The 57671-nt window shown below is 71.4% G+C and carries 46 protein-coding genes and 2 CRISPR repeat arrays (2 of these 48 only partly in view); of the genes, 21 read left to right on the plus strand and 25 right to left on the minus strand.

The annotated features are described in order from the left end of the window. Together ACGFZS_RS16750 and ACGFZS_RS16755 are read right to left on the minus strand one after the other, a co-directional pair. Positions 1–3: the start of an ATP-binding protein gene (locus ACGFZS_RS16750; RefSeq protein ID WP_393795682.1), read on the minus strand. 1458 nt of this gene lie to the left of the window's left edge; only the first 3 of its 1461 coding nucleotides appear in the window; it begins with the start codon at positions 1–3; its stop codon lies beyond the left edge, outside the window. A gap of 51 nt (positions 4–54) precedes the next feature. Further along, positions 55–606, minus strand: a complete 552-nt coding sequence (locus ACGFZS_RS16755) for a hypothetical protein (RefSeq protein ID WP_393795683.1) — start codon at positions 604–606, stop codon at positions 55–57. Positions 607–871: 265 nt separating this feature from the next. Between ACGFZS_RS16755 and ACGFZS_RS16760 the strand changes: the two genes are divergently transcribed. Beyond that, complete coding sequence (locus tag ACGFZS_RS16760) at positions 872–2197, plus strand: DNA-binding protein (RefSeq protein WP_393795684.1); 1326 nt, start codon at positions 872–874, stop codon at positions 2195–2197. Here ACGFZS_RS16760 and ACGFZS_RS16765 read toward each other — a convergent pair whose 3' ends face one another. After that, positions 2198–3211, minus strand: a complete 1014-nt coding sequence (locus tag ACGFZS_RS16765) for an NAD-dependent epimerase/dehydratase family protein (RefSeq protein ID WP_393795685.1) — start codon at positions 3209–3211, stop codon at positions 2198–2200. It lies immediately after the preceding gene. Between the two features lie 462 nt (positions 3212–3673). On the opposite strand from ACGFZS_RS16765, the gene ACGFZS_RS16770 reads away from it, so the two are divergent. From ACGFZS_RS16770 to cas2e, 9 genes are all read left to right on the plus strand, one after another. Continuing rightward, positions 3674–4195 carry a DUF6879 family protein gene (locus ACGFZS_RS16770; RefSeq protein WP_393795686.1) on the plus strand — a complete coding sequence of 174 codons (522 nt, stop codon included), beginning with the start codon at positions 3674–3676 and terminating at the stop codon, positions 4193–4195. Positions 4196–4957: 762 nt separating this feature from the next. Continuing rightward, a CRISPR array of direct repeats spans positions 4958–5900; the repeat unit is 29 nt; unit sequence GGGAACACCCCCGCGGGTGCGGGGAGCAG. A gap of 369 nt (positions 5901–6269) precedes the next feature. Further along, positions 6270–9074, plus strand: coding sequence for a CRISPR-associated helicase Cas3' (gene cas3, locus ACGFZS_RS16775; protein WP_393795687.1), 2805 nt, complete (start codon positions 6270–6272; stop codon positions 9072–9074). Positions 9075–9114: 40 nt separating this feature from the next. Continuing rightward, complete coding sequence (gene casA, locus ACGFZS_RS16780; RefSeq protein WP_393795688.1) at positions 9115–10809, plus strand: type I-E CRISPR-associated protein Cse1/CasA; 1695 nt, start codon at positions 9115–9117, stop codon at positions 10807–10809. Continuing rightward, a complete protein-coding gene (casB, locus tag ACGFZS_RS16785) occupies positions 10806–11483 on the plus strand; it encodes a type I-E CRISPR-associated protein Cse2/CasB (RefSeq protein ID WP_393795689.1) in 678 nt (225 codons plus the stop codon). The genes casA and casB overlap by 4 nt, the downstream gene beginning before the upstream one ends. Beyond that, the gene (gene cas7e / locus ACGFZS_RS16790) at positions 11480–12673 is read left to right on the plus strand and encodes a type I-E CRISPR-associated protein Cas7/Cse4/CasC (RefSeq protein WP_393795690.1); all 1194 of its coding nucleotides are present in this window, start codon (positions 11480–11482) and stop codon (positions 12671–12673) included. Before casB ends, cas7e begins: the two co-directional genes overlap by 4 nt. Then, a complete protein-coding gene (gene cas5e / locus ACGFZS_RS16795) occupies positions 12670–13389 on the plus strand; it encodes a type I-E CRISPR-associated protein Cas5/CasD (protein ID WP_393795691.1) in 720 nt (239 codons plus the stop codon). Before cas7e ends, cas5e begins: the two co-directional genes overlap by 4 nt. Next, positions 13389–14177, plus strand: coding sequence for a type I-E CRISPR-associated protein Cas6/Cse3/CasE (gene cas6e / locus ACGFZS_RS16800; RefSeq protein ID WP_393795692.1), 789 nt, complete (start codon positions 13389–13391; stop codon positions 14175–14177). The genes cas5e and cas6e overlap by 1 nt, the downstream gene beginning before the upstream one ends. Beyond that, positions 14177–15151: a type I-E CRISPR-associated endonuclease Cas1e gene (gene cas1e / locus ACGFZS_RS16805; RefSeq protein ID WP_393795693.1), complete on the plus strand. Its 975-nt coding sequence runs from the start codon at positions 14177–14179 to the stop codon at positions 15149–15151. Before cas6e ends, cas1e begins: the two co-directional genes overlap by 1 nt. Beyond that, positions 15148–15510 carry a type I-E CRISPR-associated endoribonuclease Cas2e gene (cas2e, locus tag ACGFZS_RS16810; RefSeq protein WP_393795694.1) on the plus strand — a complete coding sequence of 121 codons (363 nt, stop codon included), beginning with the start codon at positions 15148–15150 and terminating at the stop codon, positions 15508–15510. Before cas1e ends, cas2e begins: the two co-directional genes overlap by 4 nt. A 92-nt stretch (positions 15511–15602) precedes the next feature. Then, a CRISPR array of direct repeats spans positions 15603–17584; the repeat unit is 29 nt; unit sequence CTGCTCCCCGCGCCCGCGGGGATGGTCCC. Positions 17585–18209: 625 nt separating this feature from the next. On the opposite strand, the gene ACGFZS_RS16815 is transcribed toward cas2e, so the two are convergent. The 7 genes from ACGFZS_RS16815 to ACGFZS_RS16845 form a co-directional block, all read right to left on the minus strand. Beyond that, entirely contained in the window at positions 18210–19175 is a 966-nt protein-coding gene (locus ACGFZS_RS16815; RefSeq protein ID WP_393795695.1) for a pirin family protein, read from the minus strand. A gap of 41 nt (positions 19176–19216) precedes the next feature. After that, positions 19217–20704: a protein kinase gene (locus ACGFZS_RS16820; protein WP_393795696.1), complete on the minus strand. Its 1488-nt coding sequence runs from the start codon at positions 20702–20704 to the stop codon at positions 19217–19219. Positions 20705–20927: 223 nt separating this feature from the next. Beyond that, positions 20928–22670 (minus strand): RICIN domain-containing protein, encoded by a 1743-nt coding sequence (locus ACGFZS_RS16825; protein ID WP_393795697.1) that lies wholly within the window; start codon positions 22668–22670, stop codon positions 20928–20930. A 39-nt stretch (positions 22671–22709) separates the two neighbouring features. Then, positions 22710–23471 carry a carbohydrate ABC transporter permease gene (locus ACGFZS_RS16830; protein WP_393796020.1) on the minus strand — a complete coding sequence of 254 codons (762 nt, stop codon included), beginning with the start codon at positions 23469–23471 and terminating at the stop codon, positions 22710–22712. Between the two features lie 44 nt (positions 23472–23515). Next, positions 23516–24505: a carbohydrate ABC transporter permease gene (locus ACGFZS_RS16835; RefSeq protein WP_393796021.1), complete on the minus strand. Its 990-nt coding sequence runs from the start codon at positions 24503–24505 to the stop codon at positions 23516–23518. A 9-nt stretch (positions 24506–24514) separates the two neighbouring features. Beyond that, on the minus strand, positions 24515–25753 hold the full coding sequence (locus tag ACGFZS_RS16840; RefSeq protein WP_393795698.1) for an extracellular solute-binding protein: 1239 nt from the start codon (positions 25751–25753) through the stop codon (positions 24515–24517). A gap of 32 nt (positions 25754–25785) precedes the next feature. Beyond that, the gene (locus ACGFZS_RS16845; RefSeq protein WP_393795699.1) at positions 25786–27714 is read right to left on the minus strand and encodes a glycoside hydrolase family 127 protein; all 1929 of its coding nucleotides are present in this window, start codon (positions 27712–27714) and stop codon (positions 25786–25788) included. Between the two features lie 344 nt (positions 27715–28058). On the opposite strand from ACGFZS_RS16845, the gene ACGFZS_RS16850 reads away from it, so the two are divergent. After that, complete coding sequence (locus tag ACGFZS_RS16850) at positions 28059–29081, plus strand: LacI family DNA-binding transcriptional regulator (RefSeq protein WP_393795700.1); 1023 nt, start codon at positions 28059–28061, stop codon at positions 29079–29081. Positions 29082–29181: 100 nt separating this feature from the next. Beyond that, positions 29182–31485, plus strand: a complete 2304-nt coding sequence (locus ACGFZS_RS16855) for an MFS transporter (protein WP_393795701.1) — start codon at positions 29182–29184, stop codon at positions 31483–31485. A gap of 131 nt (positions 31486–31616) precedes the next feature. On the opposite strand, the gene ACGFZS_RS16860 is transcribed toward ACGFZS_RS16855, so the two are convergent. From ACGFZS_RS16860 to ACGFZS_RS16885, 6 genes are read right to left on the minus strand one after another with little or no spacing between them, the layout of a single operon-like run. Then, complete coding sequence (locus ACGFZS_RS16860; protein WP_393795702.1) at positions 31617–32315, minus strand: GntR family transcriptional regulator; 699 nt, start codon at positions 32313–32315, stop codon at positions 31617–31619. 31 nt (positions 32316–32346) lie between these two features. Beyond that, positions 32347–33348, minus strand: coding sequence for a proline racemase family protein (locus ACGFZS_RS16865; RefSeq protein ID WP_393795703.1), 1002 nt, complete (start codon positions 33346–33348; stop codon positions 32347–32349). Positions 33349–33385: 37 nt separating this feature from the next. Further along, entirely contained in the window at positions 33386–34291 is a 906-nt protein-coding gene (locus ACGFZS_RS16870) for a dihydrodipicolinate synthase family protein (protein ID WP_393795704.1), read from the minus strand. A 28-nt stretch (positions 34292–34319) separates the two neighbouring features. Continuing rightward, on the minus strand, positions 34320–35762 hold the full coding sequence (locus tag ACGFZS_RS16875; RefSeq protein WP_393795705.1) for an FAD-dependent oxidoreductase: 1443 nt from the start codon (positions 35760–35762) through the stop codon (positions 34320–34322). Beyond that, positions 35755–36054, minus strand: a complete 300-nt coding sequence (locus ACGFZS_RS16880; RefSeq protein ID WP_393795706.1) for a (2Fe-2S)-binding protein — start codon at positions 36052–36054, stop codon at positions 35755–35757. The genes ACGFZS_RS16875 and ACGFZS_RS16880 overlap by 8 nt, the downstream gene beginning before the upstream one ends. Continuing rightward, positions 36051–37202, minus strand: a complete 1152-nt coding sequence (locus tag ACGFZS_RS16885) for an NAD(P)/FAD-dependent oxidoreductase (RefSeq protein ID WP_393795707.1) — start codon at positions 37200–37202, stop codon at positions 36051–36053. The genes ACGFZS_RS16880 and ACGFZS_RS16885 overlap by 4 nt, the downstream gene beginning before the upstream one ends. A gap of 180 nt (positions 37203–37382) precedes the next feature. Here ACGFZS_RS16885 and ACGFZS_RS16890 point away from each other — a divergent pair, with 180 nt between their 5' ends. Further along, on the plus strand, positions 37383–37748 hold the full coding sequence (locus tag ACGFZS_RS16890) for a cupin domain-containing protein (protein ID WP_393796022.1): 366 nt from the start codon (positions 37383–37385) through the stop codon (positions 37746–37748). Between the two features lie 64 nt (positions 37749–37812). Here the strand turns inward: ACGFZS_RS16890 and ACGFZS_RS16895 are convergent, their stop codons facing one another. Both ACGFZS_RS16895 and ACGFZS_RS16900 read right to left on the minus strand, forming a co-directional pair. Then, the gene (locus ACGFZS_RS16895) at positions 37813–39174 is read right to left on the minus strand and encodes a VWA domain-containing protein (protein WP_393795708.1); all 1362 of its coding nucleotides are present in this window, start codon (positions 39172–39174) and stop codon (positions 37813–37815) included. Further along, positions 39171–40028 (minus strand): MoxR family ATPase, encoded by an 858-nt coding sequence (locus ACGFZS_RS16900; protein WP_359222559.1) that lies wholly within the window; start codon positions 40026–40028, stop codon positions 39171–39173. The genes ACGFZS_RS16895 and ACGFZS_RS16900 overlap by 4 nt, the downstream gene beginning before the upstream one ends. Positions 40029–40167: 139 nt before the next feature. On the opposite strand from ACGFZS_RS16900, the gene ACGFZS_RS16905 reads away from it, so the two are divergent. The 5 genes from ACGFZS_RS16905 to ACGFZS_RS16925 are packed head-to-tail and all read left to right on the plus strand — an operon-like array spanning position 40168 to position 43722. Next, the gene (locus tag ACGFZS_RS16905; RefSeq protein ID WP_393795709.1) at positions 40168–40740 is read left to right on the plus strand and encodes a TetR/AcrR family transcriptional regulator; all 573 of its coding nucleotides are present in this window, start codon (positions 40168–40170) and stop codon (positions 40738–40740) included. 59 nt (positions 40741–40799) lie between these two features. Then, positions 40800–41480: an ABC transporter permease gene (locus ACGFZS_RS16910; RefSeq protein WP_393795710.1), complete on the plus strand. Its 681-nt coding sequence runs from the start codon at positions 40800–40802 to the stop codon at positions 41478–41480. Then, a complete protein-coding gene (locus ACGFZS_RS16915; RefSeq protein WP_393795711.1) occupies positions 41477–42148 on the plus strand; it encodes an ABC transporter permease in 672 nt (223 codons plus the stop codon). Before ACGFZS_RS16910 ends, ACGFZS_RS16915 begins: the two co-directional genes overlap by 4 nt. After that, entirely contained in the window at positions 42145–43083 is a 939-nt protein-coding gene (locus ACGFZS_RS16920; RefSeq protein WP_393795712.1) for an ABC transporter substrate-binding protein, read from the plus strand. Before ACGFZS_RS16915 ends, ACGFZS_RS16920 begins: the two co-directional genes overlap by 4 nt. A gap of 42 nt (positions 43084–43125) precedes the next feature. Further along, positions 43126–43722: a hypothetical protein gene (locus ACGFZS_RS16925; protein WP_393795713.1), complete on the plus strand. Its 597-nt coding sequence runs from the start codon at positions 43126–43128 to the stop codon at positions 43720–43722. A 20-nt stretch (positions 43723–43742) separates the two neighbouring features. Here the strand turns inward: ACGFZS_RS16925 and ACGFZS_RS16930 are convergent, their stop codons facing one another. Further along, on the minus strand, positions 43743–44897 hold the full coding sequence (locus tag ACGFZS_RS16930) for a betaine/proline/choline family ABC transporter ATP-binding protein (protein WP_393795714.1): 1155 nt from the start codon (positions 44895–44897) through the stop codon (positions 43743–43745). A gap of 214 nt (positions 44898–45111) precedes the next feature. Here ACGFZS_RS16930 and ACGFZS_RS16935 point away from each other — a divergent pair, with 214 nt between their 5' ends. Continuing rightward, the gene (locus ACGFZS_RS16935; protein ID WP_393795715.1) at positions 45112–48192 is read left to right on the plus strand and encodes a family 78 glycoside hydrolase catalytic domain; all 3081 of its coding nucleotides are present in this window, start codon (positions 45112–45114) and stop codon (positions 48190–48192) included. Here the strand turns inward: ACGFZS_RS16935 and ACGFZS_RS16940 are convergent. The 6 genes from ACGFZS_RS16940 to rhaI form a co-directional block, all read right to left on the minus strand. After that, entirely contained in the window at positions 48165–48824 is a 660-nt protein-coding gene (locus ACGFZS_RS16940; RefSeq protein WP_393795716.1) for a lactate utilization protein C, read from the minus strand. The genes ACGFZS_RS16935 and ACGFZS_RS16940 overlap by 28 nt on opposite strands. After that, entirely contained in the window at positions 48821–50299 is a 1479-nt protein-coding gene (locus tag ACGFZS_RS16945; protein ID WP_393795717.1) for a LutB/LldF family L-lactate oxidation iron-sulfur protein, read from the minus strand. The genes ACGFZS_RS16940 and ACGFZS_RS16945 overlap by 4 nt, the downstream gene beginning before the upstream one ends. Beyond that, positions 50296–51051: a (Fe-S)-binding protein gene (locus ACGFZS_RS16950; RefSeq protein WP_359222574.1), complete on the minus strand. Its 756-nt coding sequence runs from the start codon at positions 51049–51051 to the stop codon at positions 50296–50298. Before ACGFZS_RS16950 ends, ACGFZS_RS16945 begins: the two co-directional genes overlap by 4 nt. A 70-nt stretch (positions 51052–51121) precedes the next feature. Then, positions 51122–52567, minus strand: a complete 1446-nt coding sequence (locus ACGFZS_RS16955; protein ID WP_393795718.1) for a rhamnulokinase family protein — start codon at positions 52565–52567, stop codon at positions 51122–51124. Beyond that, positions 52564–54603, minus strand: a complete 2040-nt coding sequence (locus tag ACGFZS_RS16960; RefSeq protein WP_393795719.1) for a bifunctional aldolase/short-chain dehydrogenase — start codon at positions 54601–54603, stop codon at positions 52564–52566. The genes ACGFZS_RS16955 and ACGFZS_RS16960 overlap by 4 nt, the downstream gene beginning before the upstream one ends. 113 nt (positions 54604–54716) lie before the next feature. Beyond that, positions 54717–55877: an L-rhamnose isomerase gene (gene rhaI, locus ACGFZS_RS16965; protein ID WP_393795720.1), complete on the minus strand. Its 1161-nt coding sequence runs from the start codon at positions 55875–55877 to the stop codon at positions 54717–54719. Positions 55878–56132: 255 nt separating this feature from the next. Here rhaI and ACGFZS_RS16970 point away from each other — a divergent pair, with 255 nt between their 5' ends. Together ACGFZS_RS16970 and ACGFZS_RS16975 are read left to right on the plus strand one after the other, a co-directional pair. Then, positions 56133–57650: a sugar ABC transporter ATP-binding protein gene (locus tag ACGFZS_RS16970; protein ID WP_393795721.1), complete on the plus strand. Its 1518-nt coding sequence runs from the start codon at positions 56133–56135 to the stop codon at positions 57648–57650. Beyond that, positions 57647–57671 carry the beginning of an ABC transporter permease gene (locus ACGFZS_RS16975; protein WP_393795722.1) on the plus strand. The gene runs 1049 nt beyond the window's last position, so the window shows 25 of its 1074 coding nt (coding positions 1–25); it begins with the start codon at positions 57647–57649; the stop codon falls past the right edge of the window. Before ACGFZS_RS16970 ends, ACGFZS_RS16975 begins: the two co-directional genes overlap by 4 nt.

The following is a 57671-nucleotide window of genomic DNA, read 5'->3' on the forward strand; positions in this document are numbered from 1 at the left end:
CATGAGGGTCCTCGGAATCGGTACCAGCAGGGGCGGGTGAGACGACGAGACGAGTCAGCCGACCGTGATGACTACCTGGACGGTCTTGCCTACGGGCTCGCCATCGACGTTCTTCCTCACACCCCAGGACAGGCGCCCCTGGTAGTGGGACAAGCGTGAGGGACTGGTGGGTTCGGCCACGGGCTCGCCGGACGGGTTGGTCACCCTCTCGAAGTCGGGGAAGTCGGCGTACGCGTCGTCCACCTCGACAAGGAGCTCATGGGTGTCCCGGGTCACGATCAGATGGAGGGCAACGCAGCCGTCGGCGAAGGGCCGTCCGTGTCGTACGGCGTTGTCCACCAGCATGTCGGCGACGCGAGTCGCGATGTCCACGTTGCCGGGCCAGCGACTGATCTTGAGCCAGGGGCGGGCCCGCAGGCGTGCATTGGAACCCGCACCCTCATTGGCCCGTAGCGTCGTGCTCCACTCAAATGCCGGATGCGCCTCTGCGCGCAGGACAGGCGCGGTGACCACGGCCGCCTGAAGTCCCTTGGTGGCCGATGGATCGGCAAGAGGCACGACTGCTCCGCCGGCGCCGGCGGCGGGTTGCTGGATGGACGGCTTCACGGGACGCTCCCAAGTTCACGCTGCGCTCGGTCATGCACACTCAGCGAGGGCTGGTGATCTAGCGTTCACCTTGCGTACGTGGCCTTGCCATGGCCTGTCGCATGGCCTCTGCAGCACTTCCGGGTGGCGTACGTGGCCTCGGGGTAGCTTTGAAGTGGCTTCTGTTCGGGACGTGTTGCCGCGAACCGGGTAAGCGGGATCCCCTTCGAAAGAAGGGATCGATCCGTGAGCCGCCCCGACGCGGCGCCGCAAGGTTAGGGGCGGGATGAGAAGCGAACCGAGAACACTGCTTGCGGAGCTGTGTGAACGGGACAACCTGACCTACCGCCGTTTCGACCGGTTGTTCACCAAGACGGGCGTTCGCCTCTTCGGGCACAACCCCGACAACCCGACTTGCGGCGAGACGCAGTTCCGGCGCTGGACCGGTGGCAAGCTCACCGGGCTGCCCGGCCCGGAGACCTGCCAGATTCTTGAGTCGATCTGGTCCGGATACACGGCAGAGCAGCTGTTCGGCCCTCCGCACCTGGACGGTCCCCAGGCACCCGCGTTTGACCTTGAAGAGCGAGTTCAGATGACCGCACGTGAAGCCCACGACGGCGCCGACGCGTCCGCCGCGGCGTCCATCTCCGACAACACCATCGACGAACTGCGCGACCGCGTGGTCTGCCTCGCCCGGGGCTACCACACCATGCCGGCTGCGGGGGCGTACGAGGTGGCCGACACCCTCCGCCGAGAGATCGAGCGGCAGCGCGACCGGACGCAGATCCCAGTCCAGCAACAGACCTTGATGATTCTCAACGGACAGACAGCCGCTCTGCTCGCGGTCGCGGCGTTCGACCTGGGCTACTTCCCCAGCGCTCGTACGCTGGCCCGAACCGCTGCCGTATACGGCGAGAGCACGCGTTTCGCGCCCTTGCAGGCCTACGCCGACGGGACCCTGGCGTACATCGCCTACCACTCCGGCGAACCGAACGAGGCACTGGCGAAGGCTCAACGGGCTCTGTCGTACGGAGGTCTCGGTGATATCGCGCAGCGTCGCCTGCACGCCATCACCGCTCGCGCTTACGCTCACCTCGGAGATGTAGCCTCGGCACAGCGGGCGACCCAGCTGTCGCAGGAGGCGGGCCGGAACGTCTACGACGACCTGCACGACACCGTGGGCGGTGAGTTCGGGTTCTCCGCCGAGCGGCTGGCCATGTCCAACAGCACCACCGCACTGCTCATCGGGGATGCCGAGCAGGCCGAACGGGCTGCTGGCCGCGCCCTCGCCCTCCTCATGGAGAAGTCACAGGACGAGCAGTCCACCCACGTACGAGCAGGGGCAGCCGCCGACCTCGCCCAAGCCCGGCTCCTTTCCGAGAACGTGGAAGGCGCCGCCGCCGCCCTGACGCCGATCTGGGAAGTGCCGCCCGAGCAGCGCAAGACCGGGATCGTCGTGAGGACGGCACGGATCGGAAGGATCCTCGCGCAGCCGCGCTATCACGGCGCGCAGCTTCCTACCGAACTGCGCGAACAGATCGAGGACTTCACGAGGGTCTCTCCGCCGTACCAGCTCGGCACGCCCGTACCCCTTCTCGCCATCACTTCCTGATCACATGGAGGCGAGAATTTTCGCCTCCTTCTCCGGCGCGATCCCGTGTTCGCCCCAGCGCGGGTGGCTCACGGGACGCCCGTCCGCCGCCCACCACCGCCACGTGTCACGGATGGTGTCGGTGACCGGCCGACACCTGAGCCCCGCGGCCACGGCACGGCTGGAGTCAACACGCCACACGCCGGTCTGAGTTCGCCACAGAGGGAGTTCCGTCCACTGCCTCACGCCTTGCTCGGTCAATACCGCCGGGTCGACCCAGACCGGAGAACCGGCGCCGCCCGTCTCGTCCAGGCACGCCTCCAGGAAGGCGCGGAACGAAATGCCGTCGGGGTGGGTGACGTTGTAGCCGCCGCTCTCCGAGCTTTCGGCCATTGCCAGGGCGAAGTCGGCGACATCACGGACATCGACCGGCTGGATACGCTGCTCGGCGGGGGCCGGGGCGACAATGGGGCCGCCTCTTTTCGCGCGCTCAAGCCACCAAGGCAGTCGGCCGACGTACTCCCCGGGCCCCAGAATCACCCCCGGCCGGAGGAACGCCGCAGCATCACCGAACGCCTCGGCCACCGCACGCTCACCGCCGGCCTTCTGGAAGCCGTAGACCGTGGGACTACCGTCCTCGCCCGTGTACCCGTACGTCGCGTCCGCATCCGGAGGGCAGTCAAGCAGAGGCGACTTGTCGGTCAGAGGCTGGTGCGGCCACCCTTGGTAGACGGACACCGTGGAGATGTGTACCCAGCGGCGGGCCGCGGTTCGGAGGGTAGTCGTGGTCAACAGAACGTCGCGCGGCGGAAAATCCGAGCTGGACGTGTCGATCACAGCGTCCCAAGGCCCCTGCAGGGCGAGGCGGTTCAAGTCGTCACGATCTGTGCGATCACCATGCACGACCTCTACGCCCTCGATATCCCGTCCGGAGCGCCCTCGATTGAAGGTGGTAACGGACCACCCCTTCGCGAGTGCTGCTTCCGCGATGCTCTTGCCCAGGAACCACGTTCCGCCGATGACGAGAATCCTCATGCGGCGATCCTGCCCTGTCGGCGGTGGCCACGGATAGGGCGGTATGGATCAGGCTGGTCGGCTGAACGCCCGCAGCTGGTTGGCCGGCCATACCGCATGAGCTGGTTCCGTGGGGTGCTCCGCGGGGTACGGCCCGTACGCCACCGCCCCGGGACACGTACCTCGTCCAGGGCTGGAAGATCTACGCGAACGAGCTACTGATTCAGCTTCGGATCGCGGACGGGTAGTCCGCAGTGGAGGTGCCCTCGGAACTGTTCGAGCACCTCACGAAAGAGGACGTGCCAGCGGGAGAGATCCGCCGGGTCCAGGCGCCGATCATGATTGGGACACCGGGCGGTACTTTCGCGGTTGACTGTCGGGAGGTCAGCGACCCTGAAGCCCTGGCGCCGATGGAGATACGGGACTACGAGACTGTGGTCGAGGTCCCCCGGGCCGCGATCATCGCCGATCTGGAGGAACCGCGTGGAGCTGATCTCCAGCGCCGAGCGCAACCAGCTCTTTGAGAGCTACATCCAGGACGCATTCCATCTGGAGCTGCGAGACGACTATTCCGTCCCCGACGAGGAGAGTCCGTTCACGAGCTGGCTGCGTGGCGAAGCCGTCGACTACTCGTACATGGAGTCCTGGACGCAGCTCGTTCGACGTGTGACCCAGGGGGGGAAGACGGTCAGGCGTGTTCGGGTGGTCACCGAGCCCCACAGCCCGTACATCCGGTGGGAGCACGCCGTCACAGACCTCAATCTGGAGGCCGGCGAAGAGATTCGCTGGCTGCCGCGCCACCAGCTGCCGCGTGATCTGACCTTCCCCTGCGGAGGGGACGACTGGTGGCTCTTCGACGATCGCACCCTTGCCGTCGGCCATTTCGACTCCGACGGTAGGGTCCTCGGCTCGGAGCTGGTCAACGATGCGGAGGTCGTTGGCGAGTGCCTGCGCGTTCGGGACGCTCTCTGGGAGGCCGCAATCCCGCATTCCGAGTACAAGTAGGGAACACCAGCGCGAGTGCGGGGAGCAGTGCACGAGTCACGAGGTCTCGGTCGCCGAGCTGGGAACACCCCTGCGGGGCGGGGAACAGATCTCGCAGTACTGGCGGTAGCGGATCCGCCCGGGAACACTCCCGCAGGTGCGGAGAGCAGGCCTCTACCAGGGCCGGCTTCCACTGCCGTTCGGGAACACTCCCGCGGGTGCAGGAAGCAGACGTCGGCGCCGGTGTGGTGCCAGATGAAGCCGGGAACACCCCCGCGGGTGCGGGGAGCAGCGACCCCGGCGCCGGCGGAATCCCGCCGGGCGGGAACACCTCCGCGGGTGCGGGGAGCAGAGGCCTTGAACCAGTTCAGGCCCGACAGGTCAGGGAACACCCTCGCGGGTGCGGGGAGCAGCGCCGCGAGTTCGAGAGCCGGTCCGTCGGCACGGGAACACCCCCGCGGGTGCGGGGAGCAGGTGGCAGGGCTCCCAGTCGCAGCGCTGCTCCAGGGAGCACTCCCGCGGGTGCGGGGAGCAGTTGATGTCCCGGAACCCGGCTTGGGTATGGTTGGGAACACCCCTGCGGGTGCGGGGAGTAGGGGCCCGAGATCACGCCCGGGTTCCCGTTCGCGGGAACACCCCCGCGGGTGCGGGGAGCAGCGAATGAACCCCGTGTGGATATGTGACGCTCTGGGAACATCCCCGCGGGTGCGGGGAGCAGCGCGGGCACGGCTGGGGTGTGGTCGGGGAGCAGGTGGGCACCGTGACGGGTTCGTTGGTCTGCGGGGGAACACCCCCGCGGGTGCGGGGAGCAGCCGGACAAGATGTTCCACGGGACCACCTTCTGGGGAACACCCCCGCGGGTGCGGGGAACAGTGGCCTTGATCATGGCGAACTCGATTCCCGGTGGGAACACTCCCGCGGGTGCGGGGAGCAGGTCTCCGCCTACCAGGTCGCCGTCAGCAACGGGGGAACACCCCCGCGGGTGCGGGGAGCAGCCCACGTCCGGGCCGCCACCGGAGTAGACCTCGGGAACACCCCCGCGGGTGCGGGGAGCAGTCGGGGTCGAGGCCGGGGCAGAAGCGGTGGAGGGGAACACCCCCGCGGGTGCGGGGAGCAGTAGCAGAACCCCGCGCTGACGATCACGGTCATGGGAACACCCCCGCGGGTGCGGGGAGCAGCACTCGAAGATCAGGTTCCGGGCTTCGGTCTCGGGAACACCCCCGCGGGTGCGGGGAGCAGTGCCGATCGAGTCCGGTTGTCGTCATGATCCAGGAACACCCCCGCGGGTGCGGGGAGCAGGGGGGTCAGTACTCGTTCTCCCGATCCCAGCAGGGAACACCCCCGCGGGTGCGGGGAGCAGACCTACCGCGACGTGCCGATCGTCAAGTCGTCGGGAACACCCCCGCGGGTGCGGGGAGCAGGGCACCAGCGCGTCGGGCGCGGGCTGGAAGTCGGGAACACCCCCGCGGGTGCGGGGAGCAGGTCGTGTGTCTTTTGGGACTGGTTGGGACTGAGGGAACACCCCCGCGGGTGCGGGGAGCAGGGCGGACTCAACGCCTACCGGCCCGCCGGGGAGGGAACACCCCCGCGGGTGCGGGGAGCAGCCGATCAGTCCGGCGCCGGCCGACGACCCGCGGGGAACACCCCCGCGGGTGCGGGGAGCAGGTCTGTACTTCGTCTCGTTCGCGTCCGGCTTCGGGAACACCCCCGCGGGTGCGGGGAGCAGCCTGGACGAGCTGCAGGTTTACCGCTGATCATGCAGCAGTTCGCTCACTTTCAAAGATTCCGACAATCGATTCATAAGCGACATTTATGGACTGCAGGTCGGAAAAGTTCCTGACATGCGGGTGGCTTCAAATCTCGGCAGCCTACGCCTTGGGGGTGTTGTTGGTGGTGTTGTGCTGTGGTTTCGGGCCTGGGGGTGGGCGTTTTTGAGGGATGGCCGTGTGCGGGGCCTGTTCGGCTGTATGTCTCTTGTATGAGCAGTGGGGGAGTTGGTGGTTCGGGTCTTCTGTGTCGTCTTGATGCGCGGGCGAGGAGCGTGTGGGCGAAGCATGACCGTGACGGGGATGGGTGGCTGCCGTTGTGGCGGCATATGGAGGACAGCGCGTGGGTGGCGGGTCGGCTGTGGGATGAGTGGTTGCCGGCCGGTGTACGTGGGCTGATCGCCGAGGTGCTGCCGGGTCGGGAGGCGGACGGACGTCGGCTGGTGGTGTGGCTGGCGGGGGTGCATGACATCGGTAAGGCCACGCCGGCTTTTGCGTGTCAGGTGGATTTTCTGGCTGAGGCGATGCGTGATGCGGGTCTGGTGATGCGGTCGCGGCAGGGAATGGGGCCGGATCGTCGCCTTGCGCCGCATGGGCTGGCCGGGCAGGTGTTGTTGGGGGAGTGGCTGGTGGAGCGGCATGGTTGGGCGGCTGCTGAGACGGGGCAGTTCACGGTGGCGGTGGGTGGGCATCACGGGGTGCCGCCGGAACGGGGTCAGATCAAGGCGCTGTTCGAGCATGAGGAGTTGCTGCGGGCGCCTGGCCGCGGGAGCGAGGTGTGGCGGCAGGTGCAGGGCGGGCTCCTGGATGCCTGTGCTGCCGAGTTCGGGGTGGAGGACCGGTTGGAGGCGTGGCGGTCGGTGCGCCTGCCGCAGCCGGTGCAGGTGTTGCTGAGTGCGGTGGTGATCGTCGCTGACTGGATCGCCAGCAACCCGGACCTGTTCCCGTATTTCCCGGATGCCGCCGGGCAGAGCGGTGAGGAGCGTTGTGCGGCGGCGTGGAGGGGGTTGAGTCTGCCGGCGCCGTGGCGTGCCGATGAAGTGGCGGCCGATGCACAGGGGTTGTTCGCTTCGCGGTTCGGGCTGCCGGTGGGTGCGAAAGTGCGGCCGGTGCAGGAGGCGGCGTTCGAGCTGGCCCGGGAGATGGATGCCCCGGGGCTGATGGTGATCGAGGCACCGATGGGGGAGGGGAAGACGGAGGCGGCGCTGGCGGTGGCCGAGGTGTTCGCGGCGCGGTCGGGCGCGGGGGGCGTGTTCTTTGCGCTTCCCACGATGGCTACCGGGAACGCGATGTTTCCGCGGCTGCTGGAATGGCTGGACCGGCTCCCGTCTGCCGGTGGGGTACGGCATTCCGTGCACCTGGCGCATTCGAAGGCCGCGCTCAACGACGACTTCGCCGGCCTGATGGCGCGTGGCGAGCGGGTACGCGCCGTTGACGTGGATGCCCCTGAGCCGTCCGGGCACCGGTTGCCGGGGGACGCCCGGCGGGCGAGTTCTGAGTTGGTGGCGCATGCCTGGTTGCGCGGCCGTAAGAGGGCGATGCTGGCCTCGTTCGTGGCGGGCACGATCGACCAGTTGCTGTTCGCCGGGTTGAAGAGCCGGCACCTGGCCCTGCGGCATTTGGCGGTGGCGGGCAAGGTCGTCGTCATCGACGAGGCGCATGCGTACGACACGTACATGAATGTGTATCTGGATCAGGTGCTGTCGTGGCTCGGGGCGTATCGGGTTCCGGTGGTGGTGCTGTCAGCGACGTTGCCGGCCGGACGGCGCCGTGAACTGGTGGCCGCGTATGCGGGACGTGCCCAGGCGGACGCCGACCTGGACCTGGACGCCGAGCCGGGGGCGTATCCGGTGCTGACGGCGGTGGTTGCGGGCGGTGTGCCGGTGGTCCGGTGCCCGGCGGCCTCCGGCCGGGGCGTGGACGTCTGTGTGGAGCGGCTGCCTGACGGCCTGGATGTTCTCGCCGACCGCCTGGAGAGGGAGCTTGAGGGTGGCGGCTGTGTGCTGGTGGTCCGCAACACGGTCAAGCGGGTGCTGGAGGCTGCCTCGGCGCTGCGGGCCCGGTTCGGCGAGGACGCGGTCACGGTCGCGCATTCGTGTTTTGTCGATGTGGACCGTGCGGCCAAGGACCGTGACCTGCTGGACCGGTTCGGGCCGCCGGGAAAGGCGGTGGGAAGGCCGGAAGGCGGGCACATCGTGGTCGCCAGCCAGGTCGCTGAGCAGTCCTTGGACGTGGACTTCGATCTGCTGGTGTCCGACTTGTGTCCGGTGGACCTGTTGCTGCAGCGGATGGGGCGGCTGCACCGCCATCAGCGGGGAAAGGCGCAGGAAGAGCGGCCGCTCCGGCTGCGGGCGGCGCGATGCCTGCTGACCGGCGTCGACTGGGAAGCGGACGTATCGGTGCCGGTCCGCGGGTCGGTGGCGGTGTACGGGGCGTATGCGCTGCTGCGGTCGGCTGCGGTCTTGCTGCCGCATCTCGACGGCGGGGGTGAGCGGCCGGTTCGGCTGCCGGCCGACATCAGCCCGCTCGTGCAGGCAGCGTACGCGGACGCACCGGTCGGACCCGATGCATGGGCCGCAGCGATGGCTGAGGCACGGGCCGGGTTCGAGCGGCACCGTGCGGACCAGGCCGATCGTGCCCGGGTCTTCCGGCTGGGGGACGTCGGCCGTCCGGGTCGGCCGCTGTTCGGGTGGGTGGCTGCCGGAGTGGGGGATGCTGACGACACTCACGCGGGCCGGGCGCAGGTCCGCGACAGCCGGGAGAGCCTGGAGGTCGTCGTCGTGCAGCGCCGCGCCGACGGAAGCCTGGCCACGCTGCCGTGGCTGAAGCCGGACAAGAGGGGTCGGCAGCGCGGCGGCCTGGAATTGCCGCTGGAGCAGGTGCCTTCGTCGTTCACCGCACGGGTGGCGGCAAGTTGCGGGCTGCGGCTGCCGTTGCAGTTCTCCTACGCCGAGACGATGGACCGGGCGATCGCGGAACTGGAGCAGCTGTATGTCCGCGCGTGGCAGGGCAAGGACAGCCCTTGGCTGTCCGACCAGCTGATTCTGGCGCTGGACGAGGATTGTCAGACCCTGCTGGCAGGATTCTCGCTCCGGTACAGCCAACGTGACGGCCTGGAGGTGACCCGTGCCTGAACCGGATACAGCGCCCGCGTTAGGGGCGACTGGCTTCGACTTGACCACGCAGCCCTGGATCGAGGTGCTGAGAGCCGACGGCAGCCAGGACGAGCTGTCGCTGCATCAGCTGTTCACTCAGGCCGGCGATCTGCGTCGGCTCGTGGGCGACCTGGCCACCCAGGAGTTCGCGTTACTGCGGCTGCTGCTGGCCATCGCCCACGACGCCCTCGACGGGCCACGCGACAGCGCCGAGTGGAGCGAGTTGTGGGCCGACGACCGGTGCTTCGACCCGGTCGGAAGCTATCTGGAGGCCCAGCGGGAGCGGCTCGACCTGCTCCACCCGACCACGCCGTTCTTCCAGACCGCAGGGTTGCGTACGGCGAAGGACGAGGTGTTCTCGCTGAACCGTCTGGTGGCCGATGTGCCCAACGGCGAGCCGTTCTTCACATCCCGCATGCCCACCGTCGACCGGCTCACGTTCGCGGAGGCCGCCCGCTGGCTCGTTCACGCGCACGCCTACGACACGTCCGGGATCAAGTCGGGAGCGGTGGGCGACGAGCGGGTGAAGTCGGGGAAGGTGTATCCGCTGGGCACCGGCTGGGCGGGCAGCCTGGGCGGGGTCTTCGTGGAGGGCACGACGCTGCGGGAGACGTTGCTGCTGAACTTGATCGCGGCCGAGACCGAGGCGATCGAGGCGGCAACGACGGGGGACCGGCCGGCCTGGCGGGCCGAGCCATCCGGTCCCGGGGGCAGCGAGCGCACGGCAGCCGGGCTGATGGACCTATACACCTGGCAGACGCGTCGGGTGCGTCTGCACCACGACGGCGACGGCGTCCATGGCGTCGTCCTCGGCTACGGTGACCCCCTTTCGTCGCGGAACATGCACCTTCGGGAGCCGATGACGGCGTGGCGGCGCAGCCCAGCACAGGAGAAGAAGCTGGGCCGGTCGCCGGTGTATCTGGCCCAGGAGCACGATCCGTCCCGGGCGGCCTGGCGCGGCATCGCCGCGCTCGTCGCCGACCGCACGGACGGCGGACAGGGCACGGAGGCGGCATCGCGTCTGCGTCCGGGCATCCTGGAATGGATCGCCGAGCTGGTCACCGACGAGGTGCTGCCGCGCGGGTTCCTGGTGCGGGCCCGTCTGATCGGAGCCGCGTACGGAACCCAGCAGTCCGTGATCGACGAGGTCATCGACGACCGCCTCGCCATGCCGGTCGTGCTGCTGGAGCACCAGGACCGCACCTGCGCGCGGCAGGCAATCGGCGCCGCAGACGACGCCGACCTGGCCGTAAGGGCCCTGGGAGACCTCGCCACCGACCTGTCCCGTGCCGCCGGAAGCGAAGGGGAAGGGGCCCGGTCGGCGGCCAGGGAGCGCGGATTCGCGGCCCTGGAACACCCCTACCGCACCTGGCTCGCCACGCTGGGCGACACCGGCGATCCCTTCGAGAGCCGGCGTGACTGGCAGCGGCAAACACACCGCACCCTCAGCCGGCTCGGCGACCGCCTCATCACCTCGGCCGGGGACGCGGCCTGGCAGGGCAGGACCGTGCCCGGCAAACAGGGCACGTACTGGCTGAACACGGGCCTTGCCGACACCTGGTTTCGCACCCGCCTGTCCAAGGCGCTCGGCCACCCCTACGCCGCCGAGGAACGCCCCGACAGCGGCCCGCCGGACGCCGAACCACCAGGCCATCCGGGACCGGACAGCACCGATCCACAGCAGCCGTCGATCGACACGAAGGTGCCCGCATGACCACCACCGCAGCTTCGCCTACGGTCCGTGACCGGGTCAGCGCAACTGCTCACTCGCTGATCGACGTACGGCAGAAGGGCTATCTCCGGGACGCCCCCAAGGACGTTGCCGCGCTCGCCCGCCTGCGCCGCGGCGCAGGCAGGAGCGCCGGCGATGTCCCCGACCTGTGGGATCTGATCGACACCGGGCGCCTGCACCAGACCGTCGAGGGCCAACAACCGCTGAGCGAAGGCGTGTTGGGCCGCGCGGAGGAGGCTGTGCATGCCTCGCTGACTCTGTGGGCGCTGCACCAGCAGTCCCGCGGCGGATCCATGCACCGCCCGACCGAACGTAAGCGGCCGACCGGCCTGGGCGCGTCGGTACGGCGCCTGATGCCGGCGGGCGAGATCGACGAACCCGTCCGCAAGCGCCTCGTCCGGGCCGGCACGGCGCCCGATCTGGCGACGCTAGCCCAGCGCCTGCGCGATCTGGTCGTCCTGCTGCGCGGGGCGGACATCCCGCTGGACTACGGCCTGCTCGCCGGCCAGTTCTACACCTGGCAGTGGCAGGGCGGCCCCGCGACCGTCCGCCGTGAATGGGGCCGCTCCTTCCACGCCCGCCCGCCGGCCGCCGGGCAGGACGCGCCGCTTGCCGACACCACCAGCCTCCCGGACACCGACAAGGACGCCTCGTGAACCGCATCTTCCTGGACGTGCACGCCCTGCAGACCGTCCCGCCCAGCAACCTGAACCGGGACGACACCGGCGCGCCGAAGACCGCCGTGTACGGCGGTGTCCCGCGGGCCCGGGTCTCCAGCCAGGCCTGGAAGAGGGCCACCCGCACCCACTTCGCCGACGAGCACCTGCTGGATCCCAGCGAACTCGGCGTGCGGACCAAGAAGGTCGTGGAGGTGGTCGCCTCACGGATCACCGCGCTGGATGCCTCCATCGACGACGAGACGGCGCTGCGGCTGGCGGACGAGACCGTCAAGGCGGCCGGCCTGAAGACGGAAGTCCCCAAGCGGAAAGCGGACGCGGCCAAGGAATCCGGCGCCACACCGGCCCCGGAGGCGAAGTACCTGGTCTTCCTCAGCGCCCGGCAGCTCGACGGTCTGGCCCGGCTCGCCGCCGACGGCGCCGCCAACCTCACGGAGTATCTGAAGGACAAGCAGAACAAGGAGCGCGTCAAGGAGATCGCGGACAGCCGTCACTCCGTCGACATCGCCCTGTTCGGCCGCATGGTCGCCGATGCCGCCGACTACAACGTCGACGCCGCGGTCCAGGTCGCCCACGCCATCAGCGTGCACCGGGCGGACACCGAGTCCGACTACTACACCGCGGTCGACGACGAGAACACCGACGAGGAGACCGGAGCCGGAATGATCGGCACCGTCGACTTCAACTCCGCCACCCTCTACCGCTACGCCGCCCTCAGCGTCCACCAGCTCGCCGCCAACCTCGGCCAGGGCCTGCGCGAGGACGAACCGCGCACCGAGCCCGTCCGACGTGCCGTCGAAGCCTTCGTGCACAGCTTCGCCGCTTCCCTGCCGACCGGGAAGATCAACACGTTCGGGCACCACACCCTGCCCGACGCCGTCATCGTCAAGCTGCGCACCACCCGCCCCATCAGCTTCGTCGCCGCCTTCGAGGACCCCATCCGCGGCGACCAGGGCGGCCACGTACGCGAAGCGTCCGACCGCCTGGCCACCTACGTCCCCGACATCGAACGGGCTTACGGCCACGGAGACTCCACCCTGACCTGGGTGCTGCGGGTCGGCCCCAACACCCTCAAGCTCGCCGACGTCGGCACCGAGTCCGACAGCCTCACCGAGCTGGTCGCAGCCGTCGGCCGGGCTGTCACGGACCGCTTGGAGAAGCCCGCATGAGCGTGCTCCTGCTCCGCCTGGCAGGCCCCCTGCAATCCTGGGGCGCCTCCTCCCGGTTCGCCCGCCGCACCACAGAGTCCGCACCCACAAAGAGCGCCGTGATCGGACTGCTTGCTGCTGCCGCCGGCATCGACCGCGGCGACGATGCGGCCCTCGCTCCACTGGCCGCACTGCGCTTCGGGGTCCGCATCGACCAACCCGGCACTCTCCTGCGGGACTTCCACACCGCCCACCACGCCGTCACCGGAAAAGCGATGCCGCTCTCCGAGCGGTACTACCTCGCCGACGCCGTCTTCGTCGCCGCCCTCGAAGGCGACCCCGCCCTGCTCACCCGGCTTGATACGGCCCTCAACGAGCCGGTCCACCCGCCGTTCCTGGGCCGCCGCTCCTGCCCCCCGGCCGCGCCCGTCGAGCTCGGCCTGCAGGAGAAGGGGCGGCTGGAGGACGCTCTCGCGACCGTGCCCTGGCAGGCATCCGCCTGGTACCGCCGGCGTTACCGCGGCCGCACCCACGATGAGCTGACGGTGCTGCGGGAGGCGGCAGCAGGCGAACAGAGCGGCGCGGACAGTCTGCGTGACCAGCCGGTCAGCTTCGACGCCGCTCACCGACGGCACACCTGGCGCACCGTCATCACCACCAGCGTGCCCGTCCCCGGGCTCCCGGCCGCTCCCGCGCGGCACGAACCGTTCGATGCTCTGGAGGAGGAGAGCGCCTGATGTCGTTCCTCACCCGCTTCCGTGTGAACACCGCGCGTCCCGGCGCCCGGCGCCTGCTCACCTCGCCGCAAGCCATGCACGCGGCGGTCATGGCCTCCTTTCCCGACCTGCTGCCCAGCGACGCCCCCGACCGGGAGGGGCCGCGGGTGCTGTGGCGCCTGGACCACCGGGCACGCGCCGAGGTCCTGCTCTACGTCGTCAGCCCGCACCGGCCCGACCTGACCCACCTGGTCGAACAGGCAGGCTGGCCCGCAGCTGCCGTCCCGGACAATCCCGGCTGGCAGACCAGGCCCTACAGCCCCTTCCTGGACCGGCTTGCCGACGGCGAGCGCTGGGCCTTCAAGCTGACTGCCAACCCGGTCCACACCATCCGCCGCACCGCCGACGAACCCCGCAAAATCACAGCCCACCTGACAGCTGCTCACCAGATGCGCTGGCTCCTCGACCGGCAGGAAAAATGCGGCTTCCGCATCCTGGAGAAGACCGACGGCAAGCGACTCCTCCCAGGCGGCACCACCCACCACGGCAAGCACGAACACCACGGCGACCGCTATGAACTCTCCGTCGCCAACCAGCACAACCTGGCCTTCGACAAATCACGCGACGCGAACGGCAAACGGCGCGGCAAACCGGTCACCCTCGTCACCGTCACCTACGACGGCCGACTCGAAGTCACCGACCCCGCCCTGCTGCGCCACACCCTCACCCAGGGCATCGGCCGCGCCAAAGCCTACGGATGCGGCCTGATCACCCTGGCCCCCCTCACCACGGCACCCCAGCAGGCGTGATGAGCACGGTCTCCCAGCGCCCCGCACTGACCCCGCGCCAACTCACCCGTGCCGCAGAGCGCCTGTCCTTCATCTACCTGGAACGCTGCACCATCCACCGCGACGCCAACGCCATCACGGCTCAGGACGCCGAAGGCACCACCCACATCCCCTCCGCCACCATCGGCACCCTCCTCCTCGGCCCCGGCACCCGCATCACCCACCAGGCCATGAGCGTCCTCGCCGAATCCGGCGCCGCCGTGTGCTGGGTCGGAGAGCGCGGCGTGCGCTACTACGCCTCCGGCCGCGCCCTCAGCCGCTCCTCCGCCCTCGCCGAAGCCCAGGCACGCCAGTGGGCCAACCCCCGAAACCGCCTCGCCGTAGCCCGCGCCATGTACCGCATCCGCTTCCCCGACGAAGACCCCGCCGGCCTCACCCGCCAAGAACTCCTGGGCGGCGAAGGACGACGCGTCAAAGACTGCTACCGCGCCCAGGCCGCCCGCACCGGTGTGCCCTGGCGCGGACGCCGCTACACCCCCGGCGACTTCGCCGGCGGTGACGCCGTCAATCAGGCCATCACCGCCGCTGCGCAATGCATGTACGGCATCGCCCACGCCGTCGTCACCTCACTCGGATGCAGCCCTGGCCTCGGCTTCATCCACTCCGGCCACGAACTGTCCTTCGTCATGGACATCGCCGACCTCTACAAAACCGACGTCGGCATCCCGCTGGCCTTTGATGTCGCCGCGGACGACGACGGCGACACCGATATCGGCGGCCGCACCCGCCGCGCCCTGCGCGACCGGATCCACGAGGCATCCCTCCTGGACCGCTGCGTCAACGACATCAAGCGCCTGCTCCTGCCCGCAGGCACCCCCGACGAGCCCGCGAACAACGACAAGGACGTCGTCATGCTCCAGAGCGACGGCGACCGGCAGGTCGCCGCTGGCATTAACTACGACGGGCCCGACGACTACGAACGGGTGCGCTGGTGACCGTCATCGTCCTCACCAACTGCCCACCCGGCCTGCGAGGATTCCTCACCCGCTGGCTCCTGGAAATCTCCGCCGGCGTATTCATCGGCAACCCCTCGGCGCGCATCCGCGACGTCCTCTGGGATGAAGTCAGACAGTACACAGGCCAAGGACGTGCCCTGCTCGCCCACACCACCAACACCGAACAGGGCTTCACCTTCCGCACCCACGACCACGCCTGGCACCCCATCGACCACGAAGGCGCAACGCTGATTCAACGACCCAGCCCCAAGGACCCCGCATCAAACGCTAGTCCCACAACGACTCCTCCGGCGGGCTGGAGCAGGGCGGCAAAGCGCCGCCGCTTCGGCGGCTCTTGATGTTCTTTACTGTGCTTATGGGTGAATTGCCGGAATCAATGAATGTCATAGGAAACTCCATCCTGCCGACGTAAAAGCCCTGTTCACGGAGACTGCTCCCCGCGCCCGCGGGGATGGTCCCACCGACCCGGCCTGCCGCCCGCCGCTGGACCGCTGCTCCCCGCGCCCGCGGGGATGGTCCCAGCGCGGCGTGGGAGCCGTCGGGTTCCCCGGTCTGCTCCCCGCGCCCGCGGGGATGGTCCCCCCGGCGACGACCAGGTGGAGCTGTGGCGGTACCTGCTCCCCGCGCCCGCGGGGATGGTCCCGATCGTCTGATGACCGGGCCGGTTCACAGTTGCTGCTCCCCGCGCCCGCGGGGATGGTCCCGTCCGCCGTGAGATGGACGAGGCGCGCACACGCTGCTCCCCGCGCCCGCGGGGATGGTCCCCGGTTCGGCCCGGCCTTCTTCCAGCCGCCTTCCTGCTCCCCGCGCCCGCGGGGATGGTCCCAACCTCGGCCAGACCTGGTCGGGCAACCAGGACTGCTCCCCGCGCCCGCGGGGATGGTCCCTGACCATCAGATCTCCCGCTCGAAGACCTGGACTGCTCCCCGCGCCCGCGGGGATGGTCCCGACGCCGCCCACGTATGGAGACGCAACCCCGACTGCTCCCCGCGCCCGCGGGGATGGTCCCACGGCGGAGGGCCGCGACTACGGGCACTTCGTCTGCTCCCCGCGCCCGCGGGGATGGTCCCCGCCTCGACCGCATGGAACGCGCCACCCTGTTCTGCTCCCCGCGCCCGCGGGGATGGTCCCACGCAGGTCAGCGCGGGGGAACCGGCCCGGAACTGCTCCCCGCGCCCGCGGGGATGGTCCCACCGTCCAGCCGGTGTGGGTGGCCGGGTCGTGCTGCTCCCCGCGCCCGCGGGGATGGTCCCTCCGGGACGTCGAAGGTCTCGCCGAAGTTCTTCTGCTCCCCGCGCCCGCGGGGATGGTCCCGGCACGGCGACTTCGGCCGCCGAGGCCGCGCTCTGCTCCCCGCGCCCGCGGGGATGGTCCCGTGCGGTCCTGGTGGTCGTTCCAGGCGAAGAACTGCTCCCCGCGCCCGCGGGGATGGTCCCACGTGTTGAGAAAGAGGGAGTCAGACCGGATGCTGCTCCCCGCGCCCGCGGGGATGGTCCCCACACCATGGAGTCGCTGGCCGCCGAGGGGTACTGCTCCCCGCGCCCGCGGGGATGGTCCCGGCACCACCTACACGGCGTCCGACACGGAGACCTGCTCCCCGCGCCCGCGGGGATGGTCCCTCCTGCCGGAAGACCTGCGCGCGGCCGGACTGCTGCTCCCCGCGCCCGCGGGGATGGTCCCGTGTCGGGCCTTGCCCAGCTGCCCAACCCGAACTGCTCCCCGCGCCCGCGGGGATGGTCCCCAAGGGCGACACGGAAATGGCGCGGTACCGCGCTGCTCCCCGCGCCCGCGGGGATGGTCCCCCGGGCATGCGGCGGCCGGCGGATCAGGGGCTCTGCTCCCCGCGCCCGCGGGGATGGTCCCCAGTTCCGGACGATGAACGACTTCTCGAAGTGCTGCTCCCCGCGCCCGCGGGGATAGTCCCCGGGCGGACTGGTCCTCGGCCTGGAGCACCTCCTGCTCCCCGCGCCCGCGGGGATGGTCCCGGCCGGCACGTCACGTCGATGCCGCACGGCGGCTGCTCCCCGCGCCCGCGGGGATGGTCCCGCGCGGACGGCGTCAGGGCTGTTGGTGATGAGCTGCTCCCCGCGCCCGCGGGGATCGTCCCACTCCGGCAGATGGCTACTCCTCGGAACTGGGCTGCTCCCCGCGCTCGCGGGGATGGTCCCACGCTGACCACCGACCAGCTGCGGGCCCTGCTCTGCTCCCCGCGCCCGCGGAGATGGTCCCGTGATCAGCTTGAAGTCAGGGATGGACTCCGCCTGCTCCCCGCGCCTGCGGGGATGGTCCCAAGAACGACTCCGACTTCATGGGCGAGGTCCACTGCTCCCCGCGCCCGAGGGGATGGTCCCACCACGTCATTCCACGACGCCGAGGCGCAGCTCTGCTCCCCGCGCCTGCGGGGATGCTCCCCAGTTCCAGCCCGCGAACGTGGGCAACCAGCTCTGTTCACCGTGCTTGCAGAGTTGCCCACACGGCGCGTGCTGCCACGGGGCACTGGACTCCCATTCGTGCCAACTGGAACGTGATCAAGTGGGCGCATGCAGGGAGCGAACGTTCGGGCTGCTGGCCTTTGGCGGCGCAGTTCGGTCTGCGCGGGGTGAGAGCGTTGCGTGTGCAGGAGGGTGGGGAGGGGCGTAAGGGAGTTGACGGATCTGCTTTCAAGGCGCGTTCGTTACGGCAGGCCCGAGTTTGTGGAACCCGTACAAGAGGTCGTCGGGTGACTCGCTGATCCGTTGTGACACTCGAAGCGGCCTCGGCCATTGCGTCGTCAGGCGGCCACGGCGCCTCGCCGGCATCCGCAGCCGCACTTCACCAGAGTTGAGCGCACCGCCGCCTCAGAATATGATTACTCGTCAGTAAAGTCAGCATTGGGTCAGCATTCGTCCTGGCAAAGCTGCCCACAGATGCCCACACCTTGGAATCGCGAAGCCCCTCGGAGGTGCCTCCGAGGTGGCTTGCGTCAGTGAACGTCAAGGTGAGGTGGGTGTCCGGGTGGCTCTGGGGGCTTGGAGGCGGAAATCGGCGTCTTGCCTGGTCAACGGGCCCGTCCTCGCGGTTTGAGGGGGGTCTCGGGTAGTGCCGGCGCGCGGAGCGGAGCCCCGTCGTAGCCCTTTACTTCGCCGAAGCGGGTGCCCTTGGCCCAGTCTTCCCGGGCCTGTACGATCTCGTCCTGGGAACGGGCGATGAAGTTCCACCACATGATCAGCTCCTCCTCGAACGGCTCGCCGCCGAGGAGCATGATCGCGGCGTCGGACTCGGCGCGCAGGGGGAGGTCGGAGCGGCCGCAGCCGAGGTAGAGCATGGAGCCGGGGAGTACCGGTACCCCGTCGACGTGGACCTCGCCGGACATGGCGAGGACGCCGTACTCGAAGTCGGGGTCGAGGGGCAGGCGCAGGTCGGTGCCCTGGGTGAGGGCGAGGTCGGCGCCGACGAGGGGGGTGAAGGTCGTACCGGGGGACGTCGCGCCGTCGAGGGTGCCGAGGATGACCGTGGCGGTCAGGCCGGGCGCGGTGACCGTGGGCAGGTCGGCGTGGTGCTCGAACCTCGGGTCCGTGTGGCGGTGGGAGTCCGGGAGGGCCACCCAGAGCTGCGCCCCGTGCAGGTACCGGGCGTGCGACTTGGGGCTCTCCTCGGAGTGGCTGATCGCCCGGCCGGAGGTCATCAGCCCCAGCTCGCGGGGGCGGATCGTCTGGAGGCTGCCGGTGGAGTCGCGGTGCAGGACCTCGCCCTGGTGCAGCCAGCTGACCGTCTGCAGTCCGATGTGCGGGTGCGGCGGCACCTGCATCCCGGGCTCGTCGGCGATGTCGTCGGGGCCGTAGTGGTCGACGAACGCCCAGGCGCCGATCATGCGGCGGCCGAGGTTCGGCAGCAGCCGGCGCACCTCGGTCGACTCGCCGAGTTGCACATGGCGGGGGCTCAGCAGCTCGCGGACGGGTTCGGCGACGACGAATCCGCGGCCACCGCACACGCTCGGAACGGGCGCGCGGTCAAGGTTGCTCATGCCGCCAAACTTAGCGGGCGGCGGTCCGTGTTGCCGAGCGGTCAGCCGGTCGTACGGAATCCGTCCCTCACGTTGTCGAAGACCGGCCGGTAGGTGTCCCAAGCGGCGTCCGGCGCGGAGAGGTAGATGTCGTACTCCCGGCCGCCCTCCCGGCCGTAGCCCAGGTCGATGGCGCGGAAGACGCGGGCCCGGCCCCGGAAGGTGAACTCCCAGATCGCGGCCGGCTGTCCCCGGAAGGTGGTCCGCTGCAGCCGCAGTCTGCGGTAGGTCGGGTAGTTGACCTTGGTGTTGGTCTCGATGTCGGCGAAGTGCGTGATCGGGTTCGCACCGGCCGGTTCCACCATGCCGATGGTGACGCCGGCCAGGCCGGTCGGGTCCTTGTAGGTGACCTCGTCGGTGGCGCGGGTGCCGGCCGTCCAGCCGTCGGGGACCGGGAAGGAGACACCGAGGGCGGTGTCGGTGACGCGGTGGTAGCCCCGGGGGAGGGCGGGCGCGGGCGTGGTGCTCGCCTTCGCCGTGGCCGGGTGCTTCTGCGCGGGGGTGTGCGGGAGGGCGAGGGCCGTGACCGTGGCGGCCGCCGCGACGGCGACGGCTCCGGCGGCCAGGGCGAGCCGGCCACGCCGGGCGCGCCGCCGGCGTCTGCCGCTGCCGGGCGCCGGTACCGGTTCGGTCGGCTGCGGGCGTGCCGCCTGAGCCTCCGGTTCCGTCACCGCCCCCGACCAGGTCGCCAGCAGCGCCCGTTCCGTCTGTTCGGCGGACGGCCGGTCCGCCGGGTCCTTGGCCAGCAGCAGCTGGACGAGCGGCTCCAGCGGGCCCGCGTGCCGCATCGGCTCGACGGGATCGGTGACGATGGCGTACGCCGTCTCCATCGCGGTCTCGCGCCGGAACGGCGGCCGGCCCTCCACCGCCTGGTAGAGCGTGGCCCCCAGCGACCACAGGTCCGAGGCCGGTCCCGGCGTCAGCCCGCGCAGCCGTTCCGGCGCCATGTAGGGGATCGAGCCGACCATCTGGCCGGTCTGGGTGAGCGTGGAGGACCCGGCGGTCAGCGCGATGCCGAAGTCGGTGAGGACCACCCGGTCGCCCGGGCCGAGGAGCACGTTGCCGGGTTTGACGTCCCGGTGCAGCACACCGGCCGTGTGCGCGGCGCGCAGGGCGGCGGTCATGCCGAGGCCGATCCGGGCGGCCTCCTCGGGCGGCAGCGTCCGGCCGCCGTCGAGCAGGTCCGCGAGGGTGGTCGCCGGGACGTACTCCATGACGATGCACGGGCGGCCGTCGTCCTCGACGACGTCGTGCACGACGATCACGTTGGGGTGTACGACCCGGGCGGCGCTGCGGGCCTCGCGGCGGGTGCGTTCGTAGAGGGTGGCCAGCTCGTCGTCGGAGAGGTGGGGGCGGGCGTGGATCTGCTTCAGCGCGACCTGCCGGGCCAGCACCTCGTCGTCGGCCCGCCACACCGTGCCCATGCCGCCGCGCCCGATCCGCTCGGTCAGCCGGTAACGGCCGGCGACCAGCCGCCCTTCGTCCGACACCGCCCCGTCCTCCGCCAGTTCTGTCCCTGTTCGATCAGCCCCGTCACGATAACCGCCCGTTCCTGATCACCTGCGGTGGTCCGACGGTGGCCGGTCCGGCCGTCCTGGGAAGGCGGGGTCGGCCGGTCGTGTTCGGCTGCGAATCAACAGGGAAGGCCGCCGCCAGGCAATGAATGCAGGCGGCGGCCGTCTTCGGATGTGCTCGGGTTCACTGTCGTGTACGTCAGCGGGCGGTCAGTTTCCACAGGTGGTCGGCCGTGCCGTTGTCGTCCCACTGCAGGACCTGGGCGCCGGACGAGGTGCTCATGCCGGTCACCCCGAGCAGCAGTCCGCTGTTGTAGTTGGCGATCTTGTAGTAGCCGTCACCGGACGGGATCAGCTGCCAGAGGTGGTCGGCGGTGCCGTTGTCACTCCAGATCAGGGCCGTGCCGCCGGCACTGGTGCTCATGCTCGTGATGCCGAGGAGCAGCCCGCTCGCCTGCTGCTGGATCTTGTACAGGCCGCTGCCGGCCGCCACCAGGGTCCAGTTCTGGTCGGTGCCCGTGGTGGACCCGGCTTGGACGACGGCGGTGCCCTGCGCGGTGCCGGCGCCGCTGGTGTCCAGGGCCAGGCCGCTGTTCCTGTTGGTGATCTGGTAGCGCCCGGCCAGCGAGGCGGCGGTGCCGCTCGGGGTGACGGTGAGGTGGTAGCCGTCGGAGGCGTTCATGGTCACGGGTACGGTGATCGAACCGCCGCTCACCGTGTAGTCGCTGTCCGAGATGGTGACCGGCCCGGAGACCGCGGTCGTACGGCCCTTGGACGGCGTGTACTCCAGCTTGACGTGCACGGTGCCGCCGAAGGCCGACAGCGACGACAGTCCGTTGACGGTGACGGCACAGGAACCGGTGCAGCCGCCGGTGACGACGCTGATCTGGTTGGCCGAGCTGTTGAGTGCTGCGAAGCCGTCGATGCCCGTCTGCGCCGGGGGCGTGGTGACCAGCATGTTCCCGGACATGTCGCCGTACCACTTGTAGAGCCAGTACGCCCCGTTCGGTGAGCCGCCGGTGTCGGTGAGGGTGTCGCCGAGGGTGCCGTAGTGGTTCCAGAAGGCCAGTTCGGCGTCGTGGACCCCGGTCCGCTCGAACTTGGCGACATAGCTCGCGAGCGGTCCGGGGACGCCGACCTCGCTCGTCGTGCCGTACTCCTCGATGGCGATGGGGCGGGGGCTGATCCCGAGGCTGGTCTCCAGGGCGCGGTACGCGGCGACATGGGCCGCGATGTTCTGCGGGCCCTGCAACTCGTGCCAGGAGACGATGTCCGGGACCGTGCCGCTCGCCTTGGCGTCGGTGAGGAACGTGCTCATCCAGCTCTGGTTCCACGCCGAGTAACTCGGGCCCTGGACCGGCGTGCCGGAGTCCTTGGCGCGGACCTCCTTGTACGTCGTCGCCCACCCGGAGTCGAAGCTGCCGGCCGCCGAGGTGTCCCAGGTCCAGTCCGGCTCGTTCCACAGCTCGTACGCGGCGATGTTCGTGGCACCGGAGGACTTCACCGACGCGACCTGCTGGTCCACGGCGGCCAGCCAGTTGCTCCAACTCACCCACTTGTAGGGGAAGTCCGGGTACCAGTCCGGCATGCGTACGACCACCTTGGCACCGGCCTTCGCCGCCTCGGGGGCGACGGCCAGGGCGTCTCCGCCGGGGCTGGACTCGCCGTTGGGCAACTGGCTGCCGCCGGGCGCCATCTGGACGAAGGTGTTCGGCTTGAGCGGCTCGACCAGGCTGTCGGCCGGGACGCTCCCGGTGTCCAGGCCGTAGAGGCTGCCCGTGGCCACGTGGGTGACCGGGCGGAGCGTCTGGTTCGCGCTCACCACGAGGGTGGTGGCGGAGGTGGGCGCCGCGTGGGCGGGAACGGCGGTGCCGAGGGCGGCGGTGAGTACCACGGCACCGAGGGCGGCATGGAGAGTGGCTCTGAATGATGTGCGGCTCATGGCATGGATCTCCTCAGGACATAGGGGAGTTGGGGGGTGTCAGTCCTTCACCGCGCCCGCGGTCACGCCCGCGGCCACATAGCGCTGGGCGAGGATCAGGAGGACGGCCGCGGGGATCGACGCGACCACGGCGGTGGCCATGATCGCGTTCCACTCCTGGTTGTTGTTGCCGATGTACTGGTAGATGCCGAGGGTGATCGGCTTCCAACTGCCGCCGCCGTCAAGGGTGGTGGCGAAGACGAAGTCGGACCAGGCCCACAGGAAGCCGAACAGCGAGACGGTGACGATCGCGTTGCGGCTCAGCGGGAGGACGACCGAGCGGAAGGTGCGCCAGGTGCCGGCGCCGTCGATCCGCGCGGCCGAGACCAGTTCGCCGGGGATGCCCGACATGAACGCGGTGAAGATCATGACGCCGAAGGGGACGGCGAGGGTGGAGTCCGCGACGATCAGGCCCCACCAGGAGTTGAGCAGACCGAGGTCCAGGAAGACGCCGTAGAAGCCCATCGCCATGACGATCCCGGGGATCATCTGCGCGATGAGGAGGGCGAGTCCGAGCGCGCCGCCGCCGCGCGGGCGGAGCTTGGCCAGGGCGTAGCCGGCCGGGGCGGCGATGACGAGGGTGAGGGCGACCGTGCCGAGGCCGATGAGCAGGCTGGTGCCCAGGTAGGGGAGTTGGTCGTGGAGGACGGCCCGGTAGCCCTCGAAGGTGGGGTGCAGCGGGACCAGGTCCGGCGGGTCCTTGCGCATGTCCTGCTGCGGGGTGAGGGACACGTTCAGCATCCAGTACACCGGGAACAGCATCAGCGCGGTGAGGAGGAGGCCGGTCAGGGTGTAGGCGCGTGACTTCACGCTTCCTGCCTCCTCTGGACGCGGACGTACAGCAGGCCGAAGACCAGGGCGATGAGGATCAGGATGTTGCCGACGGCGGCACCGGGGCCGAACCTGGGCAGCAGCGTGCCGAAGCCCAGCTGGTACGACCAGGTGGCCAGGGTGGTGGAGGCGTCGCCCGGACCGCCCTTGGTCATGATCCAGATCAGGTCGAAGACCTTGAGCGTGTAGACGAGCCCGAGCAGCAGGGTGATCGCCGACACCGGGCGCAGCAGCGGGAAGGTGATCCGGCGGAACTGCTGCCAGGCGCCCGCCCCGTCCAGGGCCGCCGCCTCGTACAGCTCGCCCGGGATGTTCTGCAGCCCGCTGTAGAGGATGACCAGGTTGAAGGGGATGCCGATCCAGATGTTGGCGACGATCACCGCGGTCAGCGCCCAGTTCGGCGAGGTCAGCCAGCCGACCGGGTCGACGCCGAGGAAGTGCAGGAAGTAGTTCAGCACCCCCGACTCGCTGTTGAACATCCACGACCAGGTCGACGCCGACACGATCAGCGGCAGCAGCCAGGGGATCAGGAACAGCGCCCGCAGCACGGTCGACAGCCTGAAGTGCCGGTTGAAGAAGACCGCGAGGGCGAGACCGGCCGCGTACTGGAAGGCGATCGACACGAAGGTGAAGACCATCGTGTGCCGCATCGCCGGGCCGAACGTCGGATCCTCCAGCACCGTACGGAAGTTGTGCCAGCCGGAGAACGGCGCGTCACCCGCCACGAACGACCGCACGGTGTAGTCGCGCAGGCTCAGGTCGAGGTTGCGGTAGAGCGGATAGAGGTAGAAGGCGGCGAGGTAGACGAGCAGGGGCGCCACGAAGGCAAGCGCGGTCAGCCGGCTCCGTAGCCCAGGGGACAGCCGAACTCCCTGCGGTACAGCGCCCCGACAGGGGCGCGGGGGCGCATCGATACGCGGCTCCGCCGCGTGGCGCGACAAGCCCCCACCGACCCGCAGATTCACAGCCACCGCTCAGCCCTTCCCCGCCGCGGCCTGCGCAGCTGCCAGCGCGTCCTGCGGGCTCTTGCTCCCCGACAGCGCCGCCTGGACGGCCGTCCACATCGGCTGCGAGATCGTCGGGTACTTGGTGCCGAGCCCGCCGCTGGTACGGCCCCGGGCCGCCGCGACCGCCGCCACCCAGGGCTTCAACTCCGGGTTCTTCTTGACCTGTTCGGCCTGTACGGCGGCGGTGGGCGCCACGTACATGAGCGTGGTGTCGGTGGGCAGCAGGTTGGCGTCGCTGGTCAGGCAGCCGACGATCTTCTTGCTGACCTCGTAGCGCGAGGTGTCCTTCTGCACGGGCACGGTCACGAACTCGCCGCCCGTCGGCACCGGCGCCGAACCGCCGTTCTGCCCGGGGATGTTGACGACTCCGTACGGGAAGCCGGCCTTGTCGGCGTTGCCCAGCTGCCAGGTGCCGTTCTCGCTGAACGCGTAGTCGCCGGTGGCGAACTCCTGCCAGCTGGTGGTCTGGGTGTTCTGGAGGACGTCCTTGGGCGCGTACCCCGCGTCCACCCACTGCTTCCACAGCGTCAGCGCGGCGACCCCCTTGGCGGAGTCGAGCGCGGTGAGGTCACCGCCCGCGCCCCAGAACCAGGGCAGGAACTGGAAGCTGCCCTCCTCGGTGTTGATCGCCGAGAAGGTGATCCCCTTCTTCCCGGCCGCCTTGACCTTCTTCAACGCGGCCGTGAGGGAGGCCCAGTCGGTGATCGAGGCCGGGTCGACACCGGCGGCCGAGAGGACCTTCTTGTTGTAGTAGAGCGCGAGGGTGTTGGCGCCGATCGGGACCCCGTAGGCGGCGCCGTCGATCGTGCCGGCGCCGATGATGTTCTTCTGGACCGAGGAGGTGTCGAGCCCGAGGTCGCTCGTCCTGTTGAGGATCCCCGCCTCCACCAGCGTGGAGACGACCGGGTTGTCGACCAGCATCACGTCCGGCGCGTTGCCCTGCTGGGCGGCCAGCAGCGCCTTGTTGCCGAGGTCGGTGGTGTCGTACGCGGCCCGCTTGAGCTTCACCCCGGCCGCGGTGCCGCACGCGGCGACCCGCTTGCCCCAGTCCGAGGAGGCGTCGAACTGGGGGTACGGGTCCCAGAAGGTGTACGTCCCGCCGGCCGAGGACGACGATCCGGAGGAGCCGGAACCGCCACCGCAGGCGGTGAGGGGGAGCAGGGTCGCCAGGGCGACGGCCAGGAGGGTACGGCGGGTGGGTATCACGGGGTGACCTCGTTGTCGTAGGACGGGGTGTGTCAGGTGGTGGGGAGCCAGACGCGCATGCTGCCGTCCTCGCGGTTGGCCCAGACGTGGTACGGGATCGCGGTCAACTCGACCGGCTCGCCCCCGGGTTCGGCGTCGGCGTCGGCGGCCGGGGCGTACGGCCACCAGCCCCGGTCGGGGACGCGGCGCCGCCGGCCGGCGGCCACCACGGTGGTGACGCCGCCGAGCAGGTCCGGGCGGTGCTTGACGGCGAGCGGCCGGGACGGGTCGAGGACGACGTCGTCCAGGCCGCCGCCCGGATGGTCCACCTGCTCCAGGCAGTGGACGAGCGGCCCGCGCTCGATCGCCACACAGCCGCGTACGGCGTCCACCCGCGGGTCGGCGGCGGTGAGCCGGGGTTCCAGGACCAGTTCGAGGAGCACCCGGTCGCCCGGCTCCCAGGTACGGGTCAGCCGCAGCCAGCCCGCGTCGACGGGGGCGTCGGACCGGTCGTACGACTCCGCGCCGCACCGCACCCGGAACTCCCGGCACCACTGCGGGATGCGCAGCGACAGCGTCCAGGGCCCGTCGGCCGGGGTCTCCTCGACGGTGAGCGCGATCGTGCCGTGCCAGGGGTAGTCGGTCTCGGCGCGCACCCGGACCCGGTCGGTCTCGTACACGCCCGTGACGAACTGGTGGATCTGCAGGCCCTGTTCGTCGCTCGACGCCAGGTAGTGCTGCAGGCTCGCCAGCAGGCGCATCACGTTCGGCGGGCAGCAGGCGCAGCGGAACCAGCGGGTGCGGCGGGCCGACTGGTCGCCGCCGGTGTCGGTGTGGCCGTCGCGGACCTGGAGCGGGTTGACGTAGAGCCACCGCTCGCCGTCGAGCGACACCCCGGCCAGGAAGCCGTTGAAGAGGGTGCGCTCGACCAGGTCGGAGTAGCGGGCCTCGCCGGTGAGCAGGGCGAGGCGCCAGCTCCACTGCACCGAGGCGATCGCGGCACAGGTCTCGCAGTAGGCGCGCTCGTTGGGGAGTTCGTACGGGTCGCCGAAGTCCTCCTGGTCGTGGTGCGCGCCGAGACCGCCGGTGAGATGGGTCTTGGTGGTGGTCATCGCCTGCCACAACCGGGTTCCGGCGGCGAGGAGTTCGGCGTCACCGGACTCGGCCGCCAGGTCCGCGGCGGCGGCGAGCAGGTACAACTGCCGTACGGCATGGCCCTCGACGTTCGTCGCCGCGCGCAGCGGGACGCGGTCCTGGCAGTAGGCCTCGCCGCCGAGCAGGCCGTGACCGTGCCGGTCGACGAAGTAGCCGGCCAGGTCCAGGTAGCGGCGCTCGCCGGTCTCCCGGTACAGCTCCACCAGGGCGGTCTCGACCTCCGGGTGGCCGTCGATGCCGTCGACGGGCCTGCCGCTGCCGGGGAGGCCGAACACCGAGTCGATGTGGTCGGCGAACTTCCGTGCCACGTCGAGGAGTTCGGGGCGGCCGGTGGAGCGGTGGTGGGCCACGGCGGCCTGGATCAGATGGCCCGCGCAGTACAGCTCGTGGCCCCAGCGCAGGTCCTGGTAGCGCTCACCGCCCTTGACCAGCTGGAACCAGGTGTTCAGATAGCCGTCGGGCTGCTGGGCCCCGGCCACCAGGGCGACGATCCGCGCCACGTCGGCGGCCAGCGCCGGGTCCTCCCCGTGGGCGAGGTGCCAGGAGGCCGCCTCCAGCCACTTGTAGACGTCCGTGTCGACGAACGGGTACGCCCCCTGGAACTCGCCCTCGGCGCTGCCGGCCGCCAGCCGCAGGTTGTGCAGGTTTCCGGCGGACTCCAGCAGGTCCGGGCCCTGGGGGAGGGAGACGCGGGCGTTGGTCGCGCGGCGGTCGTGCCAGAAACCGCCGTCGATGGTGACGGCCGCCGGGCGCAGCGCGGTGTGTGCGGCGGGGGTGAGACGGACCGGACCGGCGGGGGAGGACAGGGCGGAGCGACTGCGGGGCATGGCTCTCCGGGGAGGGGGAGGGTGGGCTGGGGCCTCGGGGTGGTGGCTTGAGCTTCTTGAGCTCGGGGCCTCGGGGTTCGGGGTCTTGGGGTTCGGGGTCTTCCGAAATACCGAACGCTGTCTGGAACTTGGGACGCGAGGAGACGGGGAATCATCTTGCGCAACCGTTTTCTCGCCGAGAAGTACAGGGCAGCACGGGAGGCGGGTCAAGACGCCCGGCGCGGTTTTTTCAACTTGCCCGTGAGGGCTGGCACTTCGTGAGGACGGCTGCGACGATGTGGGGCGACTGTGCCGCCGGGAGCCCGGCGGCACAGCCGAGAAGCCGTCCAGGAAAAGGTTTGCCCGTGACCTCTGCTCCAGACTCCCCGCCCGCCGGCCGGGCCAGGCTCACCGATGTCGCCGCGCTCGCCGGCGTCAGCGTGGGCACCGCGTCCAAGGCGCTCAACGGCGCCGGCCGGATGCGCCCGGAGACCCGGCAACGAGTACTGGACGCGGTGACGGCCCTCGGGTTCCGGCCCAACCAGCACGCGCAGAGTCTGCACAGCGGCCGCAGCTGGACGGTCGGCCTGGTGACCACGGACGGCATCGGCCGCTTCAGCACCCCGGTCCTGCTCGGCGCCGAGGACGCGCTCGGCGCCGGGAAGATCTCCGTCCTGCTCTGCGACACCCGCGGCGACGCCATCCGCGAGCAGCACCATCTGCGCACCCTCACCGACCGCCGCGTGGACGGCATCATCGTCACCGGCCGCCGTACCGATCCCCGCCCGCCCCTGACCGGCATCGACCCCGCGATCCCGGTCGTCTACGCGCTCTCCCCGTCGACCGACCCCGCCGACACCTCCGTGGTCACCGACGACCGGGGCGGCGCCCACCTCGCCCTGGAACACCTGCTGGCCACCGGCCGGACCCGGATCGCCCACGTCACCGGGCCCGAGCACCACCAGGCCGCCCGCGACCGCGCCCGGCACGCCGTCGAGCACCTGGCCGGCGCCGGCCTCCCGCTCGCCACCGGGCGGGTGCACCACGGCGAGTGGAGCGAGGCCTGGGGGCGGCGCGCCGCCGACGCGCTGCTGCGGACGGCACCCGACACGGACGCCGTCTTCTGCGGCAACGACCAGATCGCCCGCGGGATCGCGGACGCGCTGCGCGAGCGCGGCAAGGACGTGCCGGGGGACATCGCCGTGGTCGGCTACGACAACTGGGACACGATGGCCCTCGCCTGCCGCCCGCCGCTCACCACCGTCGACATGAACCTGGCCGAGATCGGGCGGATCGCCGCGCTACGGCTGCTCCAGGCCATCGACGCCGAGCCGGAGCCCGGGGTGCACACGGTGCCGTGCCGGCTGGTGGTGCGCGAGTCGAGCTGACCTCCCTCCCGTGATACCCGGTCCTGCTTGAGTAAGTCAATCAATTGACTTACATTCGGGAGGGTCGTGCAGACCCGAGTGGCCTTGTGGAGGCTCGCCCATGTCCCATGCACAGCCCCGGCCGATAGAAGCAGGGGAGTCCGCCGCACCACGGGCGAACGTCGTCGTGGCGGTGCTGGCCTTCGGCGGGATCGTGGTCTCGCTGATGCAGACCCTGGTGATCCCGATCGTGCCCGAGCTGCCGAAGCTGCTCGACGCCTCCGCCTCCAACGCGGCCTGGGCGGTCACCGCCACCCTGCTCGCGGCGGCCGTCGCCACGCCCGTCATGGGACGGCTCGGCGACATGTACGGCAAACGCCTGATGCTGCTGACCAGCCTGGTCATGCTGGTCGTCGGCTCGGTCGTCGCCGCGCTGAGCGACAGCCTCGTGCCGATGATCGTCGGCCGTGCGCTGCAGGGCCTGGCCTCCGGCGTGATCCCGCTCGGCATCAGCATCATGCGCGACGAACTCCCCGCCGAACGGCTCGGCTCCGCCACCGCGTTGATGAGCGCCTCCCTCGGCGTCGGCGGCGCGCTCGGACTGCCCGCCGCCGCGCTGATCGCCGACCACTTCGACTGGCACGTCCTGTTCTGGACCTCGGCCGTGCTCGGCGTCGTCGCCGCGCTGTTCGTGCTGCTGCTCGTGCCCGAGTCGAAGGTGCGCACCGGCGGCCGTTTCGACCTGCCCGGCGCGCTCGGCATGGCGGCGGGCCTGGTCTGTCTGCTGCTCGGCATCTCCAAGGGCGCCGACTGGGGCTGGGGGAGCGGCACCACGCTCGGCCTGTTCGGGGCCGCCGTGGTGATCCTGCTCGGCTGGGGCTTCTACGAACTGCGCACCAGGGAACCGCTGGTCGACCTGCGCACCACGGCCCGCCGCCAGGTCCTGGTGACCAACCTCGCCTCGGTCGCCTTCGGGTTCTCGATGTTCGCGATGTCCCTGGTGCTTCCGCAGCTCCTGCAGTTGCCTCAGGCGACCGGCTATGGTCTGGGCAAGTCGCTGCTCGCCGCGGGCCTGGTGATGGCCCCGACCGGCCTCGTGATGATGGCGACGGCACCCCTGTCGGCCCTCGTCTCCCGGAACTTCGGCCCCAAGATCACCCTGATGTGCGGCGCGGTGATCGTGGCCACCGGCTACGGCCTCAACATCGTGATGATGGACGCCGTCTGGCAGCTCGTCCTCGCCTCCTGCGTCATCGGCGCCGGCATCGGCTTCGCCTACGGCGCGATGCCCGCGCTCATCATGGGCGCCGTCGACCCGCACGAGACGGCCGCCGCCAACAGCCTCAACACCCTGATGCGGTCCATCGGAACGTCGACCGCGAGCGCCGTCGCCGGGGTGATCCTGGCCCAGATGACCACCACCTTCGGCACGGCGACCGTGCCCTCCGAGAACGGCTTCAAGGTGGTCATGGCGGTCGGCTCCGGCGCGGCGATCCTCGCGCTGCTGGTGGCCGCGTTCATTCCGCGACGGAGGCCGGTGGCGGCGGGGGCGGGGGCGGTGCCTGCGGGAGGGGCGCCGGTGGGGGCCGTGCCGGTGGAGGCCGAGGAAGCCCCGGTGGCCGTCGGGGGTTCGGTGCACGCCGTCGTCCTCCCCGGCACCGGCGACGGCATCGCGGTGCACGGGCGGGTGCGCGGCGCCGACGGGACCGGCGTCGGCGGGGCCGCGGTCACGCTGATCTCCCTCGGCGGACGCCAGCTCGGCCGCGCGGTCGCGGACACCGAGGGCCGCTACGCCGTGCAGGCGCCCGGCGAGGGGACGTACGTCCTGGTCGCCGCCGCCGACGGCTGCCGGCCGCGGGCCACCACCCTCCTCGTGAGCACCGCTCCGGTCGCCCACGACCTGCTGCTCACCGGCACCGGCGGCCTCGCCGGACTGGTGCGGGCCGCCGACAGCGGGGCACCGGTCGCCGGGGCCGTGGTGGTCGTGACCGATGTGCGCGGCGAGGTGCTGGCCACCCAACAGACCGACGGGCTAGGCGAGTTCGCGGTCGGCGACCTGGTGCCGGGCACCGTGACCCTCGCGGTCAGCTCGCCCAAGCACCGGCCGCTGGCGCTGCCCGTCGAGATGACCGGGACCGGGACCACCCGGATCGAGGTCGAACTGCGGCCCGGCGCCCATGTGCGCGGCACGGTGCGCGGCGCCGGGGGCCCGCTGGGCGACGCCCGGGTCACGCTGGTGGACGCCGTCGGCAACGTCGTCGCCACGACCACCACCGGCGAGGACGGCGCGTACGCCTTCTCCGACCTGGACACCGGCCCCTACACGGTCATCGCCACCGGCTACCCGCCGCAGGCCGCCGGGGTGGTGGTCTCCGGCGCCGACATCCACGACCACGACATCGAACTCGCCCATCCCACTGCGTAGTTCCGTGCGGGTAGTTCTCGATGTGCGGTTCGCCGGGTGTAGTTCACCGTGCGCATCTCACCGTGCACATCTCACGCTGACTGGTTCACTGCGCGTGGTTCACGATGTCGGGTGCACCCGGCGGGGCGGGGTCAGCCGTCCGTGGGCTGCCCGGCCGCCCACAGACCGCGGACGTGGCCCAGGTGGCGGGTCATGACCTCGCGGACGCCCTGTTCGTCGCGGGCGAGCAGGGCGTCGAGGAGTTCCAGATGCTCCTCGGCGGAGGCCTTCAGCCGGCCGGCCGCCACCAGCGCCGTCAGCCCGTACAGCCGCGAGCGGCGCCGCAGGTCCCGTACCACCTCGACGAGACGGTCGTTGCCCGCCAGCGCCAGCAGCCCCAGATGAAAGGCGAGATCGGCCTCGACATACGCGATCAGGTCCCCCTTCACGGCCGAGGTGACGATCTCCAGGGCCACCGGGCGCAGCGCCTCCAGATCGGCCGGGTCGGCGGTGGCCGCGAGACCCACGGTCGTCGGGATCTCGATCAGGGACCGGACATGGGTGTACTCGTCGAGTTCCTTGTCGGAGACGACGGTGACCCGGAACCCCTTGTTCGGGACGATCTCGACCATGCCCTCCTTCACCAGTTCGAGCATGGCCTCGCGCACCGGGGTCGCGGAGACGCCCAGCCGGGGGGCGAGCCCCGGCGCCGAGTACACCTCGCCGGGGCGGAGTTCGCCGGCGATCAGCGCGGCGCGCAGCACATCCACGACCCGCTCCCGGAAGTTGGGCTTGCGGCCGCCCAGCGCGGGGATGGCGGGGGCGGGCGAACTGCTGGGCCGGTCGGCCATGGCGGAACTCCTGGGAGGGGTACGGGGACGGTCAGAGGACGAAGCCGGCCGGGAACGGGTCGGTGGGGTCCAGTAGATACTGGGCGGTACCGGTGATCCAGGCGCGGCCCGTGAAGCTTGGCAGGACCGCGGGGATGCCCGCGACCTCGGTGGTGCCGAGCAGCCGGCCGGTGAAGTGGGTGCCGATGAAGGACTCGTTCACGAACTCGGTGTCCAGGGGGAGTTCGCCGCGCGCGTGCAGCTGGGCCATCCGCGCGCTGGTGCCGGTGCCGCAGGGGGAGCGGTCGAACCAGCCGGGGTGGATGGCCATCGCGTGCCGGGAGCGGCGGGCCGTGGAGCCCGGCGCGACCAGGTGGACGTGGTGGCAGCCGCGGATGGACGGATCCTCGGGATGCACCGGCTCCCCCTCCGCGTTGATCGCCTCCATGAGGGACAGCCCGGCGGCGAGGATGTCGTCCTTGCGGGTGCGGTCGAAGGGGAGGCCGAACTCGTCCAGGGGGAGGATGGCGTAGAAGTTACCGCCGTATGCCATGTCATATGTCACACATCGCCCATCGGCGAGGGTGATCTTGCGGTCCAGCCCGACCGTGAATGACGGCACGTTCTTCAGGGTGACGCTCTGCGCCGCTCCGTCCGCCACCGCGACCTCGGCGACGACGAGACCGGCCGGGGTGTCGAGCCGGATGGTGGTGACCGGCTCGACGACCTCCACCATCCCGGTCTCGACCAGCACGGTCGCCACCCCGATCGTGCCGTGCCCGCACATCGGCAGGTAGCCGGACACCTCGATGTAGATGACGCCCCAGTCGCAGTCCGGCCGGGTCGGCGGCTGCAGGACCGCCCCGCTCATCGCGGAGTGCCCGCGCGGCTCGTTCATCAGCAACTGCTTGATGTCGTCGCGGTGTTCACGGAAGTACAGCCGCCGCTCGTTCATCGTCGCGCCGGGGACGGTGCCGACCCCGCCGGTGATCACCCGGGTGGGCATGCCCTCGGTGTGCGAGTCGACGGCGTGCAGGACGAGTTTGCTGCGCATGACGCTCCTCGTGACGTGAGTGGGGGGTCCGGGCCGCTTATGCCAGTCCGGCCGCGACGGCCTTCCCGGTGGCCGCGCGGACCACGGCCTCCTGCTCGGGCAGCAGCGGCACGCGCGGCGGCCGGCAGGTACCGCCGTGGCGCCCGACGATGTCCATCGACAACTTGATGGCTTGCACGAACTCCACCTTGGAGTCCCAGCGCAGCAGCGGGTGCAGCAGCTCGTACAGCCGCTTGGCGGTGTCCAGGTCCCCGTCCACCGCCGCGTGGTACAGCTCGACGGTCGCGGCCGGCAGCGCGTTCGGATAACCCGCCACCCAGCCCTTGGCACCCGCGACGGCGAGCTCCAGCAGGACGTCGTCGGCGCCGATCAACAGGTCCAGCTCCGGGGCGAGTTCGGCGAGCTGATAGGCCCGGCGGACATCACCGGAGAACTCCTTCACGGCGTGGATGTACCCCTCGCCGTGCAGCTTCGCGAGCAGTTCCGGGACGAGGTCGACCTTGGTGTCGATGGGGTTGTTGTACGCCACGACCGGCACCCCCGCCCTCGCGACCTCCGCGTAGTGCGCGAGCACCGACCGCTCGTCGGCGCGGTAGGCGTTGGGCGGCAGCAGCATCACGGCCCCGCAGCCGGCGTCCCGGGCCTGCTCGGCCCAGCGGCGGGCCTCGGCCGAGCCGTAGGCGGCGACACCGGGCATCACCCGCGCGCCGCCGATCGCGGCCACGGCGGTCTCCACGACCTGGGCGCGCTCCTCGGGGGTGAGTACCTGGTACTCACCGAGGGAGCCGTTCGGTACGACGCCGTCGCAGCCGTTCTCGACCAGCCAGACGCAGTGCTCGGCGTACTTGTCGTAGTCGACGGAGCGGTCGTCGGCGAGGGGGAGAGCGGTGGCTACCAGGACGCCGCGCCAGGGGCGGGGGCGGGGGCTGGGGGTGGTGGTCATACGGTTCCCTCCGGTGGAATGTGACATATCACTGATGCTCCGACTGCTGTCCCGACCGCCGTTCCGACCGCGATTCGTCGTCACCGCCCGCCCGCGCCAGCACACCCAGCGGTACCGGTCGGGCGAACGGTCTCGACCCCGCCGTCTCCGGGCACCCGGTGAGCCCGGCGACCGCGGGCCCGCACATCCGGCCCTGGCACCAGCCCATCCCGGCCCGGGTGAGCAGCTTGACGGTCCGGACGTCGCCCGCGCCCAGCTCGGTCACGGCCCGGCGGACCGCCCCGGCCGGCACCTCCTCGCAGCGGCACACCACCGTGTCGTCGGTGACCTGCTCGGCCCAGTGGGCGGGCGGTGCACAGGCCTCGTCCACCGCCGCGAAGAACCGCCGCAGTCCCGCACGGGTTCCGGCGGCCCGGGCCCAGTCGCGCGGGTCCGGTTGCGAGCCCGACAGCCGGGCGGCGGCCGACCGTCCGGCGATGTGGCCCTCGGCGAGGGCGAGGTCCGCGCCGCCGACACCGGTGGCCTCGCCCGCCGCCCACACCCCCGGTACGTCGGTGCGCTGCTCGTCGTCGACGTGCACGGCGACGCCGTCGACACGGCAGCCCAGGCCCTGGGCGAGATCGGTGTGCGGGAGCATGCCGTGTCCCACGGCCAGAGTGTCGCAGTCGAGGCGCCGCCGGGTGCCCGGCCGTACCCGGCCCTCGGCATCCAGCGCAGCCACGGTGACCGCTTCGAGGCGCCGGTCGCCGTGCGCTTCGACGACGGTGTGGTGGACCAGGGTGCGCACCCGGTGCCGTAGCAACTGCCCCGCGTACCGGGCGCCTTCGGCGAGTTTCGCGGGCCGCGTGGCCAGGGCCGGGGAGCGTCGTACGAAGGCCCGGGGGCCGGCGGATTCCACCAGCGCCGCCACCCGGGCGCCGGCCGCCGCGAGGCCGGTGGCGACGGGCAGCAGCAGCGGTCCGGTGCCGGCGACGACGGCCGTGCGTCCCGGCAGCACCAGTCCGCCCTTGAGCATGGCCTGGGCGCCGCCCGCCGTGACGACACCGGGGAGCGTCCAGCCGGGGAAGGGCAGCACCTTCTCGTAGCCGCCGGTGGCGAGCAGTACGGCGTCCGCGCGGACCTCCTGCGGCCGTTCCTGTTCCGGACCGAGCAGGGCGTGCACGGTGAAGCCTTCCGGCCGTCGCTCCACGAACCACACGTGACGGTCCCGGAGATGGACCACGTGCCCGGCCTCCAGTTCGCGGTCGAGTCCGTCGCGCAGGCGCAACCAGCCGGGCCGGTGGTGGTGCGGTGCCTGCGGCCGGAGGGCCTTGAGCCCGGCGGCGGGCTGCCGGTAGAACTGACCGCCCGCCTCGGGCGCGGCGTCGATCAGGGTGACGCGCACCCCGTGCCGGGCGGCGGCCAGGGTGGCGGCGAGACCGGCCGGGCCCGCGCCGACGACGGCGAGGTGGGGGCGGGGCCGCTCAGTCATCGTGGCCCGTGCCCTCCTGCGTGCGGATCGCGTCGCCCGGGCGCAGGGGCACCAGACAAGCCCGTTGGTTGGGGCGGTCGTTGACGGTGACCAGGCAGTCGAAGCAGACGCCGATCCCGCAGAAGACCCCGCGCGGACTGCCCTCGCTCCGGGTGGTCCGCCAGGACGTGACACCGGCCGCCCACAGTGCGGCGGCGACCGTCTGGCCCGGCCACGCGTCGATCTCCCGGCCGTCGAAGGTGACGGTGAAGGCGGGACCCGGCCGGGCCCGGGTCTGTTCCGGCGGGTTCACGCGGCCTCCTCGGTGAAACGCTCGGGACGGAACGGCGTCAGGTCCAGCTCCGGGGCCCGGCCGCCGAGCACCTGGGCGATCAACTGCCCGGTGCCGGTGGCGAGTCCGATGCCCGCGCCCTCGTGCCCGCAGGCGTGCAGGAGACCGGGGGCGCGGGGGTCGGGGCCGATCGCGGGCAGATGGTCCGGCAGGTACGGGCGGAAACCCAGATAGCCGCGGATCGCCCGGACGTCCGACAGGAACGGGAACAGCCGGGTCGCGCCCGCCGCCAGCGCCCGTACGACCGGCAGCGAGAACGACCGGTCGAAGCCGACGCGTTCCCGGCTCGCGCCGATCAGGATCGGTCCGGCCGCCGTGCCCTCGACGACCGGTGAGGTCTGCAGCGCGGCCGAGTCGCTGGCCACGTCGGCCACGTAGTCGGCGGCGTACACCTTGTGCCGGACCCGGCGCGGCAGCGGCTCGGTGACCAGGACGAAGCCGCGCCGGGGCAGGACGGGCAGACGCACCCCGGCGAGGGCGGCCAGCTCGCCGCCCCAGGTGCCGGCCGCGTTCACGACGGCCGGGGCGTGGATCTCACCGTGGTCGGTGCGGACTCCGCGTACGGCACCGTCGGCGCCGCGCAGCACGCCCGTCACCGTCCGGCCGGTCGACAGACGGGCGCCCGAGGCCCGTAGCAGATGCGCGGCGGCCAGCGTCGGCATGACCTGCGCGTCCTGGGGGTAGCGCACCGCGCCGGCCAGGCCGGGCGCCAGATGCGGTTCCAGCTCGCGGAGTTGCTCCGCGTCGACGCTCTCCGCCGTCACCCCGGCGGCCCGTTGCCCGGCCGCGAACTTCTCCAGGGCGGTGAGCCCCTCGGGTTCGGCGGCGACGACGATCCCGCCCTTCGCCTCGTACTCGATCCGGTCACCCAGCTCCCCGGCCAGGCCGGTCCACAACCGTCCGGAGAGCAGGGCGAGTTCGAGTTCGGGCCCGGGCTCCTTGTCGGAGACCAGCAGGTTCCCCTCGCCCGCCCCCGTGGTACCGCCGGCCACCGGCCCCCGGTCCACCACGACGACGTCCAGGCCCTCCCGAGCGGCGTACAGGGCACACGCGGCGCCCACCATGCCCGCCCCGACGACCACGACATCGCAGGTCAGTCGCATGCTCACGGCAGTAATATGTCACATGGCACACGGCTCGGGAAGACCGCCGACCACCCCATCGGCCCCCTCCCCACCCCCTCCCCACCCCCCCGAACCGGCCCGCACGGCACACCCCCCGAATGGCGCTCCCGACTTGACAGGCAGACGATGGAGTGGTGGATGGGAGTGCGAAGGGAGGACACCGTCATGCTGGAGATCAAGACGGTCGACAAGCCGGACGAGCGCCGTGACTTCCCCCGTGGCCACCTGGAGGCCGTGCACATGACCGGCCTGGACTTCGCGATCGCCACCTTCGAGCCGGGCTGGCGCTGGACGGAGTCGGTGGGGCCGATCGCGGGCACCGAGACCTGCATGGTCCACCACAACGGCTATGTGCTGCAGGGCCGGATGCACCTGGTCATGGACGACGGCGGCGAGGGCGAGATCGGCCCCGGAGACGTCTTCGTCTGCCCGGCGGGCCACGACGCCTGGGTCGTGGGCGACGAGCAGGTGATCCTGTACGACTTCGCCGGCGGCATGGCGACGGACTACGCGAGGGCCGAGGAGGGCTGAGGGCGGTCACCGGGCGCGGTCACCGGGTGCCGTCACCGTGCGTGGGTGACGGCACCCTCCTCTGTCACACCGGCAGCAGCCGCGCGACCAGCCCGCTGAGCTGGCGGACCGTGCGGCACTCGTGCATCTCCACCAGCTCCGCGTACTCGGGCGCGGCGGAGTCTCCGGTGCCCCACAGGGAGTGCCGCTCGGGGTTCAACCAGTAGACGCGGCGCGCCTGCTGGGCGATCCGGCGGACGGCGGCGAGGTTCGGGTCGAGGTTGTTGGTGCGGGCGTCGCCGAGCACGAACACCGTGGTGCGCGGGCCCACCGCGGCGCCGTACCGCTCCGCGAACTCGCCCAGGGCCATGCCGTAGTCGCTGCTGCCGTGCCAGCCGGTGAGGGTCGCCTCGGCGCGGATCCGGGCGCCGAGCCCCTCCGGGTCGGCCCGGCCGTGCTCCAGCAGACCGGTCACCTCGTCGATGCGGTTGACGAAGGCGAACACCCGGACCTTGCTGAACTGGTCGTGCAGCGCCTGCACCAGCAGCATCGTGAAGTCCGAGAACCCCGCCACCGAGCCCGAGACGTCGCAGAGCAGCACCAGTTCGGGGCGGACCGGCCGGCGTCGGCGCAGTACCGGCCGCATCGGCACCCCGCCGGTCGACAGCGAGCCGCGCAGGGTGCGCCGCAGGTCGATGGTGCCCCGCGCGGCCCGGCGGCGGCGTGCGGCCAGCCGGGTCGCCAGCTTCCGGGCCAGCGGCTGGACCGCCCTGCGCAGCTCGGTGAGCTGGTCCCGCCCGGCGGACAGGAAGTCCACCCGGTCCGCGCTCGGCGCCACCGCCCGCCGGGCGATCTCGTCCCGCCCGCGCCGCTCCGCCACCCGCCGCCGGGCCTCCGCCGCGACCATGCCCCGGAACGTCTCGATGCGCCGCCGGATCTCGTCGTCGAGCAGCCGGTCGGCGAACCCCGCGCCGCTCCCGCCGCGCGCCCGGACGTCCGCCCGGACCCGCGCGAGCAGCGTCTGCGGCCGCAGCCGGTCCAGGGTCTGGTACGACGACCAGCCGTCGGAGCCCGGTGAACTCCCGTATCCGCCGAAGCCGTCGACGGCCTCGGCCGCCAACCGCCGGAGCAGCGCCTCGTCCTCGGAGGCCAGCGCGGCGGCGATCCGGTCCCGCAGCTCCTCGCGGTCGGCGGAGCCGGTGCCCGGCCCGCCCACCCCGCGCGGGAAGTAGAGGTCGAAGACCTGGTCGAACACGGCCCGTTGGCCCGGCCCGTGCAGCAGCGTCGCGGCGAGTCCCTCGCGCAGCAGCTCGCGGTCCGTCAGCCCGAGTGCCTCCACCGCCCGGCCCGCGTCCACGGTCTCCCCGGTGCCGACCCGTACCCCGTGCCCGCGCAGCGCGCCGACGAGGGAGGTGAGCCGCTCGGCGACATCGGCCCCGGAACTCACAGGGCGTCCAGGTCCAGCTTGGCCGCCGCCTTCTGGATGTCGTCCTGGTGCTTGAGGATCACGCCCAGGGAGTCCCGTACGACCTGCTCGTCCAGGGTGTCGGCGCCCAGCGCCAGCAGGGTGCGGGCCCAGTCGATGGTCTCGGCCACCGACGGTGCCTTGCGCAGGTCCATCGCGCGCAGCGCCCCGACCACCCGGACCACCGACCCGGCCAGCGCCTCGGTGAGGCCCGGCACCTTCAGCCGTACGATCCGGCGCTCCAGCTCCTCCTCCGGGAACCCGATGTGCAGGAAGAGGCAGCGGCGGCGCAGCGCCTCGGACAGCTCGCGGCTGGCGTTGGAGGTGAGCACCACGAAGGGGCGGCGGGTCGCGGTGACCGTGCCCAGTTCGGGGACGGTCACCTGGAAGTCGCTGAGCACCTCCAGGAGCAGGCCCTCCACCTCGACGTCGGCCTTGTCGGTCTCGTCGATCAGCAGCACCTTCGGGTCGTCGCCCCGGATCGCGGTGAGCAGCGGGCGGGGGAGCAGGAATTCCTCGCTGAAGATGTCGGTGCGGGTCTCGTCCCAGGTCTCGTCCCGGCCGGCGCTGATGCGCAGCAGCTGCTTGGCGTGGTTCCACTCGTACAGGGCCCGGGACTCGTCCACGCCCTCGTAGCACTGCAGGCGCACCAGCCGGGCCCCGGCGACCTCGGCCACGGCCTTGGCCAGCTCGGTCTTGCCGACTCCGGCGGGGCCCTCGACGAGCAGCGGCTTGCCCAGCCGGTCGGCCAGGAAGACGGTGGTGGCGACGGCGGGGGAGGCGAGATAGCCGGTCTCCGCGAGGCGCGCGGAGACGTCGTCGACGGAAGTGAACAACGGGGGCCTCCGGCTGGGGGTCGTGGGACAAGCCCGTGTAACAGGGTCAGAGCTACTATCTAAGCGCTTGTTCAGCGCGCTTGCCACCCTGGATACCGATCGGTTTCCTCGCCGGCGTCCGCGCGGTAACCTCGGCGGTATGGCCACCACGGACAAGGCGTCCCCCCGCGACCGGCTGCTCGACGCCGCCACCGAGCTCTTCTACCGCGACGGCGTCTCCATCGGCGTCGAGGCGCTCTGCAGGTCGGCCGGGGTCTCCAAGCGCTCGATGTACCAGCTCTTCGACAGCAAGGACGAGGTGCTGGCCGCCAGCCTGGAGCGTCGCAGGCCCTGGTACGAGGCCCAGCTCAGGTCCCCGGACGCCGAGTCGGCCACCCCGCGCGAACGGATCCAGTACGTGTTCCGGCGGGCGGCGGAGAACGCGGCGGCCCCCGGCTACTGCGGCTGCCCGTACCTCGCCGTCCTGGTCGAGCTGAAGGACGGCGAGCATCCCGCGAGCGTGGTGGCCCGAGCCGCCAAGGACCTGCTGCGGGGCTACTTCGAGGAGCAGGCCGGACAGGGCGGCGCGGCGGATCCCGCCCTGCTCGCCCGCCAGCTCATGCTGATCTTCGACGGGGCCAGCGCCCGGGCCGGCGCCGGGATCGAGCACCTCGACGACGGCCTGCTCACGGCGACGGCGAACACGCTGCTTGACGCGGCGGGCGTGAAGTAGCCGCCCGGACGGGTCACCACAACGCGCCGAGCCGGTCCCCCGTCCGCTGCAATGGACGCGTGACCGCGCCCCCGGACGACTGCCTCGCGCGCAACGAGTGGATCTGCGGCGCCTATCTCACCAGCCGCCGCCAGATCCTCCTCGACGCGGTCGGCCAGCACCTGCGGCTCACCGCGCTCTCGGTGCTCATCGGACTCGTTCTCGCCGTCCCGCTGGCCGTGCTGGCCCGCCGCTGGCGCTGGTCGGCCGGACCCGTCCTCGGCGTCACGACCGTCCTCTACACCATCCCGTCCCTGGCGATGTTCTCCCTGCTCCTGCCCGTGTACGGCCTCTCCGCCACCCTGGTCGTGGCCGGCCTGGTGCTCTACTCGCTCACCCTGCTCGTCCGGAACATCCTCGCGGGCCTGCGCGCCGTCCCCGAGGAGACCCGGCAGGCCGCCCGGGGCCTCGGCTACGGCCCGGTCCGCCTGCTGCTCACCGTCGAACTTCCCCTCGCCCTGCCCGCCGCGATGGCCGGCCTGCGCATCGCCACCGTCTCCGCGGTCTCCCTGGTCACCGTCGGCGCGATCGTCGGCTTCGGCGGGCTCGGCAACCTCATCTACGCCGGCATGAACACCTACTTCAAGGCCCAGGTGCTCACCGCCTCCGTGCTGTGCGTGCTGATCGCCGTCGCCGCCGACCTGCTGCTGCTCGGCGTCCAGTGGCTGATCACCCCGTGGACCCGGGCGGCCCGCGCGTGAACACCCTCGTCGAGGCCTGGGCCTGGCTCACCGACGCCGCGCACTGGGCGGGCGACGACGGCATCGGGCACCGGCTGCTCCAGCACCTCGTGCTCACCGTCGTGTGCCTGGTGATCAGCTGCCTGATCGCGCTGCCGGTCGCCCTGGTCCTCGGCCACCTCGGCAAGGGCGGCGCGCTGGCGGTGAACATCTCCAACGTGGGCCGGGCCGTGCCCACCTTCGCCGTCCTGGTCCTGCTGCTGCTCACCCCCGTCGGCCGGTGGGGCGAGGGCCCCACGGTGGTGGCCCTGGTCCTGTTCGCCGTACCGCCGCTGCTCACCAACGCCTACGTCGGGATGCGCGAGGTCGACCGGGACATCGTGGGGGCCGCGCGGGGCATGGGGATGACCGGGCGACAGATGTTGTTTCACGTGGAACTGCCCCTTTCGCTCCCCCTGGTCCTCACCGGGGTGCGGATCGCCGCCGTGCAGCTCGTCGCCACGGCCACCATCGCCGCGCTGGCCGGCGGCGGCGGCCTCGGCCGGATCATCACCGCCGGATTCAACCTGGCCAGCACGCCCATGGTGGTCGCCGGGGCGATCCTGGTCGCCGCCTTCGCCCTGCTCGTCGAGGGCGTCTTCGCCCTCGTGGAACGGCTCGCCCCGCTGTGGGTGCGGGGCTCGCGATGAGACTCCGTGCGGCGGCCGTCGCCGTACTCCTCACCCTCACCGCCTGCACCACCGGCCCCTCCCTGGAGAACCGCGGCGAGGTCACCGCGCCCCCGGGCGACAGCAGCCGTCTGACCATCGGCTCCGCCGGCTTCACCGAGAGCGACCTGCTCGCCCAGCTGTACGCGCAGCTGCTGCACCAGGCCGGCTACCGGACCTCGCTCCTCACGGTCGCCAACCGCGAACTCTACGAACCCGCCCTGGAGTCCGGGCAGATCGACGTCGTCCCGGAATACGCGGCCACCTTCGCCGACTGGCTCAACGCCAAGACCAACGGCCCCGACGCACCGCCCGTGGGCTCGCCCGACCTCGCCGCCACGATGACGGCCCTGCGCCGCCTCGCCACACCGCGCGGTCTCACCGTCCTCGACCCGGGCCGGGCCGTGGACCAGAACGCCTTCGCGGTGACGGCCGCCTACGCCCGCGAGCACCACCTCGAGACGCTCAGCGACCTCGGCGCCTCGGGACTGAAGGTACGGCTCGCGGCGGGCGACGAGTGCGTACAACGGCCGTACTGCGAACCGGGCCTGAAGAAGGTCTACGGCATCGACATCACCGGCATCGATCCCAAGGGCGTCGGCACCACCCAGGCCAAGCTGGCCGTCCAGCACGGCCAGGACCAGATGGTGCTGACCACCACCACCGACGCGACCCTCGGCCAGTTCGGCCTGGTCCTGCTCGCCGACGACCGGCATCTGCAGAACGCCGACTACGTCGTCCCGGTCGTCAACCGCGCACGGGCGGGCGGGGAGCGGGTGACGAAGGCGCTCGGCAGGCTCAACGGCGTCCTCACCACCGCCGACCTGGCCTCGATGAACCAGCAGGTGGACAGCTGGCGGCGGCTGGCCCAGGACGTGGCCCGCACCTATCTGCGGGACAAGGGCCTGCTCAAGTGACGGCCGGGGCCCGTTGTCAGTGGCGGGCGGTACGTTCTTGCCATGGGGATCTACCTGGTGAGTGTCGGTGCGCAGGAGTGGTGCGACGGCGACGAGGACGAGGGCGGCAGGGGAGCCGTCGCCTCGGCGCTCGACGCGGAACTGCGGCGGCGCGGTCTCGCGCCCTACGAGTCGGTGCCCGAGGCGGCCGCCTTCGTCCGCGGCTCGGGCCTTTCGTTCGAGGAGAAGCTCGTGCCCACCATGGCCGGGTTCGCCGCGCTGTGCCGAGAGCATCTCGCACCGCGCGAGACGGAGCTGCTGCTGGGCTGGTCGGTGCTGGTGCCGCTCTCCCTCGACGAGGAGATCCGGCTCCCGCTGCACTCCGCCTACGACGACGAGACGGTGGTCGCCGGCGCCCCCGAGATACTGGCCCTGGCACAGCGGCTGGCGACGGCCGTCGGGCTGCCCGTCGACGTCATACCCGAGGCCTGCGACAACCTCGATCTGACGATGTGGTTCCTGGAGGGGCAGGCGGAGGAGGCGGCCGCCGCCCGGCCCGGTCCCTGGGGCGAGGACCTGGACGCCGCCTTCTACGTCGCGCTGTTCCTGCGGGCCGCCCAGCACTCGCTGCGGCGCGGCTGCCCGATGACGTACTGCTGACGGACACCGGCCGCCCCCGGTCAGGCGTCCGACACCGAGTCGAACGGCACCTGACCGCGTGACACCCCGCGCGCTTCCGCGTCCACCGAGCGGCGCAGCGCCTCGTGCAGCTTGGCCGGGGTGAGCACCCCGAGGAAACGCGAGCCGTCCAGCACCGCCACCCATCCGGCGTCGTACTGCAGCATCACGCCGAAGGCCTGCTTCAGCGGGGCGCCCACCGGCACCCAGGCGGTCATCCGGTGGGCGAGCGCGCCGACCGTGCCGCCCGCCGCCAGCTCGTCGAGGCCGACCCAGCCGTGCAGATCGCCGTCCGCGTCCAGGACCACCGCCCACCGCGCCCCCTCGGCCCGCAGCCGAGCCGCGGCGCTCCCGGCGGACTCCCGCGGGCGGGCGACCGGCGGCTGCTCCAGGTCGTCCGGCTCGATGGCGGTCACCGACAGCCGCTTCAGCCCCCGGTCGGCGCCGACGAACCCGGCGACGTACGGCGTGGCCGGGGTGCCCAGCACCGCCCCGGGCGTGTCGAACTGCTCGATACGGCCCTGCCCGTACACCGCGATCCGGTCCCCGAGCCGTACCGCCTCCTCGATGTCGTGCGTGACCAGCAGCACCGTCTTGCGCACGGCGGCCTGCATCCGGAGGAACTCGTCCTGCAACTGCTCCCGCACCACCGGGTCCACCGCACCGAACGGCTCGTCCATCAGCAGTACCGGGGGATCGGCGGCCAGCGCCCGCGCCACGCCGACCCGCTGCCGCTGGCCGCCGGAGAGCTGGTCCGGGTAGCGCCGCCCGTAGGTCCCCGGGTCCAGACCCACCAGGTCGAGCAGCTCGGCGGCGCGCTCGCGGGCCTTCGCCCGTTTCCAGCCGAGCAGGGCCGGGACGGTCGCTGTGTTGTCGAGGATCGTCCGGTGCGGGAACAGGCCCACCTGCTGGATGACATAGCCGATCCGGCGGCGCAGCCGGACCGGGTCGACCCGCGCGATGTCCTCGCCGTCGACGAGGATCCGGCCCGAGGTCGGTTCGATGAGCCGGTTGACCATCATCATCGTCGTGGTCTTGCCGCACCCGGAGGGGCCGACGAGCGTGACCAGTTCTCCCTCGGCCACCTCGAAGGAGAGGCCGTCCACGGCGGTCGTGCCGTCCGGATACCGCTTGGTGACCTGCTCGAACCGGATCATTCCCTCACGCTAGCCCCGGCCTTTCCGGGGTGCCCGGCTCCGCTTTTGAAAAGTTTCAAATAGATCTTGCACCGCCTGGCCGGATCCTGAGGCTGTTGGAAACTGTGGGAAATTCTTGCTGCTCGGCCCGTCGACACGTGTCACTGGCGCCACTATCTTCAACCGTCGATCGATCTGAATCGATACAACTCCGACTGGCCGAAGGGATGACGGCATGACTGACGGAGTACACAACGGCGATCGCGACGGGGTCCGGCGCAGGACCGTTCTCACCACCGCGCTCGGGGCCGTCCCGGTGGTGATGGCGGGCGGGATCGGCACGGCATCGGCCGCGCCGGCGCACGACGACAGGTCCGTGACCGGGCTGACGGTCGAACACCGCACCGACCCGCTCGGCGTCGACGCGCGGCGCCCGCGCTTCGGCTGGCGCACCGCCTCCCCGGTCCGCGGCAGCCGCCAGACGGCCTACCGGGTCCGGGTCACCCGGGGCGGCGCGCAGGTCTGGGACAGCGGCCGGGTCCCCTCGTCCGACTCGGTCGCCGTGCACTACGCCGGCCCCGGCCTCGCCGCCTCCACCCGCTACGACTGGACGGTGACGGTCTGGCACGAGGACGGCCGCGCCACCGCCTCCCACCCCGCCCGCTTCGAGACGGGTCTGCTGAGCACCGACGGCGTCACCGGCTGGGACGGTGCCCAGTGGATCACCATGGCGGGCAAGCGGCCGAACAGCGCGGGCGCCCCGCTGCTCCGCCGCCAGACCGCCCTCACCGGCCGCACGGTGCGCGGGGCCCGGCTCTACATCTCCGCGCTGGGCGTGTACGACGCGTATGTCAACGGGCAGCGGGTCGCGGTGCCCCAAGGAGGCGGCAGCACCTACGAGTTGCTGACTCCCGGCTGGACCAACTACGACGCCAGGATCAGCTACCTGACCTACGACGTCACCGCCCTGGTGGCGGGGGAGCGGCAGGTCACCCTGGCCGCCGTGCTGGGCAACGGCTGGTACAACGGCCGGGTCTCGGACGGCAGCACGTACTACTCGGCGGACGGCAACGCCCTCGCCCTCAAGGCCAAGCTGCTGATCTCCTACGCCGACGGCAGCACCCAGTCGATCGTCACCGAACCCGGCGCGGCCTGGCGCGCCACCGACACCGGCCCCCACCGCGCCGACGACATCTACGACGGCCAGACCTACGACGCCCGCCGCGAACTCCCCGGCTGGACCGCGAACGGCTTCGACACCTCCGCCTGGTCCCCCACCGAACTCGACCCGTTCGCCGCGAAGTTCCCCGACTCGCTGCTGGTCGCCTACCCCGGCGAGAGCGCCCGCCTCCTGCCCGCGTGGGACCGCAGACCCCACTCCGTCACCGTGTGCACCGGCGTGACCGGCGACGGCAGGGGCGAGGTCGTCGTGGACCCGGCCCGCACGGTCACCGACCCGGCCGAGGCCGCCACCGCCGCCGTCACCCTCGCCCCCGGCGAGACCGCGGTCTTCGACCTCGGCCAGAACATGGTCGGCGTCCCCCGCTACACGCTGCGCGGCCCGGCCGGCGCCGAAGTCACCTTCCGCTTCGGCGAGATGCTCAACGACACGAGCGCCGGCGCCGACGGCCCGGCCGGCTCCGTCTACCGGGCCAACCTGCGCACCGCCCAGGCCACCAGCACCTACACCCTCAAGGGCGACCCGGGCGGCGAGACCCACCAGGACTCGCTCACCTTCTACGGCTTCCGCTACGCCTCCGTCACCACCACCGCACAGGTCACCGTCACCTCCTTCACCGGCCGGGTCGCCACCTCCGCCCTCCGCGACACCGGCACGCTCAGCACCGACGACGACACCGTCAACCAGCTGATCAGCAACGTCCGCTGGGGCCAGCGCGGCAACTACTTCTGGGTCCCCACCGACTGCCCCCAGCGCGACGAACGCCTCGGCTGGACCGGCGACACCCAGCTGTTCTCCCGCACCGGCCTCTACAACACCGACGCCGTCACCTTCCTCAGCCACTTCGCCGACAGCCTCGTCGACTCGCAGCGGATCTACGGCCTGGACGGCGCCCAGTTCACCTGGGTCGCGCCCGGCAACCGCTACAACCAGCCGATCCCGGCGAGCGGCTGGGCCGACTGCGGGGTCGTCGTGCCCTGGACCGTCTGGCAGATGTCGGGCGACTCCACGATCATCGACCGCTGCTGGCCCGCGATGACCAAGTACCTGGACTGGATCCAGCACCGGACCGGCGACACCTACGCCGGCCAGGGCGCCATCTTCGGCGACTGGCTCGCCTTCCAGATCACCAGCACCCAGCTCATGAGCGACGCCTACTACGGCCACAGCACCCGCCTCATGGCCGACATGGCCCGCGCCACCGGCCGTACCGCCGAGACGGCCGCCTACGAGCAGCTCTTCGCCCGCATCAAGCGCGCGTTCATCACCAAGTACCTCGCCACCGACGCCACCACCGGCGACCTCACCCTCCGCTCCAGCCTCGGCGACCCACCGCCCTGGACCCCCGGCAACGGCGCCGGAAAGACCGAGGACAACGCCCAGACCGCACTGCTCTGGGTCCTCAAACTCGGCTTCTACGACACCGAGGCCCAGCGCCGCCAACTCGTCACCCTGCTCGCCGACAACATCGGCAACGACGCGGCCTACAAGGCGGCCCACCCCGACAGCACCCGCGTCGACTACGCCGAGAACACCCTCTCCGTCGGCTTCCTCGGCGTGAACGTCCTCGCCCCCGTCCTCACCGACGAGGGCCACGCCGACCTCGCCTACCGGCTCCTCCACCAGGACGCCATGCCGTCCTGGCTGTTCTCCGTGCAGAACGGCGCCACCACGGTCTGGGAGCGCTGGAACTCCTACTCGAAGACCGACGGCTTCGGCCCGGTCGAGATGAACTCCTTCAACCACTACTCCTACGGCGCGATCATGGAGTGGATGTACGCGTCCATGGCCGGCATCGCCGGGGACCCGGACCACCCCGGCTTCAAGCACTTCCTCCTGCGACCGCACCTCGACCCGACCGGCAGGATCACCCGGGTCTCCGGCTCGCACCTCTCCCCGTACGGCGAGATCGTCAGCGAATGGCGGGTGACGGGCAGTCAACTCGCCTACCGGGCCGAGGTACCCGCCAACAGCACGGCGACCCTGCGTATCCCCACGGCCGACCCCGGCACCGTCCGCGAGGGCCGCACCCCGCTCTCCCGGATCCCGGGCGTGCGGTACCAGGGCTTCGCGGACGGTGTCGCCTCGTACGAACTGCCCTCCGGCACCTACGAGCCGACCTCGTCGCTCGGCTGATCACCGCTGACGAGGAGCACCTCCAGGGTGCGCGGGCCGTGCACCCCCTCGACCCGGTCAAGCTCGATGTCGCTGGTGGCCGAAGGGCCGGAGATCCAGGTCAACGGGCGGGTCGGGTCGAGGCGTTCGAGGGCCTGGGGCACCGAGGAGACGACCTGGTCCGGGACCCGTACGACACAGACGTGGTGGTCCGGGACCAGGGTGATCCGGCGGCGGCCCTGGTCCGGGCCGCCGTCCAGCACGATGGTCCCGGTCTCGGCGATCGCCACCGCACAGCCGGTGACCACGCTCGCCACCTCGTCCAGTTCGCCGGGTGTGCTCTCGGCACGGTCATGGACCCGGGTGGCGTCGGCGGCCGACATCCACTCCGGCGGCAGCCCCGGCGGCACCAGCACGTGCCGCGACCCGCGCTCCGCGAGCAACCGCATGATGGCGTCGGGGAGTTCGTTCTCGGTGGTGCGGTGCACGACGGCCCGGTAGTCCGCCAGGTTCTCGGCGAGCAGCTCCACCGTCTCCGCGACGCTCCGCCCGCCGTGCTCGCGCAGATACGCCCGCTCGACCGGCGGGTCCTCGTCCCGCACGTCGGCCAGCGCGCGCCGCACCCGGCCCAGGATCCGTTCCCTGCTGCTCACTTCGCCCCGCTCCGTCCGCCGTCGGTCCGCTGCCACCAGTCCCGGAACGGCTCCGCCGGTACGGCCGGCAGGTCCCGGGTGCCGCTCCACGCCCTGCCCGGCCCGGGGAGCGTCCTCGGGTGCAGGCGGCGGGTGCGGGAGGCGAGCCGCTGGCCGGTGCGCAGGGCCGCCGGGTGGGAGAACGCCCAGCGGGCCGCGCGCATCGCCGCCCGCTCGGCCGCGTGCCCCTTGGCCGGCCTGAGCACCACCTTGTTGCCGCCCCGGACCGTCTCGCCGCCTTCCACGACCCGCTCGCGCAGGTGCACCAGCACCTCGGGGATGTCGATGGCGACCGGACACACCTCGTAGCAGGCCCCGCAGAGGGAGGAGGCGTACGGCAGGGAGGCGTCGATCTCGCTCTGCGTGCCCCGGAGCTGAGGGCTGAGGATGGCGCCGATCGGGCCCGGGTAGACCGAGCCGTACGCGTGGCCGCCCGCCCGCTCGTACACCGGGCAGACGTTGAGGCAGGCCGAGCAGCGGATGCAGCGCAGGGCCTGGCGGCCGACCTCGTCGGCGAGGGTGTCGGTGCGGCCGTTGTCGAGCAGGACCAGATGGAAGGTGCTCGGGCCGTCGCCGTCCGTGGTGCCGGTCCACATCGAGGTGTACGGGTTCATGCGCTCGGCCGTCGACGAACGGGGGAGTGTCTGCAGGAAGACCTCCAGGTCCTGCCAGGACGGCACGATCTTCTCGATGCCGACGACCGAGATCAGCGTCTCGGGCAGGGTCAGGCACATCCGCCCGTTGCCCTCGGACTCGACGACGACGAGGGTGCCGGTCTCGGCGACCATGAAGTTGGCGCCGGAGATACCGACCTTGGCGCGCAGGAACTTCTCCCGGAGGTGGAGCCGGGCCGCCTCGGCGAGTTCGGCGGGTGTGTCGGTCAGCCCCTCGGGCGCCGGGCGCCCCCACGCCCCCATCTCACGCCGGAAGATGTCCCTGATCTCCCCCCGGTTGCGATGGATCGCGGGGACCAGGATGTGCGAGGGCCGGTCATGGCCCAACTGCACGATCAGCTCGGCGAGATCGGTCTCGTAGGCCCGGATGCCCTCGGCCTCCAGAGCCTCGTTGAGCCCGATCTCCTGCGTGGCCATCGACTTGACCTTGACGACCTCCGACTCGCCGGTGGCCTTGACCAGGCCGGCGACGATCCGGTTGGCCTCGTCGGCGTCCGCCGCCCAGTGGACCGTACCGCCGGCCGCCGTCACCGACTCCTCCAACTGCACCAGATACCGGTCCAGATGACGGAGCGTGTGGTCCTTGATCCGCTTGCCCGCCTCGCGCAGCGCGGCCCAGTCGGACACCTCGGCGACCGCCCTGGCGCGCTTGGCCCGGATGGTGTGCGTGGCATGGCGCAGGTTCCCGCGCAGGGTGGGATTGTTGACCGCCTCGTGCGCGGCCTTCGGAAAGGCGGGCATCCCCAGATATGTTCCGCTCATACGGCCGGCTCCTCCTCGGTGCTCGCCAGGATCTCCGCGATGTGCACCGGCCGCATCGCGGTGCCGAGCCGGGTCATGGTGCCGCCGAGGTGCATCAGACAGGAGTTGTCGGCCGCGCACAGCACCTCGGCACCCGTCGACTCGGCGTTGCGCACCTTGTCGGCGCCCATCGCCGCCGAGACGTCGGAGTTCTTCACCGCGAACGTGCCGCCGAACCCGCAGCACTCCTCCGCACCCGGCAGCTCCACCAACTCCAGCCCCTTGACGGCCTGGAGCAGCCGGCGGGGCCGCTCGCCGAGGCCGAGGCTCCGCAGCCCGTGACAGGTCGGGTGGTATGTCACATGGTGCGGGTAGTAGGCCCCGACATCGGTCACCCCCAGCACATCCACCAGGAACTCCGTCAGCTCGTACGTCTTCGGCACCACCGGCGCCAGCGCACTCGCGAGCCCGCCCCCGCGCCCCTCCGCCCGGGCCCGCTCGCCCATCCTCGGATACAGCTCCCGGACCATCGCCCCGCACGACCCGGACGGGGTCACGATCGCCTCGTACTCCCCGAAGACATCGGAGAAATGCCGGGCCAGCGGCTCCGCCTCATGACGGTAGCCGGTGTTGTAGTGGGCCTGCCCGCAGCAGGTCTGCGCCATCGGGAAATCGACCTCTACGCCCAGCCTGGTCAGGAGTTTCACCACGGCACGGCCGGTGTCCGGATACAGCGTGTCGTTGACGCAGGTCAGGAAGAGAGCGACACGCATCGCGGCTCCTAGGGGTCGATCATCGGATGAGTGCAGAGTAATGGGCCGACGCGAGCAAGGGGAGACCGGCTCACCGCGCGGCGAGCCGGGCCTCGGCCGCCGCCCAGCGGGCGGTGTCGCCGCGCGGCGCGTACCGGGTCAGCGGCTGGGTGCGGACCAGCAGCCGCCGAAGGTCCGCGAGGTCGCCGCCCAGCCCCTGGGCGCGGGCCTGGACCAGCACGTTCCCAAGGGCCGCCGCCTCGGTCGGACCCGCCACCACCGGCAGTCCGCAGGCGTCGGCGGTGAGCTGGCACAGCAGCGCGTTGCGGGTGCCCCCGCCGACCACGTACACCGTGTCCACCGGATGGTCGGCGAGCCGTTGCGCCTCGGCGACCGCCCGCCGATGGGCCAGCGCCAGCGAGTCGAGAATGCACCGGGTGGTCTCACCGGGCGTCCGCGGCACCGGCTGCCCCGACGCCCGGCAGGCCTCGGCGATCCGCTCCGGCATCCGGCCGGGCGCCAGGAACCCGGCGTCCCCCGCGTCCACCACCGACCGCAGCGCCGGCACGGTGGCGGCCTCCCGCAGCAGCCCGCCCAGATCCGGGTCGCCCCAGGCCCGTACGCACTCCTGCAGCAGCCACAGCCCCATGATGTTGCGCAGGTAGCGGACCGTGCCGTCGAGCCCCAGCTCGTTGGTGAAGTTGGCGGCCCGGCTCTCCTCGGTCAGTACGGGCGAGGCCAGTTCGAGTCCGGCCAGCGACCAGGTGCCGGTGCAGATGTAGGCGAACCGCTCGCCCGTCGCCGGGACCGCGGCCACCGCCGACGCGGTGTCGTGCGAGCCGACCGCGGTCACCGGCACCGGCCCGGTCAGCCCCGTCTCCTCCAGGACCTCCGGCCGCAGCACCCCGGCCGGATCCCCGGGCCGCCGCAGCGGCGCGAACAGCCCCAGGTCGATGCCCACCCGGTCCGCGACCTCGTGGGACCAGTCGCGGGTCCGCGGATCGATCAGCTGGGTGGTGGAGGCGTTGGTCAGCTCGGTGCCCTGCTCGCCGGTCAGCCAGTACGACAGCAGGTCGGGGATGAGCAACAGCCGCTCGGCCCGCGCGAACTGGGCACTCGACCGGGCCGCCACCAGCTGGTACAGGGTGTTGAACGGCGCGTACTGCAGCCCGGTACGGGCGTACAGCTCCGCCGCCGGCAGGGCCGCCCACACCTTCTCGGCGACGCCCTCCGTCCGGGCGTCCCGGTAGTGCACCGGGTTGCCGAGCAGCGCCCCGTCGGCGTCCAGCAGCCCGTAGTCCACGGCCCAGCTGTCGAGCCCCACGGAGTCCACCCGACCTGCCGCCCGCAGCCCCTCCAACACCCCCGCGTACAGGGCGAGCACGTCCCACCGCAGCCCCTCCGGCACCCGCGCCGGCCGGTTCACGAACCGGTGCGCCTCGGTCAGCTCCAGTGAGTCCGGACCCACCCGGCCGACCATGACCCGCCCACTGGACGCGCCCAGGTCGACCGCGGCACAGGACCTGACGGCGGTCATCGCAGGAACGCGGCCGCCACACCCGCGTCGACGGGGACATGCAGCCCGGTGGTGTGGGTGAGCTCCCCGCCCGTCAGCGCGAACACGGCGTTCGCCACGTGCTCGGGCAGCACCTCGCGCTTGAGGATGGTCCGCTGCGCGTAGAACTCGCCCAGCTTCGACTCCTCCACCCCGTACACGGCGGCCCGCTGGGCACCCCACCCCCCGGCGAAGATCCCCGACCCGCGCACCACACCGTCCGGGTTGACCCCGTTGACGCGAATGCCGTGCTCACCCAACTCGGCGGCCAGCAGCCGCACCTGATGAGCCTGGTCCGCCTTCGTCGCGGAGTAGGCGATGTTGTTGGGCCCGGCGAACACCGCGTTCTTCGAGGCGATGTAGACGATGTCCCCGCCCAGCCCCTGCCCGATCATCACCCGGGCCGCCTCCCGCGACACCAGGAACGAGCCTCGGGCCATGATGTCGTGCTGGAGGTCCCAGTCCTTCGCCGACGTCTCCAGCAGCGGCTTGGAGATGGAGATCCCCGCGTTGTTGACGACGAGGTCGATCCCGCCGAAGGCCAGCACACCGGCCCGGAACGCGGCGGCGATCTGCTCCTCGTCGGTCACGTCCACAGTGACCGCGACGGCCTTGTCCGGCCCGCCGAGTTCCTCGGCGACCCCGGCCGCGCCGTCGGCGTTCAGATCGGCGACGACGACACACGCCCCCTCGGCCACCAGCCGCTGGGCGATCGCCTTCCCGATCCCGCTGCCGGCCCCCGTCACCAGGGCGACCCGGGTCGCCAGGGCCTTCGGCTTCGGCATCCGCCGCAGCTTGGCCTCCTCCAGCGCCCAGTACTCGATCCGGAACTTCTCCGACTCCTCGATCGGCGCGTACGTCGACACGGCCTCCGCCCCGCGCATCACGTTGATGGCGTTGACGTAGAACTCACCGGCCACCCGCGCGGTCTGCTTGTCCTTCCCGAAGCTGAACATGCCGATCCCGGGCACCAGCACGATCGCCGGGTCGGCCCCGCGCATCGCGGGGGAGTCGGGCAGGGCGTGCCGCGCGTAATAGTCGGCGTACTCCTTCCGGTACACGGCGTGCAGCTCCTTCAGCCGCGCGATCGCCTCGTCGAGGGGCGCGGCCGGCGGCAGGTCGAGCACGAGCGGCCGTACCTTCGTCCGCAGGAAGTGATCCGGGCAGGAGGTACCCAGCGCGGCGAGCCGCGGGTGCTCGGCCCGCGCCAGGAAGTCCAGGACCACCTCGGCGTCGGTGAAGTGCCCGACCTGCGCCCGGTCCTGGGAAGCGACCGCCCGGACATACGGCGCGAGCGCCGCCGCCCGCTCCCGCCGCTCGGCCTCCGGCAGCGCGCCGTACCCCTCGACGACGGGCCCGAACGGCTCCGCCCTGCCCCGCTCGGCCAGAAACGCCTCGGCGGTACGGATGATGTGCAGCGAGTTCCGCTCGCACTCCTCGGAGCTGTCGCCCCACGCGGTGATCCCGTGCCCGCCGAGGACGCAGCCGATCGCCCGCGGGTTGGCCGCCTTGACGGCCGCGATGTCCAGACCGAGCTGGAACCCGGGCCGGCGCCACGGCACCCACACCACGGTCTCCCCGAAACACTCGGCGGTCAGTTTCTCCCCGTCCGCCGCACAGGCCAGCGCGATCCCGGAGTCCGGGTGCAGATGATCGACGTGCGGCGCGTCCACCAGCCCGTGCATCGCGGTGTCGATCGACGGAGCCGCCCCGCCCTTGCCGTGCAGGCAGTAGTCGAAGGCGGCGACCATCTCGTCCTCGCGGTCGACCCCCGGGTAGACACCGGCGAGCGCCCGCAACCGGTCCAGCCGCAGCACCGCGAGCCCGCCCTCGGTGAGCGTGCCCAGATCACCACCGGACCCCTTCACCCACATCAGCTCGACATCACCCCCGGTGACGGGGTCGGTGTCGGTGCCCTTCGCGGACGTGTTCCCACCGGCGTAGTTCGTATTACGGGGATCAGCACCGAGCCGATGGGACCGGGCGAGAAGAGCGGCGGCTTCGGGATGGGTGGACATCGAGATTCCTTACTTTTCGAACGAGGGTGACTGCATTCCCTAGGGGCGCGAGGAACTGCGCGACCAGCCACAACCGGCCCGCACTCCGCGACGAGACAGCTCAACGCAGACGCTTACGCACCCCACCCCGCCTGCTGCCCTCCCACCCGCTCAGCGACGATCTTCTCGGCCCACCCGCTCCGCGCATACGCAGCAAGCGGCTCCGCATCCAACCCCATCTCCTCCCGAACCTCCCGCAGCAACGGCCGCACATCCGTGTCGTACGCATCCATCAGGACGGCGTTGGCGGCGAGCACATCCCCCGCGACCTGCGCCGCCCCCAGCGCCACCCGGTCCACCAGCAACGCCTTCGCCGTGGCCTCCTGCACATTCATCACCGACCGGATGATCGCCGGGATCTTCGCCTCGATGTTGTGGCACTGGTCGAGCATGAAGGCCACCTCGGCCGTGAGCCCGCCCCCGCGCACCACCTCGCACATGATCCGGAACAGCTGGAACGGATCCGCGGCGCCGACCATGAGGTCGTCGTCCGCGTAGAACCGCGAGTTGAAGTCGAACCCGCCGAGCTTCCCCTCCCGCAGCAGCGTGGCGACGATGAACTCGATGTTGGTGCCCGGCGCGTGGTGGCCCGTGTCGACCACGACCTGGGCCTGCGGCCCCAGCTTCAGACAGTGGGCGTAGGCCGTCCCCCAGTCCGGCACGTCCGTCGTATAGAAGGACGGCTCGAAGAGCTTGTACTCCAGCAGCATCCGCTGCCCCTCGCCCAGCCGCGCGTACACCTCGGCCAGCCCCTCGGCCAGCCGGTCCTGGCGCCCCCGGATGTCGTCCTGCCCCGGATAGTTGGTGCCGTCCGCGAACCACAGCTTCAGGTCGCGCGACCCCGTCGCGTCCATGATGTCGACGCATTCCAGCAGATGGTCGACGGCCTTGCGGCGCACCGCCGCGTCCGGGTGGCAGATGCTGCCCAGCTTGTAGTCGTCGTCCTGGAAGGTGTTGGAGTTGATCGCCCCCAGCTTCAGCCCGCGCTCCTCGGCGTGCTTGGCCAGGTCGGCGTAGTCGTCTGTCTTGTCCCAGGGGATGTGCAGAGCGACCGTCGGCGCGACCCCGGTCACCGCGTGGACCTGCGCCGCGTCGTCGAGCTTCTCCTTCGGCGTGCGCGGCACGCCCTGCTGGGCGAACACCTTGAAACGGGTCCCCGAGTTTCCGTACGCCCACGACGGCGTCTCGACGGCCTGGGTCTTCAGCGCGGCCTTCACCGCGGCGAGGTCGGTCACTTAGGGGCTCCTGAGGTGAATGATGAAACGATTCAGAACGGCAAAGTACGAGTGCCTCGCAGGGGTGTCAAGCTCTCCGACCAACCCCGTTTTCCGTGACTCCGCCGTGACCTTCGGCTATCGAAATTTTTTCGACACGGACCCATTGACGTGACATGCCCGTGGTGCCTACGGTCCCGGCAATCCAGTTGAAACCTTTCACGACGCCGTGGAGCCGGGTGCGTACCGTCTCGCCGGAGTCGTCGAGGAGCCCTCATGACCCACCCGTCCGACACGGGACCGGCCCCGGTGCTGGCGCTGAAGGACGTCTCCAAGTCCTTCGGGGCCGTCCGCGCCCTGCGGGACGTCTCCCTGGAGCTGTTCCCCGGCGAGGTGCACGCCCTCGCCGGGGAGAACGGCGCGGGCAAGTCGACGCTGATCAAGACCCTCGCCGGAGTGCACCGGCCGGACGCCGGCCGGGTGCTGCTCGACGGCGAACCCGTCGTCTTCCACGGCCCCGGCGACGCCCGCGACGCCGGAATCGCCGTGATCTACCAGGAACCCACGCTCTTCCCCGACCTCTCGATCGCCGAGAACATCTTCATGGGCCGCCAGCCCCGGCGGGCGCTGGGCCGGATCGACCACAAGGCCACCCGCGCGGCCACCGCCGCCCTGATGAAGCGGCTCGGCGTCGCCCTCGACCCCGACCGCCCCGCCCGCGGCCTGTCCATCGCCGACCAGCAGATCGTCGAGATCGCCAAGGCGCTCTCCTTCGACGCCCGGGTCCTGATCATGGACGAGCCCACGGCCGCCCTCACCGGCAGCGAGGTCGCCCGTCTCTTCGGCGTCGTGCGCACCCTGCGCGACCAGGGCGCTGCCGTGCTGTTCATCTCGCACCGGCTGGAGGAGATCTTCCAGATCTGCCGGCGCGTCACCACCCTCCGGGACGGCGCCTGGATCGCCAGCGAACCCGTCGACGGCATGACCGAGGACGACCTGGTACGCCGGATGGTCGGCCGGGACCTCGACGAGCTGTACCCCAAGCAGGACGTCAGCGCCGGCGAAGTCGCCCTGAGCGTACGGCGGCTGACCCGGGAGGGCGTCTTCACCGACGTCTCCTTCGAGGTGCGCTCCGGCGAGATCGTCGGCCTCGCCGGACTGGTCGGCGCCGGCCGCACCGAGGTCGCCCGGGCCGTGTTCGGCGTCGACCGCTGGGACGCGGGCGAAGTCGAGGTCAGGGGACGGAAGCTGACCAACGGCGCGCCCTCCGTCGCGATGAACGCGGGCCTCGCCCTCGTCCCCGAGGACCGGCGCGCCCAGGGCCTGGTGATGGACATGTCCATCGAGCGGAACATCGGCCTGACCGGACTGCGTACGACCGTGAAGGCGGGCCTCGTCGACCGGGGCGCCGAACGCAGCCGCTCCCTCGACTGGGCCGTCCGGCTCCAGGTGAAGTACGCCCGGATCGCCGACGCCGTCTCCACCCTCTCCGGGGGCAACCAGCAGAAGGTCGTCCTCGCCAAATGGCTGGCGACCGGACCGAAGGTGCTGATCGTCGACGAGCCGACCCGGGGCATCGACGTCGGTACCAAGGCCGAAGTGCACCGCCTGCTCGGCGAGTTGGCCGCCGACGGGGTCGCGGTCCTGATGATCTCCTCCGACCTGCCCGAGATCCTCGGCATGGCCGACCGCGTGCTGGTGATGCACGAGGGCCGGATCACCGCCGAGATCCCGCGCTCCGACGCCACCGAGGAAACCGTGATGGCCGCAGCCACGGGGAGGGCCGCCGCATGACGGTGACCACCTCCGAACCGA

This window comes from Streptomyces sp. NPDC048288, from assembly GCF_043201555.1.
Classification (GTDB): Bacteria; Actinomycetota; Actinomycetes; order Streptomycetales; family Streptomycetaceae; genus Streptomyces.

Coding starts and splice junctions, on each gene's coding strand:
- ACGFZS_RS16890 (WP_393796022.1), top strand. CDS start 37,383: ATGCTGGAGATCAAGACGGTCGACAAGCCGGACGAGCGCCGTGACTTC.
- ACGFZS_RS16855 (WP_393795701.1), top strand. CDS start 29,182: ATGTCCCATGCACAGCCCCGGCCGATAGAAGCAGGGGAGTCCGCCGCA.
- ACGFZS_RS16765 (WP_393795685.1), bottom strand. CDS start 3,211: ATGAGGATTCTCGTCATCGGCGGAACGTGGTTCCTGGGCAAGAGCATC.
- ACGFZS_RS16945 (WP_393795717.1), bottom strand. CDS start 50,299: ATGAGCGGAACATATCTGGGGATGCCCGCCTTTCCGAAGGCCGCGCAC.
- ACGFZS_RS16875 (WP_393795705.1), bottom strand. CDS start 35,762: ATGACTGAGCGGCCCCGCCCCCACCTCGCCGTCGTCGGCGCGGGCCCG.
- casB (WP_393795689.1), top strand. CDS start 10,806: ATGACCACCACCGCAGCTTCGCCTACGGTCCGTGACCGGGTCAGCGCA.
- ACGFZS_RS16920 (WP_393795712.1), top strand. CDS start 42,145: ATGAGACTCCGTGCGGCGGCCGTCGCCGTACTCCTCACCCTCACCGCC.
- ACGFZS_RS16970 (WP_393795721.1), top strand. CDS start 56,133: ATGACCCACCCGTCCGACACGGGACCGGCCCCGGTGCTGGCGCTGAAG.
- ACGFZS_RS16815 (WP_393795695.1), bottom strand. CDS start 19,175: ATGAGCAACCTTGACCGCGCGCCCGTTCCGAGCGTGTGCGGTGGCCGC.
- ACGFZS_RS16955 (WP_393795718.1), bottom strand. CDS start 52,567: ATGACCGCCGTCAGGTCCTGTGCCGCGGTCGACCTGGGCGCGTCCAGT.
- ACGFZS_RS16905 (WP_393795709.1), top strand. CDS start 40,168: ATGGCCACCACGGACAAGGCGTCCCCCCGCGACCGGCTGCTCGACGCC.
- cas5e (WP_393795691.1), top strand. CDS start 12,670: ATGAGCGTGCTCCTGCTCCGCCTGGCAGGCCCCCTGCAATCCTGGGGC.
- ACGFZS_RS16950 (WP_359222574.1), bottom strand. CDS start 51,051: ATGCGTGTCGCTCTCTTCCTGACCTGCGTCAACGACACGCTGTATCCG.
- cas6e (WP_393795692.1), top strand. CDS start 13,389: ATGTCGTTCCTCACCCGCTTCCGTGTGAACACCGCGCGTCCCGGCGCC.
- ACGFZS_RS16760 (WP_393795684.1), top strand. CDS start 872: ATGAGAAGCGAACCGAGAACACTGCTTGCGGAGCTGTGTGAACGGGAC.
- ACGFZS_RS16865 (WP_393795703.1), bottom strand. CDS start 33,348: ATGCGCAGCAAACTCGTCCTGCACGCCGTCGACTCGCACACCGAGGGC.
- ACGFZS_RS16845 (WP_393795699.1), bottom strand. CDS start 27,714: ATGCCCCGCAGTCGCTCCGCCCTGTCCTCCCCCGCCGGTCCGGTCCGT.
- ACGFZS_RS16960 (WP_393795719.1), bottom strand. CDS start 54,603: ATGTCCACCCATCCCGAAGCCGCCGCTCTTCTCGCCCGGTCCCATCGG.
- ACGFZS_RS16825 (WP_393795697.1), bottom strand. CDS start 22,670: ATGAGCCGCACATCATTCAGAGCCACTCTCCATGCCGCCCTCGGTGCC.
- cas1e (WP_393795693.1), top strand. CDS start 14,177: ATGAGCACGGTCTCCCAGCGCCCCGCACTGACCCCGCGCCAACTCACC.
- ACGFZS_RS16870 (WP_393795704.1), bottom strand. CDS start 34,291: ATGACCACCACCCCCAGCCCCCGCCCCCGCCCCTGGCGCGGCGTCCTG.
- ACGFZS_RS16930 (WP_393795714.1), bottom strand. CDS start 44,897: ATGATCCGGTTCGAGCAGGTCACCAAGCGGTATCCGGACGGCACGACC.
- ACGFZS_RS16860 (WP_393795702.1), bottom strand. CDS start 32,315: ATGGCCGACCGGCCCAGCAGTTCGCCCGCCCCCGCCATCCCCGCGCTG.
- ACGFZS_RS16935 (WP_393795715.1), top strand. CDS start 45,112: ATGACTGACGGAGTACACAACGGCGATCGCGACGGGGTCCGGCGCAGG.
- ACGFZS_RS16830 (WP_393796020.1), bottom strand. CDS start 23,471: ATGCTGTTCCCGGTGTACTGGATGCTGAACGTGTCCCTCACCCCGCAG.
- cas3 (WP_393795687.1), top strand. CDS start 6,270: ATGGAGGACAGCGCGTGGGTGGCGGGTCGGCTGTGGGATGAGTGGTTG.
- ACGFZS_RS16925 (WP_393795713.1), top strand. CDS start 43,126: ATGGGGATCTACCTGGTGAGTGTCGGTGCGCAGGAGTGGTGCGACGGC.